The following is a 54,936-nucleotide window of genomic DNA, read 5'->3' as shown; positions in this document are numbered from 1 at the left end:
CGTGCGTGTCCACCAGGAACACCTGGCGGTCGGGCAGCAGCAGGCCGTTCATGCAGGCGTAGGTGTTCACGCCGGCACGCTTGCCGATCACCTGGTCGATGTAGTTCAGGTGCAGCGCCGTGTGGCCCCAGGTGCCGACGATGAGGCCATCGACCTCGCCCTTGTGCAGCAGCATGGAGCCGATCAGCGCCAGGCGGCGGCGCATTTCGATCTTGGCGATGGGCACGGTGATGCCCTTGCGCTCGGTCATGCGGTGGTAGGTCTGCCAGAAGTCGCGGTAGCGGTGGTCGTTCTCGACGTTGACCACGTCGTAGTCCACGCCTTCCTTCAGGCGCAGGCCGAACTTCTCGATGCGCTGCGCGATGATGGACGGGCGCCCGATGAGCGTGGGCCGTGCAACTTTTTCGTCCACCACGATCTGCGCGGCGCGCAGCACGCGTTCTTCCTCGCCCTCGGCATAGGCCACGCGCTTCTTGGCGGCCGTCTTGGCGGCGGTGAAGATGGGCTTCATCGTGGTGCCGGAGGCATACACGAAGGTCTGCAGATGGTCGCGGTACGCGTCCATGTCGATGATCGGGCGCAGGGCCACGCCGCTGTCGGCGGCGGCCTGGGCCACGGCCGGGGCGATCTTCATCATCAGCCGCGGGTCGAACGGCTTGGGGATCAGGTATTCGGGGCCGAAGGCCAGCGGCTCGCCCACGTATGCGGCGGCCACCACCTCGCTCTGCTCGGCCTGGGCCAGTTCGGCGATGGCGTGCACGGCGGCGATTTCCATCTCCAGCGTGATCGTCGTCGCGCCGCAGTCCAGCGCCCCGCGGAAGATGTACGGAAAGCACAGGACGTTGTTGACCTGGTTCGGGTAGTCCGTGCGGCCGGTCGCCATCACGACGTCGCCGCGCACGGCGTGGGCGTCTTCGGGCGTGATCTCGGGATTGGGATTGGCCAGCGCGAAGATGACCGGGCGCGCGGCCATTTTGGCCACCATGGCGGGCTTGAGCACGCCGCCAGCGGAGAGGCCCAGGAACACATCGGCGCCCTCAATGACTTCGGACAGGCTGCGGGCTTCGGTCTTCTGGGCGAACAGGATCTTGTCCTCGTCCATCAGCTCGGTGCGGCCCTCGTAGACCACGCCGGCCAGGTCGGTGACGAACACGTTCTCGCGCTTCAAGCCCACCTTCAGCAGCAGGTTCAGGCAGGCGAGTGCTGCGGCACCCGCGCCCGAGGTGACGAGGCGCACGGAACCGATGTCCTTGTTCACCACCTTCAGGGCGTTGAGCATGGCGGCGGCCACCGTGATGGCGGTGCCGTGCTGGTCGTCGTGGAAGACGGGGATGTTCAGCCGCTTGCGCAACTCGCGCTCCACGTAGAAGCACTCGGGCGCCTTGATGTCTTCCAGGTTGATGGCGCCGAAGGTCGGCTCCAGCGCGGCGATGACCTCGACGAGCTTGACCGGGTCCTTCTCGTTGATCTCGATGTCGAACACGTCCACGCCGGCGAACTTCTTGAACAGGACGCCCTTGCCTTCCATGACGGGCTTGGAAGCCAGCGCGCCGATGTCGCCCAGTCCGAGAACCGCGGTACCGTTGGAGATCACGCCAACGAGGTTTCCGCGCGAGGTGTAGCGGAAGGCGGCGGCAGGGTCCTTGACGATCTCTTCGCAGGGAGCGGCCACGCCCGGGGAGTAGGCCAGCGCCAGATCGTGCTGGTTGACCATCTGCTTCGTCGCGGCGATCGCGATCTTCCCCGGCTTCGGAAACTCGTGGTACTCAAGGGCAGCCTGGCGCAGCAGGGCGCGTTTGTCGGGCGTGGCATTCACCGGGGGGGTCTCGGACATCAAGCGTCTCCAGCTCTATGAAATTCTGCCGAACCCCGCGCCACGGAGGGTTCCAGGGCGAGGTCACGTCTTCAAGGGTGTGAGATTGTAGTCAGCCCGCCGTAGAAACCCTGGTAAGCAATTCCGCTTAACCGGGGCAAAGCACCCATGACCTGGAAACCCCCAGCGCCGCTCCGCCGCTCAGGCCGGATCGAGCGGGAACACCGGCCGGCGCACGTTCCTGAACGGGAACAGCGCGTAGTTGGAACTCGTCACCCCTGTGGGACTGTCGCACTCGACCAGCGCGTGCGACAGCGGCACGAACACCGGGCGGCAGTACATGCGCGATTTGAGCAGCACGAAACGGTGGGCCGTGGGGTCCAGGCCCACGCAGGAGAACACGCCCAGGTCCCACGGCTCGTGCGTGCGCTCGGTCACCACGATGCGCGCCGCGCCGGTATCGAACAGCACCGTGCGCCCCATGGCGCAGCGCTGGCCGGTATAGATGGGGCCGGTCACGGTGTATTCGCCATCGCTGATGGCCACCACCATGCCCTCGACCGCCACGGGCGCCTTGGCCACGCCGAGTTGCGTGAGCGGCACCTTGTTGCCCAGCCGCACGGCGACGCGCGCGCCGACGCCGGCCGCCACCAGTTCGGCGACCGCCCCGGGGTCGCACAGCGGGCCCACGGCGATGTCTTGCAGGCCGTTGGCGAGCGCCGCCTGCAGCACGTCCATGGCATCGCAGGTGCCGCCGGACATGCAGTTGTCGCTGTGGTCCAGCAGCAGCACGGGGCGGTCCGCGCCCACGGCCAGGGCCTGCGCGCGCTGCAGGGACTGATCTAGCGGCTCGCTGTCGTAGACGAACTCGGCGCGCTCGCTCCACATGGCGGCAGCGATGCGGTCGGCGGCCGCCTGGGCCGGTTCGGGATCGTCGGCCGGGGCCGTGACCACCACGCTCATGCACGGCGCCTCGATATCGGCGAGCGAAAAGCCGGCGAACACCGTCACCGCCGGAATGCCGCCGGCCTCGGCCGCGCGGGCCGCGTCCACCGCGCGGAGCATGGCACCCTGCAGCGTGGTGCTGCGCAGCGTGTGGCCCATCATGGGCAGCGGGTGCCAGCGGACGGTGTAGCGCGCCTGGCCATGCAGCATGGCCAGCAGCAGGCGCCCGGCGTGTTCGCCGGTTTCGTACATGTCGATGTGCGGGTAGGTCTTGAAGCCCACCATCACGTCGGCATTGGCGACCATCTTGGGGGTGATGTTGCCGTGCAGGTCCAGCGCCACGCCGACGGGCACGCCCGGTGCGGCGGCCCGCACGCGCTCCAGCAGGTCGCCTTCGCCGTCGGGGCTGTTCTCGGCCACCATGGCGCCGTGCAGGTCCAGCAGGATGGCATCGCAGCCCGGGGCGGCATCCACGATGCGGCGAGTCAGTTCATCGTAGGCCGCGGCATGCACCGGCCCGCTGGGGTTGGCCATGGCCGACACGGGCGTGACCAGTGTGGCGCCCAGCCCCTTGGCCAGGTCGATGAACGCCGCCATGGCCGTGCGCATGCCCTCGTTCTCCTGCAGCGCCTGCGCGCCATAGGCGGGCGAAAAGGCCTCCAGCGGCGTGGGAACGGGCGAGAAGGTGTTGGTCTCGTGGTTGAGCCGCGCGATCAGGATCTTCATGCCGCCACCCCCGCGCTGCGCAGCATGGCCTGCAGCAGCACGTTGCAGCCGGCCTCCAGATGCTCGGGCCGGGCGTCTTCGATCTCGTTGTGGCTGATGCCGTCCGCGCAAGGCACGAAGACCATGGCGGTGGGCGCCAGGCGCGCCAGGTACACGGCGTCGTGCCCGGCGCCGCTCACCACGTCCATGGCGGTGTAGCCCAGGGCCTGGGCATCGGCGCGCACGCCTTCGACCAGTGCCGGGGCGAAGGGCTGCGGCGGAAAGTACACGACCTGCTCCACGGCCACCGGCGTGCGGTGGGCCGAGCCGATGCGCTCGCAGGCGGCGCGCAGGGCCGCATCCATCTGCTGCAGCACCGCGTCGTCGGCGGCGCGCAGGTCCACGGTCATGCGCACGCTGCCGGGGATGACGTTGCGCGAGCTGGGGAAGACGTCCAGCACGCCCACCGTGCCGCGCGCATGCGGGGCGTGGTCGAGGGCGATGCGATTGACCTCGGCCACCAGGCGGCTCGCCGCCAGCAGCGCGTCGCGGCGCAGCTCCATCGGCGTGGGGCCGGCGTGGGCCTCCATGCCCTGCACGGTCACGTCGTACCAGCGCTGGCCCAGCGCGCCCTGCACCACGCCGATCACGCAGTCGTTGGCCTCCAGCACCGGCCCCTGCTCGATGTGCGCCTCGAAATACGCACCCACCGCGGGCGTGGGAGCCAATGTGCCGGCATACCCGATGGCGGCCAGCGCCTCGGCCACGCTGGTGCCCTGCGCATCGCGCTGGGCCAGTGCATGTTCGAGCGTGAATGCCCCGGCGAACACGCCGGAGCCCATCATCACGGGCACGAAGCGCGAGCCTTCCTCATTGGTCCACACCGCCACCTCGATCGGCGCCTCGGTGGCGATGCCCGCATCGTTCAGGCTGCGCACCACCTCCAGGCCGGCCAGCACGCCGTAGTTGCCATCGAACTTGCCCCCCGTGGGCTGCGTGTCGATGTGGCTGCCGGTCATCACCGGGGGCAGGGCATCGTTGCGGCCCGCGCGGCGCGCGAACAGATTGCCGATGGCGTCGATGCGCACACTGCAGCCGGCCTCGCGCGCCCAGCGCACGAAGAGGTCGCGGCCTTCGCCGTCCAGCGCGGTGAGCGCCAGCCGGCACACGCCGCCCTTGGGCGTGGCGCCGATGCGGGCCAGGTCCATCAGCGATTGCCACAGGCGCGCGCCGTTCACGCGGGGTTGCAGAGCAGGGGAGAGGGTCTTCATGTCCACGGTGGTGATCCTGAAAGAGAAAGCAGAAGCAGAAAGCCGGTTTCGAACAGGCAGGCTCAGGCCAGGCCCACGCCCAGATAGCGGTCCTTGGTGGCCTCGTCGGCCAGGAACGCGGCGTTGCCGGCCTCGTGCACGATGGCGCCCTGCTCGATGATGTAGTGGCGGTCGGCCAGCTGGGTGCAGACCTCCAGGTTCTGCTCCACCAGCAGGATGGCCACGCCGGCGGCCTTGATGGCTTGGAGCTGCGCCACGATCTCCTCAACGATCACAGGGGCCAGGCCCTCCACGGGCTCGTCGAGCATGAGCAGGCGCGGCGCGTTCATCAGCGCGCGGCCGATGGCCAGCATCTGCTGCTCGCCGCCCGACAGCTGCCCGCCGCCGTTGCGGCGCCGCTCCTTGAGGCGTGGAAAGATGCGGTAGATATCGGCCAGTTGCCAGGGCGACTGCTTGCGCAGGCCCAGCAGCAGGTTCTCTTCCACCGTGAGCAGCCGGAAGATGCCCCGGTGCTCCGGCACCAGGCACACGCCGCGCTGGGCGATGCGGTGCGCGGGCAGGCCCTGCACGTCGTCGCCCATGAAGCGCACACGCCCCTGGCTGGGCGGCACCACGCCGCAGATGGCCTTGAGCGTGGTGGTCTTGCCCGCGCCGTTGCGCCCGAGCAGCGTGACCAGTTCGCCATCGTTCACGTGCAGGTCCACGCCCTGCAGCACATGGCTCTTGCCGTAGTGGGCGTGCAGCCCTTCGATCTGCAGGATCGTCATGCCTTGCCTCCGGTGATCATGTTGCCCAGATAGGCGCTGCGCACCCGCTCGTCGCTGCGGATGGCGTGCGGGTGCCCCTCGGCCAGCACGCGGCCCTGCTGCATCACGGTGACGGTGTCGGAGATGTCCATGACGATGTTCATGTTGTGCTCGATGAGCACCACGGTGTGCTCGTCCTTGAGGCCCTGGATCAGGCGCTTCATCTCGTCCAGGTCGTCGATGCCCATGCCCGAGGTGGGCTCGTCCAGAAAGATCGCCTTCGGCCCCGCCGCCAGCGCCATGCCCACCTCCAGCCGCCGCTGCTGCCCGTGCGAGAGGTTGCCGACCGGCGTGTCCGCATGGCGCTCCAGGCCCAGGCGCGCCAGCACGCTGGCCACCACGTCGGCGCGGGAGCGAGGGCCCACGGGCGCGCTCCAGCAGTTCAGGGCCTGCGCGGGCGCGGTGCCCTGCGCGGCCAGGCGCAGGTTCTCGCGCACGGGCAGGGTGAGGAACAGGCTGGTGACCTGGAACGAGCGGGCCATGCCGCGCTGCACGCGCCGGTGGTCGGGCTCGCGCGTCACGTCGTGCCCGTCGAACACGATGCGTCCGCCGCTCACGCCCTTGGTGCCGGTGAGCATGTGAAACAGCGTGGTCTTGCCCGCGCCGTTGGGGCCGATCACCGAATGCACGGTGTTCGCGCGCACCTTCAAGTCCACGCCCGAGAGCGCGGCAAACTTGTCGTAGCGCTTTTCCACGCCGATGGCTTCCAGCAGGATGGGTGCGGCGGTCATGCTTTGTCTCCCGTGCCGGCGGTGGTGGCGTTCGCGCCGCCCCGAAGGCCGCGCAGGCGCCCCCATGCGGATTCCAGCAGGCCCCAAAGGCCGCGCTGCATGCCCAGGCTCACCGCCATCAGCACCACGCCCAGCAGCAGCAGCCAGCGCGGCCACAAGGTGGAGAGCCAGTCGCCCACGATGAGGTAGAAGGCCGATCCCAGCAGCGAGGCCAGCAGGTTGCCGGTGCCGCCGATTACCGTCATCACCAGGATCATCTCGCTCGTGTGGTACTCGGCGCTCGCCAGCGGGGCGATGCCGGTCATCATGGCGTGCAGCGCGCCGGCCAGGCCCGTTACCGCGCCCGAGATCACGAACGCCTGCAGCTTGAGCAGCCGCAGGTTGTAGCCGATGGCGCCCGCGCGCTCCTCGTTGTCGCGCACGGCCAGCAGCGTGCGCCCGAAGATCGACGCCGACACCTTCTGCAGCAGCCAGAAGGCCAGCAGGAACACCACCGCCACGAAGCCGTAGTACTGCCAGGGCGACTGCAGTGGCCACAGCGTGAACCCGCCCACGGCCAGCGAGGGGCGCGGAATGTCCATCAGGCCGTTGTCCCCGCCCGTGAGGCTGGGCAGGGAATAGGCCAGGAAATAGAACATCTGCGCGAACGCGAGCGTCAGCATCACGAAGTAGGTGCCGCGCTGGCGGATGGCCACCCAGCCCACCAGCGCCGCGCCCAGCGCGCCCGCCGCCACGGCGAGCGCCAGCGCGAGCGGCATGGGCAGCGGCCACCGCGTGAGCGTGAGGGCGATGGTGTAGCTGCCCAGCCCGAAGAAGATGCCCTGCCCGAAGGACAGCAGCCCCGTGTGGCCCAGCAGCAGGTTGCAGCCCATGGCCGCCAGGCCGTAGATCAGCACCTCGCTGGCGAGCGAGCCCGACTGCATGGTGAGCGGCATCGCCAGCACGAAGGCCAGGGCCAGCAGCAGGTGGAAGTGTTTGCGCAAGATCGTCATGGCGGTGTTCATCCTTTGCGGCCCAGCAGGCCATGCGGGCGCAGCAGCAGCACGGCGGCCATGGCGATGTAGATCATCAGGCGCGCGCCTTCGGGCCACACCGTGCTCATCACGCTCTGCACGATGCCGATCAGCAGGCCGCCGACCAGCGCGCCGCCGAAGCTGCCCATGCCGCCCACCACCACGACCACGAAGGCCACGCCCAGCGCCTCGATGCCCATGAAGGGCTCGGCGCCGCGGATCGGCGCGGCCAGCACGCCCGCGATGGCGGCGGTGGCCGCACCCAGCGCGAACACCAGGCTGAAGATGCGGAACACGTTGATGCCCAGCAGCGACACCATCTCGGTCGATTCGCTGCCCGCGCGCACCGCGCTGCCCAGGCGCGTACCTTCGAGCACCCACCACAGGCCCACGGCCAGCACGGCGGTGAAGCCGATCACGAACAGGCGGTACTTGGGATACACGAAGCTGCCCCACATCACCACGCCCTGCAGCAGGTCGGGCACCGCCACGCTGTCGCCCAGCGGCCCCCACTGCAGGATGACCAGCTCCTGGATCGCCAGCGCCAGGCCCACGGTGACCAGGATGTGGAACTCGTGCGGCTTGGCGTAGACGTGGCGCAGCACGAGCTTTTCGGTCAGCCAGCCGAGCGCGCCCACCACGAGCGGCACCACGGCCAGCGCGAGCCAGAAGCTCAGCCCCCAGCGCGTCATCTGGTAGCAGAAATACGCGCCCAGCAGGTAGAACGCGCCGTGCGCGAAGTTCACGAAGCGCAGCAGGCCGAACACGATGGACAGGCCGACGGCCAGCAGGAAATACAGCATGCCGATGCCGATCCCGTTGATGACCTGTAGCAGGTAGATGCTCATGGAAGTGGGGCAGTCAAGGCTTTGGCCCCGCGGCTGCGGAGCGGACGGTGAAGGGCTAAGGCGCGGGGCGCAGGAAGGCGGGAGCGAGCGGTCAGCCCAGCTTGCAGCCGGTCTGGTCCAGCGGCAGGAACGACTTGCCCGAACTCACCACGTCCACGTAGTCGTCCTTGTTGGCCATCCTGGCCTTGGGCTTGCCCTTGAGCAGGTAGTAGTTCTTGAGCACCTGGTGGTCGCCCTTGCGGATCTCTTCCTCGCCCGTGAGGCCCGCGTACTTCATGCCCTCCAGCACGGCGATCACCGCCTTCTGGTCCACCGTGCCGGCCTTGAGGATGCCGTCGATCAGCAGCTTGGTGCAGATGTACGAGCCCGCCAGGCTGTAGTTGGGGTTGGACTTGAACTTGTCGTTGCTGCGCTTGACCAGCTCCAGGTTCAGCGGGGCATCGGCGGTGTGCCAGTACTGCGCGCCGAAATACACGCCGTCGCACAGATCCGCGCCCAGCGACTCGAACTGCTCCAGCCCCGAGGCCCAGGCGATCAGGATGGTCATGTTCTTGTGCATGCCGAAGCTCACCGCCTGGCGCAGCGCATCCGACGACTGCGAGCCGAAGTTCAGCAGCAGCAGCACGTCGGGCTTGGCGGCCATGGCGTTGGTCAGGTAGCCGCTGAACTCCTTCTCGGCCAGCGAGTGGTAGCTGTTGCCCACGTGCTCCAGGCCCTTTTCCTTGAAGACGTTCTTGGCGGCCGACAGCAGGCCGTCGCCGAACACGTACTGCGGCGTGATGGTGTACCAGCGCTTGGCCTTGGGCAGCGCGTCGGCCAGCGGGCGCACCGTCTGCTCGATGGCGCCGAAGGTCGGCACCGACCAGCGGAACGTGGCGCTGTTGCAGTCCTTGCCGGTGATCTCGTCGGCCCCGGCCGTGGTGATGAAGATGCCGCCCGCCTTCTCGGCCTCCTTGCCCATGGCCAGCGATTCGGACGACAGGATGCCGCCCGCGAAAAAGCGCGTGCCCTGCTGCTGCGACGACTCCTGCACCTTGCGCACGGCCGTGGCGGGCTTGCCTTCGGTGTCCAGCACCGTGTAGGCCAGGGGGCGCTTGAGGGCCGAGCCGTACTGCTCGATGGCCAGCTTCATGCCCAGGTCGGCGAACTTTCCGTTGGCGGCGAAGGCGCCCGACATGGGCACCGGGCAGCCGAACTGGATGGCGCCGGCGGACTGCGCCCAGGCGCTGCGTGCCAGGCCCAGCGATGCGGGCAGCGCGCCCAGTGCGGAGAGTTGCAAGAGTTGACGACGGTGCATGAAGGGGCTCCTGTGGGGGTTGGGTCGGCCGGCCTGCAGGCCAGGGCACGGCTTTTTGCAAAGCACGCGGCGTGCCACGTGTTTTTCCTATTTATAGTGATAAATAGAACAAATCGCGTGCACGTAAACCCTGCCCGACCCGCCGCTGCACGGCCCTGGTGCATACACTGCACCACGGAAGCGACAGCCGGGTGCCAGGCACCGCGCTGCGCCTTGCCCCGTCTTCAACCCAGCAACGCACCCATGGCCACGAAACCGCCCGCCGGCAAGCCGATCAAGCCCCTGAAGCGCCCCGACCTGGTGGCGCAGGAAATCAAGCGGCTCATCACCGAAAAGAACCTGAGCCCGGGCGACCGCCTGCCGCGCGAGAGCGAGCTGCAGGCGCAGTTCGAAGTGAGCAAGGGCACCATCCGCGAGGCGCTCAAGTCGCTGGAGGTGCAGGGCCTGGTGACCATCTCCACCGGCCCCTCGGGCGGCGGCACCATCGCCGAGGTGTCGCTGGACCGCACGCTGCAGTTCCTGCAGAACTACCTGTTCTTCCAGGACGTGACGATCGACAACATCTACGCCGTGCGCCAGTTCCTGGAGCCCGAGCTGGCCGCCGGCGCCGTGCCGCACCTGACCGAGGCCGATTTCGAGGCGCTGGAGCACAGCATCGCCTGCTGCGATCCCAACTCCAGCAGCGAGGACCTGCTGAGCCAGCGCCGCGAGGACGTCAACTTCCACGACATCCTGGCCGCGGCCAACCCCAATCCGTTCCTGCGCTTCACCTGCGAGCTGATCAACGAAATGCTGCGCCAGCTCATCGTGTACGGCAACCGCACCCCGAAGTCGGAGCACCGGCGCTTCGGCGAGGCCAACGCCAACTTCCACCGCGAGATCGTGCAGGCGGCGCGCGCCCGGGATGCGGAAAAAGTGCGCGAAATGATGGCCCGGCACATGCTGGATGCGGCCAGCAGCGTCAAGCGCATGAAAGGCCGCATCCAGGGGCGCCTGATCCTGGACGCCGACACGCTGCGCAGCCCCCGCTCGGCCCACGTCCGCAGCCGCTGAACGGCTCGCCGAACTCCCCAAAACGCCAAAAGTTGGTGTTGGGGCGTGTTATTTTTGAATCAATTGGTATCTTCGGGAACCTTTGACATCGATTTCGCGGCTTCCGCGGCGACACTTCGCGCCTGCGGGCCCCCAATGACCGGGAAAGCGCGACCGGGAGGGCGCGGCCGGCTCGGGCACCCGATACATTCCATTTCCATTCTTTGATGCACCCATGAACGCAGTTCTTCCGTGGGCCGGCTGGCTGGCGGCCGCCATGCTGTCCGCTGCGGTCCACGCCGGGGCGAAACCCCCCATGGCGCTCGACCCCGCCCAGTGCCAGCCCCCGGACGCGGACCTTTCGCTGCCGGCGGCCTGGGAGCCCTACCGCGACGCGGTGCGCGCCTGCCCACTGGTGCAGGGCGGTGCCGCCGGGAATGCGCCGGCCAAGGCCGCCAAGGTGCGCCTGCTGGCCGTGTTCACCGACGCCCACTACCGCGGCCTGCCGCCCGATGCGCCGTGGGAGCGCTTTCCGCTGCCCCTGCTGGTGGACGACACCGGCCGCTGCGTCGGCAAATTGACCCACCTCTTTCCCGCGGACCCGCCCGAGGAACTGGACGTGGTCCCCGGCCGCTGGCGCGACGGCGTGCCGCACGAGATCCAGCTCCAGGTGCGCTCGCCCGCCGTGGGTGGCGACTACCACCTGCCCACCCTGCGGTGGGATGCCAAGAACCGCCTGTACCGGCCGGCAGCCTCCGGGCCCGCCTCCGCCAAGCCCCCGACGCCCCCGGACCAGGACAAGACCCCATGCCCGTAGACGCCACTGCGGTCGCGAAGCTGAAGCAGGCCTGCGATCAGGCCGCCGACCTCCATCCCAACTCCTGCAGCCACGCCGTCTGGCACGTGATCAAGCAGTACCTGCCCGACCAGCCCTACATGAGCGCCAACGCGCTGATGGACCACGTGCAGGGGCAGCGCCACTGGCGCTCCGTGCCCGCCTCGCAGGTGGGCGACCTCGCGCGCGGCGGGGCGGTCATCGTCGGGGGCAAGAAGGAGTCGGGCAACGGCCACGTCATCGTGGTCTACCCGGGCCCCGACAAGGCCGCCGGCGGCTATGCCTACACCCGCGGCGGCAAGACCGAAACGCTGCGCACGCGCGGCAGCTACCCGCCCGCGATGTCCACCTCGCTGGGCAACTGGGAAGGCGCCCGCAGCAAGGGCGACAAGACCATCTGGGACCCCTGGGCGAGCGACGCCAAGTTCGCCAGCGTGACCTTCTGGCAGCTGGTGCAGTAAGCCGTTCGCCGCCCGCCGCCCCGCCCGGCCCCTCCCCCCGATCCGTTTTTTTCATTCACAGCAACAGGTGATCTCCATGGCCTCTCACAGCAAACTTCTGGGTCTTCTTTTCAGCGCCGCACTCCTGGGCGGCTGCGCCAACACGTCCAACACCGAAGCCAGCACGGCGGCTGCGGACGCATCGGCCCAGGCGGCCGCAGCGCCCGCCCCGGCGCCCGTCGCGCCCCCGCCAGCACCCGAACCCGAGCCGCTGCGCATTCCCGAAGACGGCACCGTGGCCGAGTTCTCGGGCCTGGAGACCGAACTGCCGGCCGACACGCCTGCGCTGCTCGACATCCTGACCGCCGACAAGGCCGGCAACCAGCGCTGGGAGATCAAGGGCTACGCCGACCGCAAGACCGCCAAGAACGCCCGCGAGATCGCCCTGGCCCGTGCCCTGGCCGTGCGCAAGGAACTGGTGTCGCGCGGCGTGCCGGCGAAGAACCTGCGCGTGATGTTCAGCACCGACCAGGCCCGCAACGCGGTGACCGTGCTGCCGCGCTGATCGCGCGCGCCTCCGTCGCCTGCACCGGAGTCATCGCCCGGGCAGGCCACCCGGCGGCCCGGGCGCCTTGCGCGCCCCGGGCCGCTGTGCTTTGTGGGGCTCAGCGGCTGCTCGGGAAGGCGAACACCGCGCCTTCGCGCACGCCGGCCGAGGGCCAGCGCTGCGTGATGGTCTTGCGCTTGGTGTAGAAGCGCACGGCGTCGGGGCCGTAGGCATGCAGGTCGCCAAACAGGCTGCGCTTCCAGCCGCCGAACGAGTGGTAGGCCACGGGCACCGGCAGCGGCACGTTCACGCCCACCATGCCGACCTGGATGTGGTCGGTGAAATAGCGGGCCGCCTCGCCGTCGCGCGTGAAGATGCAGGTGCCGTTGCCGTACTCGTGGTCGTTGATGAGCTGCATGGCCTCCTGCAGCGTCTTCACGCGCACCACGCCCAGCACGGGACCGAAGATCTCTTCCTGGTAGATCTTCATGCCGGGCTTCACGTGGTCGAACAGGCAGGCGCCCAGGAAGTAGCCCTGTTCATGGCCGGCCACCTGCATGCCGCGGCCATCAACCACCAGCGTCGCGCCTTCGGCCACACCGCTGTCCACATAGGCCTTCACCTTCTCGAAGTGCGCTTGCGTGACCAGCGGGCCCATGTCGTTGCCGCCGTTGTCGGTCTGGGTGCCGGGGCCGACCTTCATCTTGGCGATCTCGGTCTTCAGGCCGGCGATCACCGCGTCGCCCACGGCATCGCCCACGGCCACCAGCAGCGGGATCGCCATGCAGCGCTCGCCGCACGAGCCATACGCCGCGCCCATCAGGGCGCTCACGGCGTTGTCCACGTCGGCATCGGGCATGAGCACCGCATGGTTCTTGGCGCCACCCAGGGCCTGCACGCGCTTGCCATGCTTGCAGCCTTCCGAATAGATGTATTCCGCGATCGGCGTGGAGCCCACGAAGCTCACCGCCTTCACGCGCGGGTCGCGCAGCAGCGTGTCCACCGCCGTCTTGTCGCCGTTGACCACGTTCAGCACGCCGGGCGGCAGGCCGGCTTGCAGCGCCAGCTGGGCGATGAACAGCGTGCTGCTCGGGTCGCGCTCGGACGGTTTCAGCACGAAGGTGTTGCCGCAGGCGATGGCCATGGGCCACATCCACAGCGGCACCATGGCCGGAAAGTTGAACGGCGTGATGCCGGCGGTGACGCCCAGCGCCTGGAACTCGCTCCACGAGTCGATGTTCGGGCCCACGTTGCGGCTGTGCTCGCCCTTGAGCAGCTCGGGCGCGTAGCTGGCGTATTCCACGTTCTCGATGCCGCGCTGCAGCTCGCCGTGCGCATCGCTCAGCACCTTGCCGTGCTCGGCGGTGATGAGGGCAGCGATTTCATCGGCGTGCTCTTCCAGCAGCACCTTGAGCCTGGACATCACGCGGGCGCGCTTGAGCGGCGGCGTGTTGCGCCAGGCGGGGAAGGCTGCCTCGGCCGAAGCGATGGCCTGCTCCACCGTCGCCTGCGAGGCCAGCGCCACGCTGGTGGACGACTGGCCCGTGGCCGGGTTGAACACGGGCTGCGTGCGGACGGTGTCGGCCACGATCTGGCCGTCGATCAGGTGGCCGATGGTGGCGGTGACGTTCTGGTCTTGGTGCATGGGAATGGAGTTCAGGGTAAAAAGTGCCCCCAGTGCATATTCCACTAGGGCATACAGCTACAAAATAAATAGCAATCGCTGGCAGCGGGGCTCAAGCCGTCTCGGCCAGCGCATCGCCCAGGGCGCTCACCAGCCGGTCGATCTCGGCGCGTTCGCTGATGAACGGCGGCGCCAGCTGGATCGTGTCGCCGCCGTAGCGCACGTAAAAGCCCTTCTTCCAGCAGTTCATGGCGATCTCGTAGGGCCGGCGGGCCGGCTCGCCCGGCAGCGGCGCGATGGTGAAGCCCGCGGCCAGGCCGTAGTTGCGGATGTCCAGCACATGCTGCGCGCCTTTCAAGCTGTGCACCGCCTGCTCGAAGTACGGCGCCAGCGCCTTGGCGCGGCCGGGCATGTCTTCCTTTTGCAGGATGTCGAGCACCGCCAGGCCGGCGGCGCAGGCCACGGGGTGGGCCGAATAGGTGTAGCCGTGCGGGAATTCGAGCATGTACTCGGGCCCGCCCTGCGCCATGAAGGTGTCGTAGATCTCCTTGGAGGCGACCACGCCGCCCAGCGGCTGCGCGCCGTTGGTGACCTGCTTGGCGAAGTTGAGGATGTCGGGCGTCACGCCGAAGGCCTCCGCCCCCGTCCACGCGCCGCAGCGGCCGAAGCCGGTGATGACCTCGTCGAAGATCAGCAGGATGTTGTTCTGCGTGCAGATCTCGCGGATGCGCTCCAGATAGCCCTTGGGCGGAATCACCACGCCGGCCGAGCCCGAGAACGGCTCCACGATCACCGCCGCGATGTTGGAGGCGTCGTGCAGCGCGATCACGTCCAGCAGCTTGTCGGCCAGCGCCCGGCCGCCGTCCTCGGCCATGCCACGCACGAACGAGCCCATTGCCGGCTGCGTGTGCGGCAGGTGGTCCGCCTCCACGCCCTGGCCGAAGGTCTTGCGGTTGCCCACCATGCCGCCCACCGAGATGCCGCCAAAGTTCACCCCGTGGTAGCCCTTCTCGCGGCCGATCAGGCGCGTCTTGCCGGCCTGGCCCTTGGCACGCCAGTAGGCGCGCGCCATCTTGAGCGAGGTGTCGGCCGACTCCGAGCCCGAGCCGGTGAAGAACACGTAGTCGAGCCCCGCGGGCGTGAGTTCCTTGATCTTGTTGGCCAGCGCGAACGACGCGGGATGGCCGAACTGGAAGGCCGGCGAATAGTCGAGCGTGGCGGCCGCCTTGCCGATCGCCTCGGCGACGTCCTTGCGGCCATGGCCCAGCCCCGCGCACCACAGGCCCGAGAGACCGTCGAAGATCTTGCGACCTTCGGAGTCGGTGTAGTAGGCGCCCTGGCCCGAGACGATCATGCGCGGCGCGGCCTTGAACTGCCGGTTGGCGGTGAAGGGCATCCAGTGCGCATCCAGCCAGGCCGCGTCCATGCGCGGCGCGGTGGCTTCGGGAGCGGAGTCGAGGACGGTGAAGCTCATGGTCGGTCCAATCACAAAGAAAACAAAAGGGGCGCAAGGCGCTGCCGCACAGGCCGCAGGTGGCCCTGCCAGCGGGCGGGTGGCCCCATTGTTCCGGCGGTCGATAATCCCTCCAATGGACAAATATCAATGTTTACTTGACGATTCATGCAAGTAAAGCCCACCCCGCTCGCCATGCCCGACGACGCCCCACCCCCCGCCTCGCCCACGCTGCCGTCCCCGGCGCCCCAGGCCGCGCGCGAACGCGCGGTGCTCGGCCAGTTGAGCGACATGGACCTGCGCCTGCTGCAGGTGTTCAAGAGCGTGGTCGATTGCGGCGGCATGGCCGCGGCCGAACTGGAGCTGAACATCGGCACCAGCACCGTCAGCCGCCACGTGAAGGACCTCGAAACCCGCCTGGGGCTGACCCTGTGCCGGCGTGGCCGGGCGGGCTTCGCGCTCACTCCGGAAGGCCAGCGCGTGTACGACGAAACCCTGCGCCTATTGGCCGCCGTGCAGGGCTTTCGCGACAGCGTGGACGGCATCCACTCGCGCATGGGCGGCCAACTGGCCGTCGCCGTGTTCGACAAGACCGCCAGCAACCCGGCCGCGCGCATCGGCGAGGCCATCGCCGCCTTCACCGCCCAGGCGCCGGACGTGCACCTGCAGATGCACGTGGGCTCGATCAACGCCATCGAGCGCGGCGTGATCGACGGCACCTACCAGGTGGGCATCATCCCCGCCCACCGCGCCTCGCAGAGCCTGCTGTACACCGACCTGTTCGGCGAGACCATGCTGCTGTACTGCGGCGCGGGCCACCCGCTGTTCGGGGCGGACCACTCGGCGCTCGACTGGGACGCCGTGCGCGCGCACCCTTTCGCCGGCCTGGGCTACCACTCGCCCAACATGGAGCTGAGCCACCAGGCTCGCCTCACCCGCACCGCCACGGGCTTCGACCAGGAATCCATCGCCACGCTGGTGCTCTCGGGCCGCTACCTGGGCTTCCTGCCCGACCACTATGCCGAAGCCTTCGAGCGCACCAGCCGCCTGCAGGCCGTGCGGCCCGAGGCGCTGCGCTATGAATGCCAGTTCGTGAGCCTGCTGCGAAGGTCGCCCGAGCCGCCGAGGGCGGCGCAAGCGTTTCAGCGGTGTTTGGTGGGGGCCCATGCACCGCCCTGAAACAACGATGGCCCGCGATTGCGAGCCATCGTTCAGTTCAGAGCGGAACCTGTGCTCAATCCGCCGAAGCCCCCGACTTCTTCACCAGTTCCGCCCAGCGCGGAATCTCCTTGGCCATGTGCGCCGCCAGCGCTTCTGGGGTGCTGCCCACGATGTCCATGCCCAGCTGCGTGTGCAGCTTGTCCACCACGTCGGGCTGCTTGAGGGCCTTGACGATCTCGGCGTTCAGCCGCTGGACCACGGCCTTGGGCGTGCCCTTGGGGGCGTACACGGCCTGCCAGGACGACATCTCGAAGCCGGCCACGCCCGATTCGATCATGGTGGGCAGCTCGGGCGCGAGGGCGATGCGCTGGCCGGTGGTCACGGCCAGCAGCTTCACGCGGCCGGCCTTGGCCAGGGGCAGGGCGGCGGTCATCTGGTCGAACATGAACGACACCTGGCCGGCGGCCACGTCGGTGAGGGCGGGCGGCGTGCCCTTGTACGGCACGTGGGTGAGCTTCACGCCGATCAGGTCGCCGAACATCTCGCCCGCCAGGTGGGTGGAGGTGCCCGCGCCCGACGACGCGAACATGCGTTTGGACGGGTCTTTCTTGAGCAGCTCGATCAGTTCCTTGACCGAGTTCACGCCCAGCGCGGGGTTGACGATGAGCACGTTGGGCAGCGTGGCCACCAGGGCCACGGGCTCGAAGTCCTTGACCGGGTTGTACGACAGGTTCTTGTACAGGCTGGCGTTGATGGCGTGCGTGCTGATGGTGCCCCCGAAGAGGGTGTAGCCGTCCGGCGGGGCCTTGGCCGCGTACGAGGCGCCGATGCCGCCGGCCTGGCCGGGCTTGTTGTCCACCACCACCGATTGCTTGAGCGCCTCGCCCAGCTTGTTGGCGAGCACGCGGCCGATGATGTCGGTGGAGCCGCCGGGCGTGAACGGCACGACGTAGGTGATGGGCTTGGCGGTGGGCCATTCCTGGGCGCCCGCAAGGAATGGGGCCAGGGCCAGGGCGGCCAGCAGGGCGGTGTGTCGGATGAATCGCATGGGGTTTGTCTCCGGGTGTCGTTGTGGTGCTGCGATGTGGGGAAGGGGGAACAGCGGAAAAAAGCGGTTCGGGCGGTGTGTGCCGGGTGTCAGCGGCCTTTCTCGGCGCGCCAGGCGGCGAAGTCGCCGTGGGTGGCGGGGTCGGTGGGCGGGTACAGGCCGATGATCGAGCGGCCTTCCAGCACCTTCTCGGTCACGAAGTCTTCGAAGGCGGTCATCTCGGTGGCTTCGGCGGCGATCTCATCGGCCAGGTGCGCGGGGATGACGATGACGCCCTCGCCATCGCCCACCAGCACGTCGCCGGGGAACACGGCCACGTCGCCGCAGGCGATGGGCCCGTTGATGTCGATGGCCTGGTGCAGCGTGAGGTTGGTGGGCGCCGAGGGGCGCTGGTGGTAGGACGGCATGTCGAGCGCGGCGATCTCGGGCGTATCGCGAAAGCCGCCGTCGGTGACCAGCCCGGCCACGCCGCGCTTCATGAGGCGCGAGGCGAGGATGGAGCCGGCCGATGCGGCGCGCGCGTCCTTGCGGCTGTCGATGACCAGCACGGCGCCGGGCGGGCAGTCTTCCACGGCCTTGCGCTGCGGGTGGTCGGGGTTCTTGAACACGTCGATGGTGTTCAGGTCTTCGCGCGCCGGGATGTAGCGCAGCGTGAAGGCCTCGCCCACCATGTTGGCGCGGCCGGTGCGCAGGGGGTGGACGTTCTGCAGGAACTGGTTGCGCAGCCCCTTCTTGAAGAGGGCGGTGCACAGCGTGGCGGTGCTGACGTGGGCGAGGCGGTCGCGGGTGGCGGGGTTCAAGGGCATGTCTCCGGGGGTCAGAAGATGTCGGGCTCGGGCACGGGGGCGCCGAAGCCGGTTTCGAGGAAATCGAAGTCGCAGCCCTGGTCGGCCTGCAGGATGTGGCGGCTGAACATCCAGCCGTAGCCGCGCTGGTAGCGTGCGGGCGGCGGCGTCCAGGCGGCGCGGCGGCGGGCGAGTTCTTCGTCGCTCACCTCCATGTGGATGCGGCGCGCGGGCACGTCCACGGTGATGAGGTCGCCGGTTTTCACGAGCGCCAGCGGGCCGCCGATGTAGGCCTCGGGCGCGGCGTGCAGGATGCAGGCGCCGTAGCTGGTGCCGCTCATGCGCGCATCGGACAGGCGCAGCATGTCGCGCACGCCCTGCTTCACCAGCTTCGCGGGGATGGGCAGCATGCCCCATTCGGGCATGCCGGGGCCGCCCTGCGGGCCGGCGTTGCGCAGCACCAGGATGTGGTCGGCCGTCACGTCGAGGTCCGGGTCTTCCACCGCGGCCTTCATGCTGGGGTAGTCGTCGAACACCAGCGCCGGGCCGGTGTGCTGCTGCAGGTGCGGCGCGCAGGCGCTGGGCTTGATGACGGCGCCGTCCGGCGCGAGGTTGCCGCGCAGCACGGCGAGCGCGCCCTCGGCGTAGATGGGGCTGTCCAACGGGCGGATCACGTCGTCGTTGAACACGGCGGCGCTTTCGATGTTCTCGCCCAGCGTGCGGCCGGTGACGGTGCGCGCACCCAGGTGCAGGTGCTGCGGCATGCGCGACATGAGGCCGGGCAGGCCGCCGGCGTAGTAGAAGTCCTCCATCAGGTAGGTGTCGCCGCTGGGCCGCACGTTGGCGATCACGGGCACGTGGCGGCTGGCGGCGTCGAAGTCATCCAGCGTGACGGCGCAGTGCGCGCCCGCGCGGCGCGACATGGCCACCAGGTGGACGATGGCGTTGGTGGAGCAGCCCACGGCCATGGCGACGTTGATGCCGTTCAGGAACGATTCGCGGCTCAGCAGCTTCGCCGGGGTTTCGTCCTGCCAGACCATCTCGACGATGCGGCGGCCGCTCTCGGCGCTCATGCGCACATGGTTGGCGTCCGGCGCGGGGATGGACGAGGCGCCCGGCAGCGTCATGCCGATGGCCTCGGCGATCGCCGTCATGGTGCTGGCCGTGCCCATGGTCATGCAGGTGCCGTGGCTGCGGGCGATGCCGCCTTCCACCCCGAGCCACTGCGTCTGCGTGATCTGGCCGGCGCGGCGCTCGTCCCAGAGCTTCCACGCGTCCGAGCCCGAGCCCAGCACCTGCCCGTTGTAGTTGCCGCGCAGCATGGGGCCGGCGGGCACGAAGACGCAGGGCAGGCCCATGCTGATGGCGCCCATCAGCAGGCCGGGGCCGGTCTTGTCGCAGCCGCCCATCAGCACCGCGCCATCGACCGGGTGGCTGCGCAACAGCTCTTCGGTCTCCATGGCCAGCATGTTGCGGTAGAGCATGGTGGTGGGTTTGACGAAGGCCTCGGCCAGCGAGATGGCGGGCAGCTCGATGGGAAAGCCGCCCGCCTGCAGCACGCCGCGCTTGACGTCTTCCACCCGCTGCTTGAAGTGGCCGTGGCAGGGGTTGATGTCCGACCACGTGTTGACGATGGCGATGATGGGCTTGCCCACCCAGTCTTCGGGCGCGTAGCCCATTTGCATGATGCGGGAGCGGTGGCCGAAGGAGCGCAGGTCGTCGGGGGCGAACCAGCGTGCGCTGCGCAGGGACTCGGGGGTGCGGCGGGTCGTCGTCATAGGCTCCATTACAGGTTTCGGTGCATTAAAGCACTAATATATTAGTACGTCAAAATCGTGCGGTGCGACAATCCGCCGCCTATGAACGTGAGAGACAAAGTCCGCCTCGACCGGTCGCGCCATGCGGCGCCGCAGATCTTCGAAAAGCTGCGCGCGGCCATCGTGTCGCTGGACCTCACCCCCGGCACCGTGCTGGCCCGCGCCGAACTGGCCGAGCGCTTCGGCATCAGCCAGACGCCCGTGCGCGATGCGCTGATGCGGCTGGGCGAAGAGGGGCTGGTGGACATCTTTCCGCAGCACGCCACGGTGGTGAGCCGCATCGACGTGGCCGCCGCGCGGCAGGCCCACTACCTGCGCCGGTCCATCGAGCTGGAGGTGGTGCGCACGCTGGCGCTGCAGGGCGGCGAGGCCGTCGCCCGGCGCCTGCAGGCCCAGATCGGCGTGATGCAGGCCGCCGCCGACCCCCTGGAGCCCGAGGCGTTCTCGCAGGCCGACCTGGCGTTCCACCGCCTGATGTACGAGGCCGCCGAGGTGCCGCGCCTGTGGGAGCTGGTGCGCAGCCACTCCGGCCACGTGGACCGTCTGCGCCACCTGCACCTGCCCAGCGCGGGCAAGGCCGCGTCGGTGCTGGCCGACCACCGCCGCATCGCCGAGGCCATCGCGCAGGGGGACGCATCCGGCGCCCAGGAGGCGCTGCGCACGCACCTGTCGGGCACGCTCAGCCAGGTGGACGAGATCTGCGCCCGCCATCCGGAGTACGTGAACGCCGACTGAAGGCGGAGCGCAGCGGACCCGGGCGGCTCGGGGCGAAAGGGGCCCGCGCCGGCCCATGGTCAACCCCATCGGCCTCCAGCGCAATATCTACTAGGGCATACCGCTATTTAATTGATAGCAATCGAATCAGGCAACGAACCGGATGGTCTGCGCCACCAGGCCGAAGGTGCCGGCGGCCACCTGCGCCTGGATCTCCACGGAGCGGTTCTCGGCCAGGTCGGACGCGGTGCCGCCCTCGAAGCGGGCGCTGGCGTAGTGGACCGGCACGCCGCGCACCACGATCACCGAGGCCGCCGGGATCACGCGCTGGATCGATCCCTTCACGTCGAAGCTGCGGCTGGCCAGGCTGCCGGCCTCTTCCAGCGCGATCTCGCTCGCATTGAACTGGCCGCTCATGAACACGCCCTTCACGTCCACGCGCCGGCCCAGCGCCAGGCCCGCAGGCGGGTTGGCCACGCCGCTGGCGTTCACCGGCACGCCGTTCACGCTGAAGGCCGTGTTGCTGGTGAACGCGGTGACGTAGCCCTTGAGTTCGACCGCCACGTTGCTGCCGCTGGGCAGCGTCACGCTGCTGGCGGTGGTGCGCAGGGCCGAGGCCACCCAGCGCCCGGACGCGTCGGGCGCCGTCTGCAGCTCCACGCGGGCGTACTGCCCGTTGGCGATGCCGGGGGCCTGCGGCGCAACGGCGCCGTAGGCGATCACCGCGCCGCCGATGCGGAAGGTCTGCGCCGTGCCGTCCAGCGCAGCGACCACGCCGCGCAGCTTGTAGCGGGTGGGCACGGGCTCGTCGCGCACCACCAGCGTGGCGCTGTACAGCCCGTCGGGGTTGCGCAGGCCGAACACCTGCACCACCTGGCCCACCGCCAGGCTGGCCGCGCCATTGGGCAGGTTGTCGCTATAGAGCGTGGCATCGGCCCACTGCACGGTCTGGCCCAGCACGGCGAAGGTGCGGGCGGCGGTGTCGATGGCGGTGATGGGCCCCTCGATCTCGCTGCGCAGGCTGATGGTCGAGGCCACGGAGCGGCGCAGCCCGCTGGCGTCCACCGCGATGCCCGAGCCGTTCACCTCCACCACCATGCCCAGCCGCAGGGCGGCGGTGGTGACGGCCTGGCCGGCATCGTCCAGGATGCGCGCGGCGGTGTCGTCGTAGCGCAGGTTGTTGACGATGATGGAGCCGAAGCCGCTGATGGGGCCGCTGGAGAACGACGCATCGGCCGTGCTGCCGACGCCGGAGACATCGCCACCGCCGCCGCCCCCTCCACCGCAACCGAACAGCGCCAGGGTGGCGGAAGCCGCGCCACCGGCCAGCAGGCGGCGGCGCGCGGGGGATGACGGGTGGACAGCAGGGAGCAAGGTGGACTGCATGGAAACCTCCGAAGGCGATGGGATGTTGAAACGGCGAGGCCGGGCGGCGCTGGCGGTTGAGCGGCCAGAACCGATGCCGCGCGCCACGCCAGCGCCTGGCGGCATCTTGGAATCACCGGTCGCGCCGATGATTTCAATATGTGTACTTACTTGTTCAGTTTTAGAAGGGATTTGGCCACGGCGCCGACCGGGCTTTGGCGGGGCGCCTGTCTCGATACCTCTCGATACCGCGCCTGGCGTGCGCTGCGGCGCGCAGCCGAACGCCGAGCCGACCGTGCAGCCACAGCCATTTCATTTCGAAACACTTGTGTACGCTTTAGCGTTTCGCGCCACGCCGGGCCCTGCGTGCCCTGGTGAAAAAACCAACGCCTCAGCCATGCGGAAGCCAGCGCAGGGGGCCTGCGATCGTTCCCAGTCGTTTTCACCGCCGGGCTGGTCATTCCTGCACCTGCGGCGGATAATCCAGGCACTTCCTCGCCCTCCACCGGAGCACTCCCATGGCCTCTGTTTCCTCGATCGCCGCCTCCGGCCTGCGCGCCGCCCAGGTGCGCATGGATGTCTCCGCCAACAACGTCGCCAACATGAACACCCCTGGCTTCAAGCGCCAGACGGTGGACCAGGAGGCCGTGGCCTCCCAAGGCGGCGTGGCCACCACCAATGTGGGCCGTGCGGCGCAGGAAGGCGCCTCGCTCGAGGCCGATGCGGTCGACCAGATCTCGGCCACCTATGCATTCAAGGCCAATCTGCAGGTGTTGCGCACCGAAGGCCGCATGATGGGCTCGCTGCTCGACACGCGGGCCTGAACCGCCGGATACGCCTCTTGCCCGTCCGCTGGGCCAGCCCGGGCCGACGGCAGCCTGGCGGCCCTCTTTCCTTTTCCCTCTTCTCTCAGACCATCACAGCGCGCCGGCCAGGCCGGCCAGCCGCTCGATCAGCCAATGCTGAAACGGCCCGCCCGCCTGCCGGGGGCGTGAATCAGAGGTGGTATTCATGGCCGCTTCCTCAAGCCGCCAGGGGCGCATCGCCGGCCGCTGCCGCGCGGCGGCGGGCCGCCCGCTCCCAGGCCTTTTCGTGGAAGAAGAACGCCACCGCCTGGACCGTGGGCTCCAACAGGCTCAGCGTGATCGAGGCGATCAGGTTGCCGGTGACCGCGTAGGCCACCAGGGCCGCCACACAGATGTGGATGAGGTAGTAGCTGCCCGTCTTCATGAGGGTGGGCAGGTTGCGGAGCGTGGCTTGGCGGATGCGGGACATGGCGGACTCCTGTGGGGCAATCTCGGATGGGAACGAACAACTGCACGAATGCTAGTGATTCGCATTGGCGAGCGCCAATTGATCGTGTCCAACGCCGCGATAGCCAAGCCCCGGGGCGCCGCTATGATGGCCGCACTTTCCAACCCTCCGCACACCTCGAACGGGAGCACCGCATGGCCCTCATGGACTTCATCAAGAAACAGTTCATCGACATCATCCAGTGGACCGAGGACAGCGACGGCACGCTGGCCTGGCGCTTCCCGATGCGGGACATGGAAATCCAGAACGGCGGCACGCTCGTGGTGCGCGAGTCGCAGATGGCGGTCTTCGTGAACGAAGGCCAGGTGGCCGACGTGTTCGGCCCCGGCACCTACAAGCTCACCACGCAGACGCTGCCGGTGCTCACCTACCTGAAGAACTGGGACAAGCTCTTCGAGTCCCCGTTCAAGAGCGACGTGTACTTCTTCAGCACGCGCCAGCAGGTGGACCAGAAGTGGGGCACGCCACAGCCCATCACCATCCGCGACAAGGATTTCGGCGCCGTGCGCCTGCGCGCCTTCGGCAACTACGCCTTCCGCGTGGCCGACCCCAAGCTGTTCCACACCGAGATCTCGGGCACGCGCGCCGAGTACACCGTCTCCGAGATCGACGGCCAGCTGCGCGGCCTGGTGCTGCAGAACATCAGCAACGCCATCGCGGGCAGCGGCCTGCCGTTCCTCGATCTGGCGGCCAACCAGGTGATGTTCGCCGAGGCCCTGGCCAAGGAGCTGCAGCCCGCGTTCGCCAAGATCGGCCTGCTGCTGGAAGGCATGACGGTGCAGAACGTCTCGCTGCCCGAAGAGCTGCAAAAGATCATGGACCAGAAGATCGGCATGGGCATGGTCGGCAACGACATGGGCAAGTTCATGCAGTACCAGACGGCGCAGGCGATCCCGAAATTCGCCGAAGGCTCGGGCAACGGCGGCGGCGGCATTGCCGGTGACGCCATGGGCCTGGGCGCCGGCGTGGCGCTGGGCCAGGTGCTGGCGCAGAACCTGCAGCAGGGCCTGCAGGGCCAGAACCCCGCCGCGGCCCAGCAGGCCGCAGCTGCCGTGGCCGCCGCGCCTGCGGCGGGCGTCAAGCCCGAGGACGTGATGGCCACGCTGGAGAAGCTGGGCGAACTCAAGGCCAAGGGCATCCTCACGCAGGAGGAGTTCGACGCCAAGAAGGCCGAACTGCTCAAGAAGTTGGTCTAGTCTTCGCTATCGATTGAATAGCATCCTGCCCAATCGATACTAGGGCAGGAGGCCAAAAACACTCAAAAAACATGGCCGAGAGCGGCACCCAGCGTACCTACCGCGCGCCCTGCCCCGGCTGTGGCGCCCCGGTCGAATTCAAGAGCGCGCAGTCCACCCACGCCGTCTGCCCCTACTGCCAGAGCACGGTGGTGCGCAGCGGCGAGGTGCTCACGCGCGTGGGCAAGATGGCCGAGGTCTTCGACGACCACAGCCCCCTGCAGCTCATGGCCAGCGGCCGCATCGTGCTGGACGGGCAGGACCTGCCCTTCACGCTGATCGGGCGCCTGCAATACAAGGGCGACGCCGGCACCTGGACCGAGTGGAACGCCTTCCTCGAAGACGGCAGCACCGCCACGCTGGGCGAGGACAACGGCGCCTACGTGTTCACGCGGCCGGCCGCGGCGGGGCGCGAGCTACCCGCGGCCGAGCAGTTCCGCGTCGGCATGACCACGGCGGTGGCCGGCAAGCCCTACAGCGTGGCCGCCAACGTGCAGGCGCAGCTCATCTCCGCCCAGGGCGAACTGCCCAAGCTGCCGCCGCTGGGCCACCCGTTCAGCATGGTGGAGCTGCGCAGCGCGGACGGCGAGGTGCTGTCGATCGACTACGGCAGCACACCCCCGAAGGTGGACCGCGGCCGGGCCGTGCAGCTCGAGGATTTGAAGCTGCAGGGCTTGAAAGACGCCTCCGCCAAGGACGAGACAGGCCGCCAGTTCAATTGCCCGAACTGCGGCGCGCCGGTGCCCGTGAAGCTGGGCAGCACCAAGAGCCTGACGTGCCCGTCGTGCCACAGCCTCATCGACCTGTCCAGCGGCCTGGGGGCCGAACTGCGCCACGCGGTGCAGGACGAGCCGGTGAACCCGCTCATCCCGCTGGGCCAGACCGGGCAGCTGGAGGGCGTGCACTGGCAGGTCGTGGGCTTTCAGCACCGCATGGGCGTGGAGCCGGGCGACGACGAGCATTTCGGCTGGGACGAATACCTGCTCTACCACCAAAAGCGCGGCTTCGCCTTCCTGGTGGACGCGACCGACGGCTGGAGCCTGGTGCGGCCCACCACGGGCGCGCCGCAGCTGACCGGCGGCGGCCAGAGCGCCACCTACCTGGGCACCACCTACCGCCTGTCCAGCCAGTACGACGCCGAGACCACCTACGTGGCCGGCGAGTTCTACTGGCCCGTGGAGCGCGGCCAGAAAAGCGCCAACCGCGACTTTGCCAGCAGCACCGGCCGCGGCATGCTGTCGATGGAGCAGACCCCGCGCGAGATCACCTGGTCCAGGGGCAGCAAGATCGACAGCGCCGTCGTGGCCCAGGCCTTCAAGCTGGACGGGCAAAAAGACCTGTTCCAACGCGCGGATGCCGCGCCGCTGGCCAGCGCCACCAGCATGGGCTGCATGACCATCATCGTCATAGCGGTCATCCTCATCATCATCCTGCTGCTGATGAGCAACTGCTCGGGATCGTCGGGCGGCGGATACCGCAGCTCGGGCGGCTCCTTCGGCGGGTATTCCAGTGGGGGCGGGCACAAATGACGGCACAGCAACGCCCCCGCGCGCTCTTGTTGCATCCACTTTTCATCTGACGGAGGTCATCATCATGGCTCTTGAATGGCTGCGGCCCGCCGCGTTTTTCGGCTCCATCCTGTTCGCGCTCATCGGCGTGCTGGTGTTCTGGGTGAGCTTCATCATCATCGACAAGATCACGCCCTACGACCTGTGGGCCGAGATCGTCGAGAAGCAGAACAAGGCCCTCGCCATGGTGGTGGCGGCCATGTGCCTGGGGATCAGCATCATCGTGGCGGCGGCGATGCACGGGGGGTGAGGCGCGGGGCAGGGGGCGGATGGCCGCCCGAATGCCCTTTTTTTGGCCAGATTCCAAATACGAATCGTTATCAGTAACGTTACAATTTTGCTCTTTCCGATACAGACGGCTGCCCCTGCCGGGCGGCCGTTTTCTTTTCCAGAGAGAGCGAATGACACATCCGGACCATGCACCAGCGGCCGCCGCCCTGGCCTTCTTCCATTCCCGGGCCACGGCCACCGCGGCGGCGCTGCTCGCCGGCATGGCGGGCCTGCCGGCCACCGCCCTGTCCCAGCCGCAGGCCGAAGCCGCATCCCAGGCGGCCCTGCCCACCGTGCACGTCACGTCGGAGTACGACGCCGACGATGTGCGCCCCGAAGGCGTGACCACGGCCACCAAGACCTACATGGCGCCCAAGGACATCCCGCAGACCATCGACACGCTGGAGGTCAACAAGTACAAGAGCTACGGCATCAACGACCTGGCCGTCATGCTGGACGGCGTGCCCGGCGTGAACACCAAGTACGACATGCGGGGCGAAGGCGTGATGATCCGCGGCTTCAACGCCGACTCGGGCGACATCTACCGCGACGGCGTGCGTGAAAGCGGCCAGGTGCGCCGCAGCACCGCCAACGTGGAGCGCATCGAGATCCTCAAGGGCCCGGCGTCGGTGCTGTACGGCCGCAGCAGCGGCGGCGGCATCATCAACATGGTGAGCAAGCAGGCCCGCTTCGATGCCAAGAGCAGCATCAACCTGCGCGGCGGCTCGTGGGACAACGTGGGCGGCACGCTGGACATCAACCGCGTGCTGAACGAGAACGTGGCCGTGCGGCTGACGGCCGACCGCGAGCAGGCGAACAGTTTTCGCAGCGGCATCCGCAACCGCAATGAAATGGTCTCGCCCAGCATCCTCGTGGACACGCGCACCGGCCTGCGCTGGACCGGGCAATACACGTACGACACGGTGTGGCGCGTGCCCGACCGTGGCCCGGCCTACGACCAGCTGCCCGCCGGCGTGTCGATCCGCACCGGTTTCGCCCACCCCGGCGACATGGTGGAAGACCGGCTGCGCGTGCTGCGCTCGGACCTGAGCTACGACTTCAACCCGGCCTGGAGCGTGCGCTGGGTGGCGAGCAAGCGCGAGGCCAGCCAGGACTTCGACCACTACTTCGCCGGCACCTACTGCAACGCCCGGGGCCGCACCTCCACGGGCGCCAGCTGCGACTATGCCGGCCGCGTGCGGCCCAACTACGCCTGGCAGCAGACGCGCAACGAGACGCTTTCCAACACCGTGGACCTCACCGGCAAATTCACGCTGGCCGGCCTGCAGCACGACCTGCTCGTGGGCATGGAAGCCAGCGAGGAAGAGCGCCAGCCGCGCCTGTCCAGCGGCGCGGCCAGCTTCACCTACGACCCGCTGCGCCCCATTCCCTGGGCTCCCAAGCCCGCCCAGGGCGCGCCCACCCAGTACAACCTGCACGAGGCGCAGAGCCGCGCGCTCTACCTGCAGGACCTCGTGAGCCTGGGCACGCAGTGGAAGCTGCTGGCCGGGCTGCGCTACGACCGGTTCGACTTCCACAGCACCAACCTGCTCACGTCCGCCGGGCGCGGCTACGACGGCGACTCGGTCAGCCCCCGGCTGGGCGTGGTCTGGCAGCCGGTGCGCGAGCACAGCATCTATGCATCGTGGAACAAGAGCTACTCGCCCTACGGCGGGCGCGGCATGATCACCGTGGACACCTCGGCCAGCGCCGTGTACGACGACGAGCCCCAGCATTCGCGCCAGTTCGAAATCGGCGCCAAGAGCGACTGGCTGGACGGAAAGCTGTCCACGCAGGTGTCGGTCTACCAGTTGGAGCACTACAACATCCGGTACCGCCCCGATGCGGTCAACGACCCGTTCACCTGGGCCGTGCGCGGCAAGGAGCGCTCGCGCGGCATCGAGTTCAGCGCGGCCGGCCGCGTGGCGCCCTCGTGGTACGTGCGCGGCGGCGTGGGCCTCATGAGCGCCAAGGTCACCGAGGACCGCAGCGCGCCCGCGAACGTCGGCAAGTACCTGCAGGACACGGCCCAACGCAATGGCAACGTCTTCCTGCGCTATGCGCCGCAGGGCCCATGGTACGGCGAGATCGGCGTGACGCACACCAGCGCCCGCTGGCTCAACGCGGCCAACACCTCGCGCCTGCCGGGCTACACCCGCTGGGATGCCATGGTGGGCTGGCGCGCCGCGCCCTGGACCGTGACCGCCGCGGTCACCAACCTGCTGGACAAGGAATACTGGCGCTCCGTCGACATGCCCGGTGCGCCGCGCGGCGTGCTGGTGAGCGCCACCTACCAGTTCTGACCCGGGAGCCCGGGCGATGCCGGGCGGGCGAAGAAGGCGCCCTCGCCCGGTGGGCCTGCGGCGGCCGCCGCCGGGGCCCATCCCGCAAAATAGCGGCTTGACCGCCGCTGCCCACCCCACCCCTTCCGCCGCGCCCGCGCCCCGCCCCATCGACATCGCGCTGCTCGCCAGCGTCTTCGTCGTCGCCGCCTGCGGCCTGCTCTACGAGCTGGCGGCCGGCGCGCTCGCCTCGTACGTGCTGGGCGATTCGGTGCTGCAGTTCTCCACCATCATCGGCACCTACCTCTTCGCCATGGGCGTGGGATCGTGGCTGTCGCGCTACTTCGAACGGCAATTGCCCGCGCACTTCCTGCGCATCGAACTGCTGGTGGCCCTGGTGGGCGGCGCGCTGCCGGCCACGCTGTTCCTGGCCAACGCCTATGCGCCGGGCGCGTTCCGCGTGCTGCTGTACGGCATGGTGCTGCTGGTGGGCACGCTGGTGGGGCTGGAGATTCCGCTGGTGATGCGCATCCTCAAGCGCAACGCGGTGCTGAAGGACCTGGTTTCGCAGGTGCTCACGTTCGACTACCTCGGGGCGCTGGCGGTGTCGCTCGCGTTCCCGCTGCTGCTGGTGCCGCACCTGGGGCTGATCCGCACGGGGCTGCTGTTCGGCCTGATGAACGCGGCGGTGGCGCTGTGGGCGGTCTGGCTGTTCCGCCACGAGCTGCGGCGCCTGCGCGCGCACGTGCTGGCCTGCGTGGCCGTGTTCGGCGTGCTGCTGGCGGGGCTGGTGGGCGCGGAGCACATCACGCGCTTTGCCGAGGACAAGTTCTACCAGGACCGCATCGTGGTGAGCCGTGCCACGCCCTACCAGCGCATCGTGGTCACCGAGGGCAAGGCGGGGCACCGGCTGTACCTCAACGGCAACCTGCAGTTCGCCGAGCGCGACGAGTACCGCTACCACGAGGCCCTGGTGCACCCGGCGATGGCGGCGTTCGCCTCGGGCGGCGCCGGGCCGCGGCGCGTGGCGGTGCTGGGCGGCGGCGACGGCATGGCGGTGCGCGAGATCCTCAAGTACCCCTCGGTCGAGTCGGTCACGCTGGTCGAGCTGGACCCGGCGATGACGCGCCTGTTCACCGACGACCCCACGCTCGCGCGGCTGAACGGAGGGGCGCTGTCCAACCCCAAGGTGCATGTCGTGAACACCGACGCGTTCCAGTGGCTGCAGCAGGGGAGCGTGGGGGCGCAAGACTCCAGCGCCGCAGGGCCGCCCCAAGGCGTGGGGGCGCAAGACTTTTTCGACGTGATCGTGGTGGATTTCCCCGACCCGACCAACTTCGCCATCGGCAAGCTCTACACCAACAGCTTCTACGCCCTGCTGGCGCAGCGCCTGTCCGCCAGCGGCTATGCCGTGGTGCAGACCACCTCGCCCCTGGTGGCACGCCAGAGCTTCTGGACGGTGGTGCAGACCATCGAGTCGCTGGGGCTGCGCACCGCCCCGTACCACGCCCATGTGCCCAGCTTCGGCGAATGGGGCTTCGTGATCGCCAGCCGCCGCCCCTGGCATCTGCCGCAGGCGCTGCCCGAGGGGCTGCGATTCCTGTCGGTGCCCACGCTGGCGCTGCTGTTCGACTTTCCGCGCGACATGGCGCGCGTGCCGGCCGAGGTCAACCGCCTGTCCAACCAGGTGCTGGTGCACACCTACGAGCAGGAGTGGGGTAAGGTGGCGGCCCACTGACCGCGCTGGCCGCCCGGCCGCACCGCCCACATGCAACGCCGCCAATTCCTCGCCGCCTCGGCCACCTCGGCCGCTGCCGCCGCCCTTGCCGGGTGCGGCGCCCCGCCCGAACTGGAGGGTGGCTTTGCCGGCATCGACATGGCGCGCGGCCACGCGCTGCGCGACCGGCTCCAGAAGGGCGGGCCGATCGAGCCCGACATCGTCCGGCGCACCCAGGTGGTGATCGCGGGCGGGGGCGTGGCGGGCCTGGCCGCCGCGCGCTCGCTGCGGCTGGCCGGCACCGACGACTTCGTGGTGCTGGAGCTGGAGGACACCGCTGGCGGCAACAGCCGCGCCGGCAGCGTGGCCGGCCTGGCCTGCCCGCTGGGCGCGCACTACCTGCCCGTGCCGGGCGACAGCGCGCGCGAGGTGCAGGACCTGCTGGAAGAACTGGGCCTGCGCCAGCGCGTGGCCGGGCGCTGGCGCTACGACGAGCGCCACCTGTGCCACAGCCCGCAGGAGCGCCTGTTCTTCCAGGGCCAGTGGCAGGACGGGCTGCTGCCCGTGCAGGGCGTGGGCGCCGAAACTCTGGCGCAGTACCGGCGCTTTTCCACCCGCGTGGCCGAACTGGGCCGCGCGGCGCCCTTCACCATGCCGGTGCTCAAAGGATGGAAGCCCAATCAGCCCCTGGCGCAGATTCATCTAGGGCTTGACGCTATTACTTTCATAGCATGGCTGGAGCAGGAGGGCTTCGACGACACGCACCTGCGCTGGTACCTGGACTACTGCTGCCGCGATGACTACGGCGCCGGCGTGGCGCGCGTGTCGGCCTGGGCGGGCATCCACTACTTCGCCAGCCGCCACGGCTTCCATGCCCCCGGCGATGCGGCCACCGAAGACCGCGAGGGCGTGCTCACCTGGCCCGAGGGCAACGGCTGGCTCACCCAGCGCCTGGCCGCGCCGCTGCAGGCCGGCGGGCAGCTGCGCACCGGCAGTTCGGTGCTGCGCATCGAGGAAACCCGCCAGGGCGTGGAGGTGGACGTGTTCCACCACGCGAGCGAGAGCGTGGAGCGCTGGCAGGCGCGCCGCTGCATCGTGGCGCTGCCGGTCTTCGTCGCGGCGCGCGTGGTGCGCAACCCGCCCGGCTTCCTGCAGCAGGCGGCGCAGCGCCTGTCGTGGGCGCCCTGGCTGGTGGCCAACATCCACATCGACGCCCCGCTGGCCGACCGCGAAGGCGCGGCCCCCGCCTGGGACAACGTGCTCTACGCCGACCCTACGCCCGGCGGCCTGGGCTACGTGAACGCCGGCCACCAGCGGCTGGACCCGCGCCCGGCCGCCACCGTGCTCACCTACTACCAGGCGCTGGGCGACGTGGCCGATGGCCGCCGGCAGTTGGCGGAGCAACCCTGGGCGCACTGGCGCGACGCCATCCTCGCCGGGCTGGCCGCGCCGCACCCCGACCTGGCCAAGCATGCGCGGCGCATGGAGATCACGCGCTACGGCCATGCCATGTCGATCCCTTTGCCGGGCACCCAGGCGTTTCTCAGCAAAATCGCGCCCCAGCGCCCGTCTGGCAAGCGCTATGCGCTATCGAATGGAGAGCGCGTGCCCGTGCCGCCCACGCCCGGCACCGCGCGGCTGGCGTTCGCGCATGCGGACTGGTCGGGCTATTCGGTGTTCGAAGAGGCTTTCACACGTGGGCACGCGGCGGCACTGGCCTGAGCGCTTTTCTCTGGCCCCCTCTGTCCATCAATGGTCATCGGTAAAGCCGTGATAGCTCCTGCGCAGCGTCAGCCCATGTTCTCTTCGAATGGAGTTTTCTGAAGGGACTTCGTCGGCATAGGGTCCGACGCCGATCGTGCGCAACTCCACGGGCAGCAGCGCTTTCTCCAAAGGACGGTCCGAGCCCTGATGACCAGAGGTCGAGGTGTCTTCCGAGCGGTGTGGCTGAATGCCGTGCAGGCTGTCCCGCGCATGGATCATTTCGTGGCCGAGCGTTGCAACGTAATGGTCTGCGCTCAACTCGTACTCATCCGAGTCCTCGGATGAAAACTTCATGCCGATGTCTGGATCGGTGCGGATCCAGACTTCGTCTGCGCCGGGAGTCTCCCTGCCGGGCATCGGGGCGGCCGCCACTTCGGGCATGAACGAATCGCCCGACGGACGGCGGCTCATGTAGCTGTCGATGTCGTCCCAATTGTCCATGGGCCGCAACTGCGTGTTGCCAGCGATCTGCTGGCAGGAAAGCGCTTGCGGCCAACCCCCTTGCGAAGGCGTCAGCACCACGCGCTTTCGGGGCGCCATGGTGGTGATGGATTCGATCTGCCGCAGCAGCGTGCGGCCGGAAGATTGGGACGCCAGTTGCTCCAGGATTTCCTGGTTGCGGCGCAAGAAATCCTGGTTCTTGGCTTCAAGGGCTTCCACCTGCTGGAGGGTGCGAGCGCCCGCTTCCTGCGGCCGGGGCGTATGGATGTAGACACCGGGAAAATCCGTGCGGTGGATGGGCATGGGACACCTCCTGGCGGCGTTTGCCGAAAAGGGAAAGACGCTACCGGCATCCCGGTCACGCGGCGGCCCGCGACGCGAAGGAAGTGACCAGGTTCCGAACGGCATCCCGGGAAGGGGTTGGGCACTGGCGAGCTCTCACAGACCATGGAGCCTGCAGGGATACCCCAGGCAGCCAATCAGCCCGCTTCCAAAATAGATATATCTTTTGTTTTTTAGATATATCTAATTTCCCCATGAAGCATGAATTCCTGGATGTGCGCCAGCCCCCTCTCGAGCGGCGTGGTGGCGGCCGCGTGTTCGGCCACGGCGGGCTGCGCCTCGTGCTGCTGCAGCTCATCGCCGACAAGCCGCGCCACGGCTACGAGCTCATCAAGGCCATCGAAGACCGGTTGAACGGTGCCTACAGCCCCAGCCCCGGCGTGATCTACCCCACGCTCACCCTGCTGGAAGAGATGGGCCATGTCACCGTCACCGCCGATGGCGGCCGCAAGCTGCACACGCTGACCGATGCGGGGCGCGACCACCTGGCCGAGCACCGCGCCGAGGTGGATGCGCTGCTGGCCCGCATGGCCAGCGGCCTGCCGATGCGCGGCGGCGGTCACGGTGAGCGCCCGGCGCCCATCGAGCGCGCCGTGCACAACCTGCGCCATGCGCTGCACCTTCGCCTGGCGCGCGAGCCGCTGGCCGAGGCGCAAATCCATGCCATCGCCGATGCGCTGGACGCCGCGGCGCGGCAGATCGAGCGCCTTTAGCACCTGTTCCCCGCCGGCCTGCAGGGCGCCCCAGAGCGACCGCCCCGGCCCCCGTTGCCCGGAGTGCGCCCCACGACGCCCTGGCCTCCCTCCGCAACGCCGGCATCGCCCCGGCAGAAAGCCCTGAAATGACCACACTGTCCGCTTCGACCACCACCCCAGCCACCTCTGCCGCCACCGCAGCGCAGCCTTCCCCCGAACTGCTGGCGGCCCGCGCGCCCCAGCGCATGCGCCATGAACTGCGCCGGCGCATCCTTACTGTGCAAAGCGCCGAGCGCGTCACGCCGCACTGCGTGCGCATCGTCCTCACCGGCCCCGACCTGGAGGGCTTTGACAGCGCGGGCTTCGACGACCACGTGAAGCTCATCCTGCCCGACCCCGCCACGGGCCGGATCGACTTTCCCGTGCCGGCGGACACCGGGGGCCTCGCGCCCGACTCGCCCCGGCCCACCATGCGCGACTACACGCCGCGCCACCACGACATCGCCGCGCGCACCCTCACCATCGACTTCGCGCTGCACGACGCGGGCCCGGCCACGCAATGGGCGCTGCAGGCCGCGCCCGGGCAGACCGTGGGCGTGGGGGGCCCGCGCGGCTCCATGGTCATTCCCACCGCCTTCGACGGCTACGTGCTGATCGGCGACGACACGGCCCTGCCCGCCATCGCCCGCCGCCTCACCGAACTGCCCGCTGGTACGCCCGTGCTGGTGCTGGCCGAGGTGGACGGCCCGGCCGACGAGCAGCCCCTGCCCACCGCCGCCGATGCCCGCATCGTCTGGGTGCACCGCCAGGGCGCCGAGGCCGGCACCGCCGAGCCCCTGCTGCAGGCGCTGCGCGCGCAGACCCTGCCCGCGGGCGACTTCCACGCCTGGGTGGCCTGCGAATCGGCCGTGGCCAAGGCCCTGCGCGCGCACCTGGTGGGCGAGCGCGGCGCCTACCCCAAGTGGGTCAAGGCCTCGGGCTACTGGCGCCGGGGCAGCGCGGCCACGCACGACACGCACGAGGACTGACCGGCAGGGATCGGCAGGCGCCGCGCGGGCCCCTCATGCGGGCCGCGCGGCCAGCCCCTGCGCCACATGGTCGATCCAGGCCCGCACCCGCGCCGGCAGAAAGCGGTTGGGCGGGTACAGCAGCCAGGCCATGCCGGAGTACGCCGTGGTGTGGCGCCAGCCGGGCAGCACGCGCACCAACGTGCCGGCCGCCAGGGCCGCCTGCGCCGTGAAGCCCGGCAGCGAGGCGATGCCCAGGCCGCCCAGGGCGGCCTCGCACCGCACCTCGCTGTGGTTGGCCACGTAGCGGCCGCGCACCTTCACCATGGCGGATTCCGCTGCGCCACCCCCGCCACCCGGCCGCTCGAAGCGCCAGTGCCGGTCGCGCTCGTCCTCGCCCAGGGGCAGGCAGTCGTGCTGCGCCAGATCGCGCGGGTGCTCCGGCAGGCCGCGCTGCGCCAGGTACGCCGGGCTGGCGCACACCACGTGTTCCACCGGCTCCAGCGGCCGGCCCGCCAGGCCCGGGGGCGGCGCGTCGGTGATGCGCACCGCCACGTCGATGTGCTCGGTGAACAGGTCCACGGTGCGGTCGGTGATGACCAGCTGCACGTCCACCTGCGGATGCGCGGCCAGGAAGGACGGCACCAGCGGGTGCAGCCGCTGGCGTCCGTAGGCCTTGGGCGCGCTCATGCACACCAGGCCGCTGGGCACGTCGGCATGGTGGCCGGCCAGCGCCAGCACCTCGCGCGCGCACGACTCCAGCCCCTGGCAGCGCGCGAACGCCGCGTGGCCCGCCTCGGTCAGGCGCAGGCGCCGGGTGGTGCGCTCCAGCAGCCGCACGCGCAGCACGCCTTCCAGGCGCGCCACCTGGCGGCTCACGGCCGACGGGGTCAGGCCCAGCTCGCGCGCCGCCGCGGAAAAGCTGCCCGCCGCCGCCACGCGGGCGAACACCGCCATGTCAGGCAGGCAGTCCAGGGCGTCATTTGTGCGCATGGGGAACCAATGTTGTTCTCTGAGGGGCCATTATCGATGGCGCGGCATGAATTTACGATCGCCGCATGACCACGCTGCCCCTCGCCCGCCCCGCCACGCTGCTGCGCAGCGCCGACCTCGTCCTGCTGCTGGTGGCCGTGGTCTGGGGCACCAGCTACGGCGTGGCCAAGGGGGCGCTGGCGTTTTACCCGGTGCTGGGTTTTCTGGCCGTGCGGTTTTTGCTCACGGCGGCGCTGCTGGCCCCGGCGTGCCTGCGGGCCACGCGGGCGCAATGGCACGGCGCCCTGCGCGCCGGCCTGCCGCTGGGCGCGCTGCTGATGGCGATCTTCGTGTGCGAGACCTATGGCGTGGCGCACACGCAGGCCAGCCAGGCGGCGTTCCTCATCAGCCTGTGCGTGGTGTTCACCCCGTTCGCCGAATGGTGGATGCTGGGCCGGCGGCCGGCCGGCGCCGTGTTCGGCTTTGCGGCCGTTTCGCTGCTGGGCGCGGCGCTGCTGGCGGGCGGCGGCCTGCAGATTCGATGGGGCCTGGGCGACGCACTGATGCTGGCCGCCGCCGCGCTGCGCGCCGTGACCGTGTGCGCCACCAGCCGCCTCACCCGGCGGCATGCCCAGGCGCCCATGCTGCTGCTCACCGCCGTGCAGTCCGCCGCGGTGGGGCTGGGGTGCCTGCTGGTGGCCGTGTCGCTGCCGGGCGGGCTGCCCGCCCTGCCGGCCGAGGGCGCCTTCTGGGCCGCGAGCCTGTACCTGGTGCTGGGCTGCACGGTGTTTGCCTTCATCGCGCAGAACTGGGCGCTGAAACACACCGCCCCCAGCCGCGTGGGCCTGCTGATGGGCACCGAGCCGGCCTGGGGCGCGTTGTTCGCCGTGCTGTGGCTGGGGGAGAGTCTGGGCCCGGTGCAATGGCTGGGCGGGGCGCTGATCGTGGGGGCGGCGTGGTGGACGCTCGCGCGCCAGCGCGCGGGCTGATCACCGGCTCGAAGCTCCCATTGCACCGCGACACTGCACGGCGATACTCCGGCAGACAACGCGCCCGCCCGAGCCGCAGTGGCGGCGCCGACCCCCACAAGGAGCTTTCCGATGACCGACCTTCGCGACATCCTGGCGCACCTGCGCGCAGGGCGCTGGAACGAGGCCCACCAGCAGGTGCAGGACGATGCGACGCCGCTGGGCGCCTGGCTGCACGGCATCGTGCATCTGCAGGAAGGCGACCTGGAAGACGCCGAATACTGGTACGACCAGGCCCAGCGCCATTTCCGCAGCCGCGGCACGCTGGAGCAAGAGATGCAGCGGCTGGAAGCGGCCCTGCCGCAGAAGTAGCGCTGGAAAGCGCCGCGCACGGGCGCGGCCCTGCACCGTCATGGCCCTGTAACGGCGCGCCGGCATCGTTGCGGTTTTCGTTCGCCACAAGCCATCGCATGCTGCCCTCTTTCCGCCTCGCCCCCTTCGCCCTGCTGGCCTGCGCCGCCGCCCTGCTGCCCGCCCACGCCCAGCAGGCCTTTCCCGCCACGCTCGCCGGCCATGCGGTGCTGCCGGCGCAGACCTTCATTCCCGCGCCCAAGGATGCCCCGGCCGATCTGCAGACCAGCGGCAAGTTCACCACGCCACAGCGCGTGGACCAGCTGGGCAGCGTGGAAGGCACCTCCGCCGGCCGGCCCACGGGCGTATCGCTGCCGTTCAAGGGCCAGCCCGCGCAGGGCCATTCGGGCATCAAGCGCATGGCCGACGGGTCGTTCTGGATCCTGACCGACAACGGCGCGGGGGCCAAGGCCAACTCGCCGGACTTCATGCTGTACCTGAACCACTACACGGTGGACTTCCGAAGCGGCCAGTTCAAGCGCCAGAAGACGGTGTTCCTGCACGACCCGGACAAGAAGGTGCCGTTCCGCATCGCCGAAGAGGGCACGAAGGAACGCTACCTGACCGGCTCGGACTTCGATCCCGAGAGCTTCCAGTTCGCCGGCGGCGCGCTGTGGATCGGCGAGGAGTTCGGCCCCTACCTCATCAAGGCCGACCTGTCCGGCCGCGTGCTGGCCGTGTTCGAGACGCAGGTGGACGGCAAGGTCGTTCGCTCGCCCGACCACCCGGCCATCGCCGCAGCGGGCGCGCCCGATGCCAAGGCGCCGGCCTTCGAGATCAAGCGCTCCAAGGGCTTCGAAGGCATGGCATCGTCCAGGGACGGCAGCAAGCTCTACGCGCTGCTGGAAGGCCCGGTGTGGAACGAATCGGCCAAGGCCTACGAAGCGGTGGAAGGCGGCAAGCAATACCTGCGCGTGCTGGAGTTCGACGTGAAGCAGGAAAAGTGGACGGGCCGCCACTGGAAGTACGTGCTGGAGGCCAACCACCACGCCATCGGCGACTTCAACATGATCGACGAGAACACCGGCCTGATCATCGAACGCGACAACGGCGAGGGCACGGCCGACAAGGCCTGCCCCGAGGGCCAGAAGCGCACCGACTGCTTCCACGACCTGGCGAAGTTCAAGCGCGTGTACAAGGTGGAGCTGACCGATGCCAACGCCGGCGCCGAGCTGCGCAAGGTGGGCTACATCGACCTGCTGAACATCCAGGACCCGCAGCGCCTGGCGAGAAAGCCCTTGAACAACGGCGTGCTCACCTTCCCGTTCTTCACCATCGAGAACGTGGACGTGGTGGACGCCACGCACATCGTGGTGGGCAACGACAACAACCTGCCGTTCAGCTCCAGCCGCGAGCCCAACCGGGCCGACGACAACGAGCTGGTGCTGCTGGAAGTGGGCGAGCTGCTGCGCGCGCGCTGAAACCCTGCAGGCGGCGGGCCCCGACCCGGGTGGCAAAATCGCCGCACCCTCGGGGCACCCGGTTGCGCGGCGCTGCCCCCGGCGGCCTTTTTCCACGCACCGGGAATCCACACGCATGTTCACTGGCATCGTCCAAGCCACGGCGGCCCTCGCCGCCATCCATGACCGCGAAGGCCTGCGGACCTTCATCATCGATTTTCCGCCCGGCTTCTGCCAGGACCTCGCCGTGGGCGCGAGCGTGGCGGTGGATGGCGTGTGCCTCACGGTGACCGAGCTGCTGCCGCCCAACGCGGCGGCGTTCGACGTGGTGCTGCAGAGCCTGAACGTGACCACCCTGGGCAGCTACGCCGTGGGCGACCGCGTGAACGTGGAGCGCGCGGCCAGGGACGGCGCCGAGATCGGCGGGCACCCGCTGTCGGGCCACATCGACTTCGCCACCACGCTGCAGTCGGTGCGCGAGTCGGACAACAACCGCGTGTGGCGCGTGGACATTCCGCCCGCCTTTCGCAAGTACATCTTCGCCAAGGGCTACATCGCCATCCACGGTGCGAGCCTGACGGTCTCCGAGGTGAACCGCGCCGAGGGCTGGTTCGAGGTGTGGCTGATCCCCGAGACGCGCCGCGCCACGGTGTTCGAGCACAAGCAGGCGGGCGACCGCCTCAACATCGAGATCGAGCGCAGCACGCAGGTGGTGGTGGACACCGTGCGCGAGGCGGTGCAGGAAAGCCTGGGGGCCCTGCAGCCGGTGCTGGAGGCGCTGCTGCGCGACAAGGGCCTGTCGCTCGAAGACTTCGTGCAGCCGCCCGTGCTGCCGCGCTGAAGGGCCACCGGGCTCCGGGTGTGGCAGCCGGCATCAAAACGGGCTTCAGCACATATTCCACTAGGGCGTATCGCTATTAATTCAATAGCAAACACCTGAACACGTCAAAGAATGACCAGCTCCCCGGCGCCCGTGTCCGCCCGGGGCTCGGCCAGCACCACGCGGTTGCGGCCCGTTTCCTTGGCGCGGTACATCGCCGCGTCGGCCTCGGACAGCAATTGGTCCAGCACCAGGCCGTGGCGGCCGGAATCGGCCACGCCGAAGCTTGCCGTCACGCGCAGCGGCTCGGGCGATGCCGGCAGCAGCAGCTGCAGGTTCGCCACCACCTCGCGCAGGCGCTCGGCCAGCCGCACGCCGTGCGCGGGGTCGCAGTGGCTCAGCAGCACCACGAACTCCTCGCCGCCGAAGCGGCCCACCAGATCGCCCAGCCGCAATTCGGCCCGCAGCGCGCGCGCCACCGACACGAGCGCCTGGTCGCCCACCGCATGGCCCCACTGGTCGTTGAGCATCTTGAAGCGGTCCACGTCCAGGATGACGATGACCACGCCGAAGCCGTGGCGCCGGGCCTGCGCGAGCACGCTTTCCGCCGCGTCGAAGAAGGCGCGCCGGTTGGGCAGGCCGGTGAGGAAGTCGGTGTTGGACTGCTCGCGCAGTTGCGCGATCAGGCTGTTGCGCTCGCGCTCCAGGGCCTCGCGCTGGCGGGTCTGCAGCTGCAGTTCGCGCGCGGCGCGGATCACCGCGGCCATTTCGTCGTTGGCGGCGGGCTGGGGCAGGGGCGCATCCAGGTCGTTGTTGGCCAGCGCCTTCAGCGCCCGCGCGGTCTGCACCAGCGGGCGCAGGACGCGGCGGTCCACCATCGACAGCGCCACCAGCAGCAGCGCCAGCAGCACCACCGAGCCCGCGGCCACCAGGCCGAGCATGCGCACGGCCCGGGTGTATTCGGCGCTGGCGCGCTCGCGCAGCTGGTTGAGCAGCGTGTCGCGCACATCGAAGATGGTGTTCATGTCGGGCACGTAGAGCGCCGCGAACCCTGCGGCGTCCAGTCCGTAGCGGCCGTTGCCCTCGCCGGCGGCGATCATGCGGTCGATGAGCGGCCCGGTGTCCCGGAAGTAGCGCTGCTGCACCGTCTGCCACGCCTGCGCGATGGGGCGCGGCTGCTCGGGCACCGAAAGCCGCAGCTCGATCAGGAAGCGCAGCTGCGCGATGCGCCCGCGCGTTTGCTCGATGGCCCGGCGTTCCTCGGCCGTGAACGGCTGCTGGCGCGCCAGCGCCGCCGTGAAATGCGAGCCCAGCAGCCCTGCGAACTCCCGCAGTTCGGCCGCGAGGCGCGCAACCTGCACGTCATCGGCCAGGGCCGGGTAGTGCTGCCGCGCGGCATTGGCCAGGCTGCTCGTGACCGGGGCCAGCAGCGGCACGATCGCCACCATGCCGTAGACGGCCGAACGGATCGACTCGGGCGCCCGCGCCTCGCGCGGCTGCGCCACCACCTGATCCACCCCCGCCCGGGCCGTGGCCAGCGCCATCTTGGCGGCGAGCACGCGCCGCGCGCCGTCGGCCAGCGTGGGATCGCCCGTGCGCGCTGCCAGCACGCCATGCAACGCGTCGAAGGCGCGGTCGGTGCGGGCACGGGCCTGCGCCAGCGGCTGCTGCAGTTCCGGCGGCAGGGGCGACGGGCCGCCCAGCGCCCCGTTGGTGGGACCGCGCTCGCGCGACACCATTTCGGCAGCGAGCAGCCCCGCGCGCAACTGGTCGATGGCCTCCACGCTGGCCGCCGACGCGCGCACCGACTGGTACTCCGTCGTGGCGATGCGGCCGACCAGCAGCATCGTGGCCAACACCACGAGGGCCCCGAAAAGGCGGAGGAATCGGCTTAAAGACATGGTGTCTGGCATCAGTACGGCGGGGCAACGGTATGGAAATTCTCTCACCTGCATCCGATCGGGGCGCTGCGGCCGCGAACGGATGGGCCAAATGGCGACGGTTTTCGGGGAATTGGCAACGAAAAGGTGCAAGAAATGCGCCTGCACGGGCCGGCGGGCACCGGCCGTAGGATGGAGGCCTTCGCTGCCCGTGCCGCCCCTTCGCACCGCCCACGCCCATGCCCGCCCACGCCCGATCCCACCCCCCGCCATCCGCCCCGCCCCGGGCGCGCCCGCTGGCCGCGGCCGATCTGCCCGGCCTGTTGCAGGTGCAGCGCGCCTGCTATGGCGAGGGGTTCGAGGAAAGCCATGCGGTGTTCCTGCGCCGCCTGGCGAGCCCGGCGCAGTGCTCGCTCGCCCTGGAGCGGGACGGCCACCTGTGTGCCTATCTGGCGGCCTACCGCTCGCTGCGGGGCAAGGTCACGCCGCTGCACGGCGATTTCGAGGCCGCCCAGGCCCCCGACACGCTGTACCTGCACGACATGGCCGTGTCACCCGCGCTGGCAGGGCAGGGCCTCGCGCAGGTGCTGCTGGCCGCGGCCTGGGCCACGGCACGCCGCGAAGGGCTGCGCCACAGCGCGCTGGTCTCGGTACAGGGATCGCAGGGCTACTGGGCACGGCACGGCTATGCCCCCGCACCGTTGCAGGACGCTGCGCAGCGCACGCGGCTGGCCACCTACGGCGAGGGCGCGGTCTACATGGTGCGGGCATTGCCGGGGGCGTGAAGCCCGGCGCCGGCCACATCGCTCAAGCGCCGCCGCCGCGCTCCTGCCCAGCCTGCGCGACGATCCAGTCGCGGAAACGCCGCAGCTCCGGATCGATGAGCGCGGGTGCCGCATAGACCAGGTGGTACGCCAGCGGCGTGGCCAACGCACCCGCCTGCACGCCGATCAAGGCGCGCGTGGCCAGCTCGCGCCCGATGAGCGCGCGGCGCACCAGCGCGAAGCCCCGGCCGGCCACGGCGGCTTCGATGGCGCCGTTGGAATCAGCAAACACCACGCCCTGTTCGGTGTTTACCCGAGGCATACGGTGCGCCTCGCACCACAGCCGCCAGTCGCCCCGGTGCTCGTCGTGCAGCAGGCGATGGCCGTCGATGTCGCGGGCGCGCGCGATGCGCCGCGGCGCGATGAGGCGGGGGCTGCACACGGGCACGAGATCGTCGGCCAGCAGCGCTTCTGCCCGCAGGCCCGGGTACTTTCCCATGCCGTGGCGCACCGCGAAATGCACGCCCTCGCCGGCCAGATCGACCGTGCGGTTGGTGGTGCTCACGTGCACGTCCAGGCCGGCTGCGTGCTGCTGAAAGTCCTGCAGGCGCGGCACCAGCCACTGCACGGCGAAGCCAGGCGTGCAGCTCACCAGCACGACGCGCCGCGCGCCGGCGGCCACCCGCGAGGTGGCGTGGCCGATGACCGCGAGCGCATCGCTGCAGGCCGACTGGTATTCGGCACCCGCCCGCGTGAGCGCCAGGCCGCGCGGCAGGCGCTCGAACAGCGTGCAGCCCAGGAACTCCTCCAGCTTGCGCACCTGCTGAGACACGGCGCCCGGCGTGACGTGCAGCTCGGCGGCGGCGCGGCGCACGCTCAGATGGCGCGCAGTGGCTTCGAAAAATCGCACGGCGATGAGGGGAGGCAGGCGCATGACCGTTCAGTCAAAATAAACAGTCGCGCAGCATAAATGGTTTGCGCGAACCCACCGGATTTCGAAGAATGGGCCTCCAGCGCCGGGGGCGGCCCGGGCCCGCCAGGGCTTGGCGAAAGCCTTCGGTTTCGTCGTTTCGTTTTGCCGATTCGGCGGGGTCCATGCCCCGCCGGCGCCACCCATGACCCTCGCCAGCTTGATCCGCCTGTTCGCCCTCGCCGCCCTGTGGGGCGGCAGTTTTCTGTTCATGCGCATCGCCGTGCCGGTGCTGGGCGCGGTGCCGACGGCCTTCGGGCGCGTGGCGTTGGCGGCGGCCGGGCTGATGGCGTTGCTGGCGTTCGCGCGGCTGCGGCCGGCCTTTCACGGCAAGCTGGGCGCGGCGCTGGTGCTGGGCGTGGTCAATTCGGGGGTGCCGTTCCTGATGTTCGCGCTCGCGGCCCGCACGCTGCCGGCGGGCTACAGCGCCATCCTGAACGCCACCACGCCGCTCATGGGCGTGCTGATCGGCGCCGCGGCCTTCGGCGAGCGGATCACCGCCGCGCGCACGGCCGGCGTGCTGCTGGGCATGGCCGGGGTGGCCGTGCTGGCGCAGACGGGCCCCGTGGCCCTGTCGCCGCAGGTGCTGGCGGGCATGGGCGCCTGCCTGGTGGCCACGGCCTGCTACGGCGCGGCGGGCTTTCTCACGCGCCGCTGGATCACCGCGCGCGGCGGGCTCGACAGCCGCCTGGTGGCGGTGGGCAGCCAGTGGGGCGCCGTGCTGGTGCTGGCGCCGTTCGCGGCCTGGGAGGTGTGGCGCCAGCCCGGCCTGCCCGCCACGTGGATGGCCGCGCCACCCGTGGTGTGGGCCGCCATGCTCGCCATGGGGCTGCTGTGCACGGCCCTGGCCTATGTGCTGTATTTCCGGCTCATCGCCGACGTGGGGCCGCTCAAGGCGCTGTCGGTGACCTTCCTGGTGCCGCTGTTCGGCGTGGCCTGGGGCTGGCTGGTGCTGGGCGAGGCCGCCACCGCCGCGCACGCGGCCGGCGGCGGGCTGATCGCCGCGGCGCTGTGGCTGGTGCTGCGGCCGACGGCCGTGGCGAAACCTGGACGTTAGCGCGGCAACGGGGGTGGGGCGCCCGGTGGTTCGCCCGCGCCGTCCAGCAGCCAGCGCCGCACCTGTGCGACCGATTCGGGATGCCGTTGCTTGCGGGGGTGCACGAGGTAGTAGCCCGCGCCGGTGCGCAGGGCCTCGGGAAAGGCCAGCACCAGCCGCCCGGCCGCCAGATCGGGCGCCACGAATTCCTGCTGGGCCAGCGCCACGCCCTGCCCCATGGCGGCGGCATCGATGGCGAGCGTGGTCTGGTTGAAATGCAGGGCGCGCGCCGCAGGCGCCCTGGCCTGCGGCGCGCACTGCTCGAAGTAAGTCTCCCATGGCGACTGCGCATCGTGCAGCAGCACCTGCGCGATGCCATCGCCGGCCTGCGCGCTCCGTTCTCGCCACCGCGGGCTGCAGACGGCGACCAGGCATTCCTCGAACAGCAGATCGGCGGACAACCCGGGACCGAACGGGGGCCGGCCATAGCGCACGGCCAGGTCCACCGCTTCGTTGTGGAAGTGCGCCAGCCGCTCCGTGGCCAGGATGCGCAGATCGACGCCTGGGTGCCGGCGCGTGTAGCCGTCGAGCCGCGGGATGAGCCATTTGGTGGCGAAGGTGGGCGTCACGCTCACGGTCAGTCGCAGGGGCTGGGGGACCAGGCTCTCCGTGGCCTGGGCCAACAGTTCGAAGGCCCGCCGCACGCCGACGATGTATCGCTGGCCGTTGGACGTGAGCGCCAGCGCGCGGGGCAGGCGCTCGAAGAGCTTCAGGCCCAGTTCCGCCTCCAGGGCCCGCACCTGCTGCGCCACGGCGCCTTGCGTCACCCCCAGTTCCAGCCCGGCCAGCCGGAAGTTGAGGTGGCGGCTCGTGGCCTCGAAGGCACGCAGGGCATTGAGCGAGGGCATGCGCCCGAGGGGTTCCGTCATGGGTGCAGATTTTCTACTGATTCGAGGCAGGCGATCTGCCGGGCTCCATGCCCCCGAAACGCCTGGGCTGTCGAACAATCTCCAGGTGCCACTGGCGGCACGCAAGGACCGGCAAATGGCAGTAGAAAAAGTGGCGCTCATCACCGCCGGCGGCAGTGGCATGGGGGCGGCGGCCGCACACCGGCTGGCCGCCGATGGCTTTCGCATCGGCATCCTTTCCTCCTCCGGGAAAGGGCAGGCGCTCGCCGAGGCGCTGGGGGGCGTGGGGGTCACCGGCTCCAACCAGTCGGTGGAGGACATCGGGCGGCTGGTGGACCTGGCCCACCGGCGCTGGGGCCGCATCGACGTGCTGGTCAACAGCGCCGGCCATGGGCCTCGGGCGCCATTGCTGGACCTGTCCGACGAACAGTGGCTCGAGGGCATGAACACCTACCTGTTGAACGTGATCCGGCCCACCCGCCTGGTGGCGCCCCTCATGCAAAGGCAGGGCGGCGGGGCAATCGTCAACATCTCCTCGGCCTGGGCACTGGAGCCCAGCGCGCTGTTCCCGGCGTCGTCCGTCATGCGCGCCGGGCTGGCCTCGTTCACGCGCATCTTCGTCGACAGCTTCTCAGCCGACAACGTGCGGATGAACAACGTGCTGCCCGGCTGGATCGACAGCCTGCCCGTGTGGGAAGAGCGGCGCACCGCCGTGCCGCTGCAGCGCTACGGCACCGTGGAGGAAGTCGCCGCCACGGTCGCCTTCCTGGCCTCCGACGGGGCGGCCTACATCACGGGGCAGAGCCTGCGGGTGGACGGCGGGCTCATGCGCGCGCCGTGATCCGTCCGGGCCCTTCCACGGCCACGGCGGCGGCCCTATGATCCGCGCACCGGGAACACAGCCTCCCGTCCCGCCCCGGGTAGACGGTGTCCCGTCCAAGTGCTGGCAGCTCTCATGGAATCGATCATGGACACCGCCTTGCCCGACGACGCCGCATCGGCACGCCCCCACCCGCTGCCACTCTCCGTGGCCCTGCTTTTCTGGCTGAAGCTCGGCTTCATCAGCTTCGGCGGCCCGGCCGGGCAGATCGCCCTCATGCATGCGGAACTGGTGGAGCGCCGCCGGTGGATCTCGGAAAAGCGCTTTCTCCACGCCCTGAACTACTGCATGCTGCTGCCCGGGCCCGAGGCCCAGCAGCTGGCCACCTACCTCGGCTGGCTGCTGCACCGGACCTGGGGCGGCATCCTCGCCGGCACGCTGTTCGTGCTGCCGTCGCTGTGTCTCCTCATCGGGCTGTCCTGGCTCTACATGGCCCATGGGGACATGCCGGTGATCGCCGGGGTGTTCTACGGCATCAAGCCGGCCGTCACGGCGCTGGTGGTGCAGGCGGCCTGGCGGATCGGAGGCAGAACGCTGAAGAACCGCTGGCTGTGGGGCATCGCGGTGGCCGCGTTTGTAGCCATCTTCGCGCTGCAGGTGCCGTTTCCCGCGATCGTGCTGCTCGCGGCGTTTGCCGGCCATGTGGGCGGCCGGGTGTCGCCGCAGGCTTTTTCCGCAGGTGGCGCCCATGGCGCGGCAACGGCATCGGCCGGGCCGGCACTGATCGACGACGACACGCCCGCGCCGCCCCACGCCTTGTTTTCGTGGACGCGGTTTGCCAAGGTGCTGCTGGTGGGCGCGGGGTTGTGGCTGCTGGCGCTGGGAGGGCTCTGGGCGCTGTTCGGATGGCATGGGGTGCTGACCCAGATGGGGTGGTTCTTCACCAAGGCCGCGCTGATGACCTTCGGCGGCGCCTACGCCGTGCTCCCCTACGTCTACCAGGGCGCGGTCGACCACCACCATTGGCTGAGCGCCACGCAGATGATCGACGGCCTGGCGCTGGGCGAGACCACGCCCGGCCCGCTCATCATGGTGGTGTCGTTCGTGGCCTTCGTCGGGGGATGGACCCATGCCCTCTTCGGGCCCGGATCGCTGTTCCTGGCAGGCGCCGTGGCCGCCACCGCGGTGACGTTCTTCACCTTCCTGCCCTCGTTCGTCTTCATCCTGCTGGGCGGTCCGTTCATCGAGTCCACCCACGGCAACCTGAAGTTCACCGCGCCGCTGACCGGCATCACCGCCGCCGTGGTCGGCGTGATCGCCAACCTGGCGGTGTTCTTCGCCTATCACGTGCTGTGGCCGCAGGGCCTGGGAGGCCGCTTCGACGCCGCCTCGGCCGCCATCGGCGTGCTGGCCGCGGTGGCCCTGTTCCGGCTCCGATGGGGTGTGATTCCGGTGCTGGCGCTCTGCGGACTGCTGGGCGTGGCGTGCCGGCTGTCGGGGGTGTGACAGGCCTTGGAAAATGCCGTGGCGGATGGCAAGAGCCACCGCCACTACCCAGCGCAGCCCGGACCAGCCAATTGCCCCACGGCGGATGAGCGGGTCATTGAACTCCGCACAGCCGCTTGCGGAGCGAGACGCGGCATCTGCTACTCGGGGTTCACCATCTTGATGGCACGCGTGCCGATTTCGGCTCCCGTCACCGCATCGATGGCGACGGGCTGGATGTCGGTGCCGTTCTCGGCATCCAGGAAACGCACCAGTTGGCCTGCGCCCCGGTGCTTTCTCCCCCACGCGCCAATCATGAAAAGCACCGGCAGGTAGTCGCGCCCCGCTTGGGTCAGAACGTATTCCTCGCGGGGCGGACGCTCGGAGTACTGCCGCTTTTCCAGCAACTTTTCGTCGGTCAGTGTCGCCAAGCGCTTGGTCAGCATGGTGGGCGCAATCCCAAGGCTCTTCTTGAACTGATCAAAGCGTGTCAGTCCGGAATTGGCGTCTCGCAGGATCAGCATCGTCCAGGCGTCACCCAGGACATCCAGGCTGCGCGCGATCGGACAGGTGCTTTCGGAAGATTTCTTGATGTTCATATCTTTTTAGTATTGACTCACTATTTAATCGATACTAACATGCGGGCCATCGCCAGTCCATCCCCTCACGTGTCCAGAAGGAATCCATGTTCAGCACCGTTTTGTATTGCACAGGTCACGCAGTCGCCTTGGGGCTGGGGCTTCATTCCACCACCCGATGAATTCGCGTCCCTTGCCCATTCTTTAGTTCCGCATATCCCTTTCAGAAAACATCACCCATGAAAAAGACTGTCTTGATTACCGGCGCATCCTCCGGCTTCGGTTTGCTGCTCGCCAACCAGCTTCAACAGCAAGGCTTCAATGTGATCGGCACCAGCCGCGAGCCTGAAAAGTACGCGGGCAAGGTGCCTTTCAAAATGCTGCGACTGGACATCGATGATGACGAATCCATCCGGCGATTCACCGACCAGCTGTTTGCCCACACCCAGCAACTGGACGTATTGGTCAACAACGCGGGCTACATGGTCACCGGCTTGGCCGAAGAAACCTCGGTGGCCGTGGGCCGTGACCAGTTCGAAACCAACTTCTGGGGCACGGTCAAGGTCACCAACGCCTTGCTGCCCCATTTCCGCAAGCAAAAGCGGGGGCAGATCATCACGGTGAGTTCCATCGTCGGCCTGATCGGCCCACCCAACCTGTCTTATTACTCCGCATCCAAACACGCGGTGCAAGGGTTTTTCAAATCCCTGCGGTTCGAATTGGACCCGTTCAATATCAAGGTCAGTATGGTGGAGCCCGTCTGGTTCAAAACCAATCTGGCCCACAACGCCGTCGCGGCCAACACGGCTCGCATCGCTGACTACAACGCCTACCGCAGGCAGGCCGATGCAGCGACGCAAAAGGGCATTGACGAAGCCGAAGCACCCGATGCCGTGGTGCAGACCATTACCCGGTTGATCGGGACGAAAGAGCCCAGGTTCAGCAACCCGGTGGGGAAGATGACCGGAATGATTCTGTTCCTTCAAAGCTACCTTCCGAAAATGTTCGAAGGCGCGATTTTGAAAAGCGTGAAAACCGCAGCGTGACACTGGAAAAACCGGGGTTTGGCAAACCAACCGAAAACACACCATGAAATATTTTCTCTGCAAATTCATTCCTCCCCGCGCGGATTTTCTATCCACGATGTCTGCCGATGAGCAGGAGGGAATGAAGCAACACGGGATGTACCTGGACAAGCTGCTCGCTCAAGGGCTGATCGTCGCCCATGGTCCCGTGATGGACCCTGCGGGGGGTTATGGCGTATCGCTCTTTCAAATCGCCGACGACCAGGAAATCACCGCACTCACCTCCGGGGACCCGCTGATCCGACAAGGAATCGGCCATTACGAGCACCACCCCATGCTCCATTTGAAAACCCGCGCTTGATGCGGCCCCACCCATTCCTTGATTGATTTGGAGAACCTGAAATGCCTTATTCCCAATTGCATGCCGTGTCTTCCATGAAGACCGCCCAGAACCCATCGGGAGCACGCCGCGGCATGCTCCCGGCAGCCGCTGCGGTGCTGGCCCTTGCCATGTCCTTCGCGGTGCCATCCCAAGCACAGGAAGGCGCGTCCAGGCAACAAGAATTGTCCCGTGCCGAGGTGATCGCGGACCTCGCCCTGTGGCGCCGTTCGGGAGCCGATCGGTATGAAGAATTGTCGCGTTCGTATGGGCTGGACACAAAGGCCTACGAGGAGGCCTACCAGGAATACCTGCGCCTTCGCAGCAGCGACGCGTTCCAGTCGGAAATCCAGAAGGCCACCGACAAAAAGTGAGCCGCAGGGCATGTCAGAGGGTGGCGCGGGCATGGCATGGGCTCCGTCCGATCACCCCAGGCGGGGGCACGCCTCAACCCGCCAGCCATTCCTTCGCAGGCGCCACCTGCATCTGCGGCGGGATCGCCACCCCGTTGCGGACACTCAACACCTCGGCCATGACGCTCACGGCAATCTCCGCCGGCGTCTTGCTGCCGATGAACAGACCGATGGGCCCCTTCAACCGCGCCAGCGCCGGTGCGTCCAGGTCGAAGTGCTCAGCCAGCCGCTGGCGCCGCGCTGCGTTGTTGCGCCGGCTGCCGATGGCGCCGACATAGAACGCATCGGTCTTCAGCGCCTCCAGCAGGGCGAGATCGTCCAGCTTGGGGTCGTGCGTCAGCGCGATCACGGCGCTGCGCCGATCGGCGCGGAAGGCCAGCACCACGTCGTCGGGCATGCCATCGGCCAGCGCGGTGCCGGGCACCGACCACGCGCCGCGGTACTCCACCCGTGGGTCGCACACCGTCACCGCGAAGCCGTTGAAGCCGGCCATGGTGGCCAGGTATTCGGCCAGTTGCCCCGCGCCGATCAGCAGCATGCGGTACTGCGGGCCGAAGGTGCTGGCCACCGTTTGCGCATCCGCATGGAAGGCCTGCGCGCCGCGGGCCTCGGACAGGGTGACCGCCCCATCGGAGAGCCGCACGCTGCGGCGCACCAGGCAGCCCTCGGCCAGCGACTCGACCAGGGCCTGCAGCGAGTCGAGCGCCGGATCGCGCTCCACCAGCAGCTCCAGCGTGCCGCCGCAGGGCAGTCCGAACCGGTGGGCCTCATCGGCGGACACGCCGTATTTCAGGAGCACCGGGCTCGCCGGGTCGCGGGGCAGGGCATCGTCCCGGCCGGGCGTGCAGCACCGGGCGATCAGGTCGTCCTCGATGCAGCCGCCACTGACGGAGCCCACGACCGCGCCGCGGTCCGACAGCGCAAGGATGGAGCCCACGGGCCGGGGCGACGAGCCCCACGTCCGCACCACGGTGACGAGCCAGCCGTGCCCCCCCGCGCGGCGCCAGTCGAGCAGGGTGTGCAGCACCCGGAAATCGAGGTTGTCCACGGCGCGTTCCCTTCGGCGTCAGGCCTGGGCCGGCAGGTGCGGCAGCAGCTTGTCCAGGGTGATGGGGTAGTCGCGCACCCGCGCACCCGTGGCGTTGTAGACCGCGTTGGCCACGGCGGCGCCGACGCCGCACAGGCCCAACTCGCCCACGCCCTTGGCTTTCATGGGCGAGGAGATGGGGTCGGTCTCCGGCAGGAAGATGACCTCCTGGTGCGGGATGTCGGCATGCACCGGCACCTCGTAGCCGGCCAGGTCGTGGTTGACGAAGAAGCCCCGGCGCTTGTCCACGGCCAGCTCTTCCATGAGCGCCGAACCCACGCCCATGGTCATCGCGCCGATGACCTGGCTGCGGGCAGTCTTGGGGTTGAGGATGCGGCCCGCCGCGCACACGGCCAGCATGCGGCGCACCCGCACTTCGCCCGTGTCCACCGCCACGCCCACCTCGACGAAATGCCCGGCGAAGGTGGACTGCTGGTACTGCTTGTCGAGGTCGCCGTATTCGATGGCGTCCTCGGCCACCAGGCCGGCCTCGCCCGCCGCCTCGCCCAGGGGCACCGAACGCCCCGCCGCGCGCACCATGCCATCGGCGAACACGGCATCGGCCGGCGCCACGCCGAGCTTGCGCGCGATCGTCTCGCGCAGCTTCATGCAGGCCGCATACACGCCGGCCGTCGCGTTGTTGGCGCCCCACTGGCCGCCCGAGCCGGCCGAGACCGGAAAGGCGGAATCGCCCAGGCGCACGTCCACCTGCTGGAGCGCAACGCCCATCACCTCAGCGGCCGTCTGGCCCATGATGGTGTAGCTGCCGGTGCCGATATCGGTCATGTCGCTTTCCACGGTCACGCGCCCCGTGCGGTCCAGGCGCACGCGCGCGGCCGACTTCATCAGCAGGTTGTTGCGAAAGCCCGCGGCCACGCCCATGCCGACCAGCCACCGGCCCTCGCGCCGCTGGCCTGGTGCCGCGCTGCGCTGGCTCCAGCCGAAGCGCTCCGCGCCCAGGCGCAGGCACTCGACCAGCTGGCGCTGCGAGAACTTGCGGCCCGGCTTTTCAGGATCGGTCTGGGTGTCGTTGAGGACGCGGAATTCGATGGGGTCGATGCCCAGCCGCTCGGCCATTTCGTCCATGGCGATCTCCAGCGCCATCAGCCCGGGCGCCTCGCCGGGCGCGCGCATGGCATTGCCCTCGGGCAGGTCCAGCTGCGAGATGCGCAGCGCCGTGTAGCGGTGGGCACCGGCATACAGCAGCCGTGTCTGCGCGATGGCGTCCTCGGGGTCGCCGCCGGGCAGGTTGCCGGACCAGCTTTCATGGCCGATGGCGGTGATCCGCCCGTCTTGGCCCGCGCCGATGCGGATGCGCTGGATGGTCGCGGGCCGGTGCGTGCCGTTGTTGGCCATGAGCGGGCGCTGCATCGCCACCTTGACCGGCCGGCCTGCCGCGCGCGCGCCCAGCGCGGCCAGCACGGTGTCGGCCCGCAGGAAGAGCTTGCCGCCGAAGCCGCCGCCGATGTAGGGCGACACCAGCCGCACCTTGTCCGGCGCCAGGCCCAGGGTCTTGGCCAGGTCGCCCGCGGTCCAGGCGATCATCTGGTTGGACAGCCACACCGTGAGGTGGTCGCCCTCCCAGGCCGCCAGCGAGGCGAAGGGCTCCATCATCGCGTGGGTGTGGTCGGGCGTGGTGTAGGTGACATCCAGCCGCACCGGGGCCTCGGGATAGCGGCCGGCGAAGTTGCCGAACGCGCTCTCGGGCTTGGAGGACTTGGGCACGGTGGCGGAACCACGCTCAGCCGCCAGGTCGAACGCGCCAGGCGTGCTGACGTAATCGATCTTCAGCAGATGCGCCGCGGCGCGGGCCTGCTCGAAGGTTTCGGCCACGACCAGCGCGACGGCCTGGTGGTAGTGCTCGATGCCGCTGCCGCCCAGCAGGCGGGCGACGTTCATCTTGCCCTTGCCGAGCTTGCCGGCGTTCTGGGCATTGACGATGGCCAGCACGCCCGGCGCGGCGCGCGCGGCGGTCAGGTCCATCGAGGCGATCCGCCCCTTGGCGATGGACGATCCCACGATGTAGCCGTACGCCTGGCGCGCCACGACGTCGTGCTGCTCGTAGGCATAGCGCGCCTGTCCGCTGGTCTTGAGCGGGCCGTCGATGCGGTCCAGCGGCTGGCCGACCACCTTGAGCTGGTCGATGGCATTGTGCGAAGCCGGGGTGTCGAATTTCATGATTGGCCTTTCGCCTCGGCCAGCACGCCGGCAAGCGTGCGCTCGACCAGGGCCACCTTGAATGCGTTTTCGTGGGTGGGACGCGCCGCGCCCAGCAACTGCGCCGTGGCGGCCTGCGCGCCTTGCGGCAGGGCCGCGTCCGCCGACGCCATGCGCCAGGGCTTGTGCGCCACGCCGCCCAGGGCGACGCGGCCCGTGCCGTCCTTTTGCAGCACGGCCGCCACGGAAATGAGCGCGAAGGCGTACGAGGAGCGGTCGCGCACCTTGCGGTAGATGTGGGTGCCGCCCGCGGGCGTGGGCAGCGTCACGGCGGTGATGAATTCGCCGGCGTCGAGCGCGGTCTCGATGTGCGGGGTGTTGCCCGGCAGCCGGTGGAAGTCGGCGATGGGAATGCGGCGTGGCTGGCCGTCCGCCCGCACCGTCTCGACCACCGCATCCAGCGCCCGCATGGCCACGGCCATGTCGCTCGGGTGCGTGGCGATGCAGGCCTCGCTCGCGCCCACCACCGCATGCTGGCGCGTGACGCCGCCGATGGCCGCGCAGCCCGCGCCCGGCTGGCGCTTGTTGCACGGCATGTTGGTGTCGTAGAAGTAGGGGCAGCGCGTGCGCTGCAGCAGGTTGCCGGCGGTGGTCGCCTTGTTACGCAACTGGCCTGACGCACCGGCCAGCAGGGCGCGCGACAGCAGGCCGTAGTCGCGCCGCACGCCGGCATGCGCCGCCAGGTCGGTGTTGCGCACCAGCGCACCGATCCGCAGGCCGCCCTCCGGCACGGGCTCGATGCGGTCCAGGCCCAGGCCGTTGATGTCGATGAGGTGCGTGGGCGCCTCGATCTGCAGCTTCATCAGGTCCAGCAGGTTCGTGCCGCCGGCGATGAACCGGGCCTGCGGGTTGCCTGCAGCGGCGGCTGCGGCGGCCTGCACCGAGGCCGCGCGTTCGTAGGTGAATGGCTTCATGCAGCACCCCCGTTCGTGGTGGCCACTTCGGTGATCGCATCCAGGATGTTGGAATAGGCCCCGCAGCGGCACAGGTTGCCGCTCATGCGTTCGCGGATCTCGTCGGCCGAGAGCAGGGGCTGCGCCGTGAGGTCGCCGCTCACATGGCTGGGAATGCCGGCCTTGATTTCCTGCAGCACCCCCACGGCCGAGCAGATCTGGCCCGGCGTGCAGTAGCCGCACTGGTAGCCGTCGTGCTTGACGAACGCGGCCTGCAGCGGATGCAGCTTCTGCGGCTGGCCCAGGCCTTCGATGGTGGTGACCTGCGCGCCCTCGTGCATCACCGCCAGGGTCAGGCAGGCATTGATGCGGCGGCCATCGACGATGACCGTGCAGGCACCGCACTGCCCGTGGTCGCAGCCCTTCTTGGTGCCGGTGAGGTGCAGGTGCTCGCGCAGGGCGTCGAGCAGCGTCGTGCGGGTGTCCAGCGACAGCGTGTGCTGCTGGCCGTTGATGGTCATGCGCACCGGCATGGCCGTCTCGCCCTGGGGCGCCAGCGCGCCGGACTTGGCCGGCAGCGGCGCCGCGGTGCGGGCGGCGGCCCCGGTGGCGGCCACCGCAGAAGCCGAGGCGGCCCCCACGACGAACAGGTCTCGCCGGGTCAGCGCTGGGTCGGAGAAGTTTTGCATCGTGGGATCCTTTATGGGGGAAGGGGCGGGGGAGCCCTCTGGCCACTCGCCGGGGTGCGGGAGCGCGTGCGCGGGCATGTCTTTGCAAGCCTCACCCAATCCATCTTGCGCAGACGCCAAGGAGAAGGTTTGGAGGCCAACGCCGCGTCCGCTTGTCAGCCACCGGTGGCGCGGCAGGCGATCGGCAGGCCGTACCCTTCGATGTCCGTCCATGCCGATGCCGGGCGAATCGCCGTCCTCGCCCGCGTGTCGCGCATCCCCTACACGGCCTGACATGCCCTCTCGTCATAATGGCCGCCATGCCGAACCGCTGGAAACCCAACGTCACCGTGGCCG

At 69.3% G+C, this 54,936-nt stretch carries 52 protein-coding genes (2 of these 52 running past the window's edge); 27 read left to right on the top strand and 25 right to left on the bottom strand.

Annotation, left to right across the window (positions count from 1 at the left end; all coding sequences use genetic code 11):
- The 8 genes from AVME950_RS15860 to AVME950_RS15825 all read right to left on the bottom strand — a co-directional run.
- Nucleotides 1-1,834, bottom strand: partial view of an NADP-dependent malic enzyme gene (locus AVME950_RS15860; RefSeq protein WP_284409933.1) — the 5' portion only. It extends 479 nt beyond the left edge of the window; the window shows 1,834 of its 2,313 coding nt (coding positions 1-1,834); its start codon is at nt 1,832-1,834; its stop codon lies beyond the left edge, outside the window.
- A 180-nt stretch (nt 1,835-2,014) separates the two neighbouring features.
- Nucleotides 2,015-3,484: a M81 family metallopeptidase gene (locus AVME950_RS15855; RefSeq protein WP_284430550.1), complete on the bottom strand. Its 1,470-nt coding sequence runs from the start codon at nt 3,482-3,484 to the stop codon at nt 2,015-2,017.
- Nucleotides 3,481-4,734 (bottom strand): Zn-dependent hydrolase, encoded by a 1,254-nt coding sequence (locus AVME950_RS15850; RefSeq protein ID WP_284430711.1) that lies wholly within the window; start codon nt 4,732-4,734, stop codon nt 3,481-3,483. The genes AVME950_RS15855 and AVME950_RS15850 overlap by 4 nt, the downstream gene beginning before the upstream one ends.
- Nucleotides 4,735-4,796: 62 nt before the next feature.
- Nucleotides 4,797-5,501: an ABC transporter ATP-binding protein gene (locus AVME950_RS15845; protein WP_272550174.1), complete on the bottom strand. Its 705-nt coding sequence runs from the start codon at nt 5,499-5,501 to the stop codon at nt 4,797-4,799.
- On the bottom strand, nt 5,498-6,271 hold the full coding sequence (locus AVME950_RS15840) for an ABC transporter ATP-binding protein (protein ID WP_272566356.1): 774 nt from the start codon (nt 6,269-6,271) through the stop codon (nt 5,498-5,500). The genes AVME950_RS15845 and AVME950_RS15840 overlap by 4 nt, the downstream gene beginning before the upstream one ends.
- Entirely contained in the window at nt 6,268-7,263 is a 996-nt protein-coding gene (locus AVME950_RS15835; protein ID WP_284430549.1) for a branched-chain amino acid ABC transporter permease, read from the bottom strand. The genes AVME950_RS15840 and AVME950_RS15835 overlap by 4 nt, the downstream gene beginning before the upstream one ends.
- Nucleotides 7,264-7,271: 8 nt before the next feature.
- Nucleotides 7,272-8,132: a branched-chain amino acid ABC transporter permease gene (locus AVME950_RS15830; protein ID WP_284397499.1), complete on the bottom strand. Its 861-nt coding sequence runs from the start codon at nt 8,130-8,132 to the stop codon at nt 7,272-7,274.
- Between the two features lie 91 nt (nt 8,133-8,223).
- Complete coding sequence (locus AVME950_RS15825; RefSeq protein ID WP_284430548.1) at nt 8,224-9,429, bottom strand: ABC transporter substrate-binding protein; 1,206 nt, start codon at nt 9,427-9,429, stop codon at nt 8,224-8,226.
- Between the two features lie 243 nt (nt 9,430-9,672).
- Between AVME950_RS15825 and AVME950_RS15820 the strand changes: the two genes are divergently transcribed.
- The 4 genes from AVME950_RS15820 to AVME950_RS15805 all read left to right on the top strand — a co-directional run bounded on the left by AVME950_RS15820 (nt 9,673) and on the right by AVME950_RS15805 (nt 12,301).
- Nucleotides 9,673-10,482, top strand: a complete 810-nt coding sequence (locus tag AVME950_RS15820; RefSeq protein WP_284430547.1) for a FadR/GntR family transcriptional regulator — start codon at nt 9,673-9,675, stop codon at nt 10,480-10,482.
- A 214-nt stretch (nt 10,483-10,696) separates the two neighbouring features.
- Nucleotides 10,697-11,278, top strand: a complete 582-nt coding sequence (locus tag AVME950_RS15815; protein ID WP_284407123.1) for a hypothetical protein — start codon at nt 10,697-10,699, stop codon at nt 11,276-11,278.
- Nucleotides 11,269-11,757: a hypothetical protein gene (locus tag AVME950_RS15810; RefSeq protein WP_284409944.1), complete on the top strand. Its 489-nt coding sequence runs from the start codon at nt 11,269-11,271 to the stop codon at nt 11,755-11,757. The genes AVME950_RS15815 and AVME950_RS15810 overlap by 10 nt, the downstream gene beginning before the upstream one ends.
- Nucleotides 11,758-11,833: 76 nt before the next feature.
- On the top strand, nt 11,834-12,301 hold the full coding sequence (locus AVME950_RS15805) for an OmpA family protein (protein WP_284426919.1): 468 nt from the start codon (nt 11,834-11,836) through the stop codon (nt 12,299-12,301).
- A gap of 100 nt (nt 12,302-12,401) precedes the next feature.
- Here AVME950_RS15805 and AVME950_RS15800 read toward each other — a convergent pair whose 3' ends face one another.
- Together AVME950_RS15800 and aptA are read right to left on the bottom strand one after the other, a co-directional pair.
- A complete protein-coding gene (locus tag AVME950_RS15800; RefSeq protein ID WP_284430546.1) occupies nt 12,402-13,928 on the bottom strand; it encodes a CoA-acylating methylmalonate-semialdehyde dehydrogenase in 1,527 nt (508 codons plus the stop codon).
- 91 nt (nt 13,929-14,019) lie between these two features.
- Nucleotides 14,020-15,381, bottom strand: coding sequence for an omega-aminotransferase AptA (aptA, locus tag AVME950_RS15795; RefSeq protein ID WP_284430545.1), 1,362 nt, complete (start codon nt 15,379-15,381; stop codon nt 14,020-14,022).
- Nucleotides 15,382-15,555: 174 nt separating this feature from the next.
- On the opposite strand from aptA, the gene AVME950_RS15790 reads away from it, so the two are divergent.
- The gene (locus AVME950_RS15790) at nt 15,556-16,539 is read left to right on the top strand and encodes a LysR family transcriptional regulator (RefSeq protein ID WP_502869414.1); all 984 of its coding nucleotides are present in this window, start codon (nt 15,556-15,558) and stop codon (nt 16,537-16,539) included.
- Nucleotides 16,540-16,594: 55 nt separating this feature from the next.
- On the opposite strand, the gene AVME950_RS15785 is transcribed toward AVME950_RS15790, so the two are convergent.
- The 3 genes from AVME950_RS15785 to araD form a co-directional block, all read right to left on the bottom strand.
- Nucleotides 16,595-17,569, bottom strand: a complete 975-nt coding sequence (locus AVME950_RS15785) for a Bug family tripartite tricarboxylate transporter substrate binding protein (protein ID WP_284409967.1) — start codon at nt 17,567-17,569, stop codon at nt 16,595-16,597.
- An 89-nt stretch (nt 17,570-17,658) separates the two neighbouring features.
- Entirely contained in the window at nt 17,659-18,369 is a 711-nt protein-coding gene (locus AVME950_RS15780; RefSeq protein WP_284430544.1) for a ribonuclease activity regulator RraA, read from the bottom strand.
- Between the two features lie 17 nt (nt 18,370-18,386).
- Nucleotides 18,387-20,132 (bottom strand): L-arabinonate dehydratase, encoded by a 1,746-nt coding sequence (araD, locus tag AVME950_RS15775; protein ID WP_284430543.1) that lies wholly within the window; start codon nt 20,130-20,132, stop codon nt 18,387-18,389.
- A gap of 81 nt (nt 20,133-20,213) precedes the next feature.
- Between araD and AVME950_RS15770 the strand changes: the two genes are divergently transcribed.
- Complete coding sequence (locus AVME950_RS15770; RefSeq protein ID WP_284430542.1) at nt 20,214-20,906, top strand: GntR family transcriptional regulator; 693 nt, start codon at nt 20,214-20,216, stop codon at nt 20,904-20,906.
- A 126-nt stretch (nt 20,907-21,032) separates the two neighbouring features.
- On the opposite strand, the gene AVME950_RS15765 is transcribed toward AVME950_RS15770, so the two are convergent.
- Complete coding sequence (locus AVME950_RS15765; RefSeq protein WP_284430541.1) at nt 21,033-22,271, bottom strand: DUF5666 domain-containing protein; 1,239 nt, start codon at nt 22,269-22,271, stop codon at nt 21,033-21,035.
- Between the two features lie 497 nt (nt 22,272-22,768).
- On the opposite strand from AVME950_RS15765, the gene AVME950_RS15760 reads away from it, so the two are divergent.
- On the top strand, nt 22,769-23,074 hold the full coding sequence (locus AVME950_RS15760; RefSeq protein ID WP_284430540.1) for a flagellar basal body protein: 306 nt from the start codon (nt 22,769-22,771) through the stop codon (nt 23,072-23,074).
- Between the two features lie 199 nt (nt 23,075-23,273).
- Here the strand turns inward: AVME950_RS15760 and AVME950_RS15755 are convergent, their stop codons facing one another.
- Nucleotides 23,274-23,525 (bottom strand): DUF2061 domain-containing protein, encoded by a 252-nt coding sequence (locus AVME950_RS15755; RefSeq protein WP_272566451.1) that lies wholly within the window; start codon nt 23,523-23,525, stop codon nt 23,274-23,276.
- Nucleotides 23,526-23,698: 173 nt separating this feature from the next.
- On the opposite strand from AVME950_RS15755, the gene AVME950_RS15750 reads away from it, so the two are divergent.
- The 6 genes from AVME950_RS15750 (at nt 23,699) to AVME950_RS15725 (ending at nt 32,358) form a co-directional block, all read left to right on the top strand.
- The gene (locus tag AVME950_RS15750; protein WP_284430539.1) at nt 23,699-24,760 is read left to right on the top strand and encodes an SPFH domain-containing protein; all 1,062 of its coding nucleotides are present in this window, start codon (nt 23,699-23,701) and stop codon (nt 24,758-24,760) included.
- A gap of 71 nt (nt 24,761-24,831) precedes the next feature.
- Nucleotides 24,832-26,328 carry a DUF4178 domain-containing protein gene (locus AVME950_RS15745; RefSeq protein WP_284430538.1) on the top strand — a complete coding sequence of 499 codons (1,497 nt, stop codon included), beginning with the start codon at nt 24,832-24,834 and terminating at the stop codon, nt 26,326-26,328.
- A gap of 64 nt (nt 26,329-26,392) precedes the next feature.
- Nucleotides 26,393-26,617 (top strand): DUF350 domain-containing protein, encoded by a 225-nt coding sequence (locus tag AVME950_RS15740; protein ID WP_284397450.1) that lies wholly within the window; start codon nt 26,393-26,395, stop codon nt 26,615-26,617.
- Between the two features lie 151 nt (nt 26,618-26,768).
- Nucleotides 26,769-28,940, top strand: a complete 2,172-nt coding sequence (locus AVME950_RS15735; RefSeq protein ID WP_284430537.1) for a TonB-dependent receptor — start codon at nt 26,769-26,771, stop codon at nt 28,938-28,940.
- A 97-nt stretch (nt 28,941-29,037) separates the two neighbouring features.
- A complete protein-coding gene (locus tag AVME950_RS15730; protein ID WP_284430536.1) occupies nt 29,038-30,657 on the top strand; it encodes a polyamine aminopropyltransferase in 1,620 nt (539 codons plus the stop codon).
- 30 nt (nt 30,658-30,687) lie between these two features.
- Nucleotides 30,688-32,358: an FAD-dependent oxidoreductase gene (locus AVME950_RS15725; RefSeq protein ID WP_284430535.1), complete on the top strand. Its 1,671-nt coding sequence runs from the start codon at nt 30,688-30,690 to the stop codon at nt 32,356-32,358.
- A 27-nt stretch (nt 32,359-32,385) separates the two neighbouring features.
- Here AVME950_RS15725 and AVME950_RS15720 read toward each other — a convergent pair whose 3' ends face one another.
- A complete protein-coding gene (locus tag AVME950_RS15720) occupies nt 32,386-33,144 on the bottom strand; it encodes a M91 family zinc metallopeptidase (protein WP_284430534.1) in 759 nt (252 codons plus the stop codon).
- Nucleotides 33,145-33,377: 233 nt separating this feature from the next.
- Between AVME950_RS15720 and AVME950_RS15715 the strand changes: the two genes are divergently transcribed.
- Entirely contained in the window at nt 33,378-33,896 is a 519-nt protein-coding gene (locus AVME950_RS15715; RefSeq protein ID WP_284430533.1) for a PadR family transcriptional regulator, read from the top strand.
- A 128-nt stretch (nt 33,897-34,024) separates the two neighbouring features.
- Entirely contained in the window at nt 34,025-34,906 is an 882-nt protein-coding gene (locus AVME950_RS15710; protein WP_284430532.1) for a siderophore-interacting protein, read from the top strand.
- Between the two features lie 33 nt (nt 34,907-34,939).
- Here the strand turns inward: AVME950_RS15710 and AVME950_RS15705 are convergent, their stop codons facing one another.
- A complete protein-coding gene (locus AVME950_RS15705) occupies nt 34,940-35,878 on the bottom strand; it encodes a LysR family transcriptional regulator (protein ID WP_284430531.1) in 939 nt (312 codons plus the stop codon).
- A gap of 65 nt (nt 35,879-35,943) precedes the next feature.
- Between AVME950_RS15705 and AVME950_RS15700 the strand changes: the two genes are divergently transcribed.
- The 4 genes from AVME950_RS15700 to AVME950_RS15685 all read left to right on the top strand — a co-directional run bounded on the left by AVME950_RS15700 (nt 35,944) and on the right by AVME950_RS15685 (nt 39,477).
- Nucleotides 35,944-36,846 (top strand): DMT family transporter, encoded by a 903-nt coding sequence (locus AVME950_RS15700; RefSeq protein ID WP_284430530.1) that lies wholly within the window; start codon nt 35,944-35,946, stop codon nt 36,844-36,846.
- Between the two features lie 111 nt (nt 36,847-36,957).
- Nucleotides 36,958-37,197 (top strand): hypothetical protein, encoded by a 240-nt coding sequence (locus tag AVME950_RS15695; RefSeq protein WP_284430529.1) that lies wholly within the window; start codon nt 36,958-36,960, stop codon nt 37,195-37,197.
- 98 nt (nt 37,198-37,295) lie between these two features.
- Nucleotides 37,296-38,657: an esterase-like activity of phytase family protein gene (locus AVME950_RS15690; RefSeq protein ID WP_284430528.1), complete on the top strand. Its 1,362-nt coding sequence runs from the start codon at nt 37,296-37,298 to the stop codon at nt 38,655-38,657.
- A gap of 115 nt (nt 38,658-38,772) precedes the next feature.
- Nucleotides 38,773-39,477, top strand: coding sequence for a riboflavin synthase subunit alpha (locus tag AVME950_RS15685; RefSeq protein WP_284409993.1), 705 nt, complete (start codon nt 38,773-38,775; stop codon nt 39,475-39,477).
- Between the two features lie 104 nt (nt 39,478-39,581).
- On the opposite strand, the gene AVME950_RS15680 is transcribed toward AVME950_RS15685, so the two are convergent.
- Entirely contained in the window at nt 39,582-41,357 is a 1,776-nt protein-coding gene (locus AVME950_RS15680) for a diguanylate cyclase (protein WP_284407147.1), read from the bottom strand.
- Between the two features lie 218 nt (nt 41,358-41,575).
- Between AVME950_RS15680 and AVME950_RS15675 the strand changes: the two genes are divergently transcribed.
- Complete coding sequence (locus AVME950_RS15675) at nt 41,576-42,121, top strand: GNAT family N-acetyltransferase (RefSeq protein ID WP_284430527.1); 546 nt, start codon at nt 41,576-41,578, stop codon at nt 42,119-42,121.
- A gap of 22 nt (nt 42,122-42,143) precedes the next feature.
- On the opposite strand, the gene gcvA is transcribed toward AVME950_RS15675, so the two are convergent.
- Nucleotides 42,144-43,034, bottom strand: a complete 891-nt coding sequence (gcvA, locus tag AVME950_RS15670) for a transcriptional regulator GcvA (RefSeq protein ID WP_284430526.1) — start codon at nt 43,032-43,034, stop codon at nt 42,144-42,146.
- 181 nt (nt 43,035-43,215) lie between these two features.
- On the opposite strand from gcvA, the gene AVME950_RS15665 reads away from it, so the two are divergent.
- Complete coding sequence (locus tag AVME950_RS15665) at nt 43,216-44,127, top strand: DMT family transporter (RefSeq protein WP_284430525.1); 912 nt, start codon at nt 43,216-43,218, stop codon at nt 44,125-44,127.
- Here AVME950_RS15665 and AVME950_RS15660 read toward each other — a convergent pair.
- Nucleotides 44,124-45,035 (bottom strand): LysR substrate-binding domain-containing protein, encoded by a 912-nt coding sequence (locus AVME950_RS15660; protein WP_284430524.1) that lies wholly within the window; start codon nt 45,033-45,035, stop codon nt 44,124-44,126. The two genes, AVME950_RS15665 and AVME950_RS15660, sit on opposite strands and share 4 nt — an antisense overlap.
- Before the next feature lie 115 nt (nt 45,036-45,150).
- Here AVME950_RS15660 and AVME950_RS15655 point away from each other — a divergent pair, with 115 nt between their 5' ends.
- Complete coding sequence (locus tag AVME950_RS15655; RefSeq protein ID WP_284430523.1) at nt 45,151-45,855, top strand: SDR family oxidoreductase; 705 nt, start codon at nt 45,151-45,153, stop codon at nt 45,853-45,855.
- Between the two features lie 126 nt (nt 45,856-45,981).
- Nucleotides 45,982-47,340, top strand: a complete 1,359-nt coding sequence (gene chrA / locus AVME950_RS15650) for a chromate efflux transporter (RefSeq protein WP_284430522.1) — start codon at nt 45,982-45,984, stop codon at nt 47,338-47,340.
- 140 nt (nt 47,341-47,480) lie between these two features.
- Here the strand turns inward: chrA and AVME950_RS15645 are convergent, their stop codons facing one another.
- Nucleotides 47,481-47,918, bottom strand: coding sequence for a winged helix-turn-helix transcriptional regulator (locus AVME950_RS15645; RefSeq protein WP_284430521.1), 438 nt, complete (start codon nt 47,916-47,918; stop codon nt 47,481-47,483).
- Nucleotides 47,919-48,136: 218 nt separating this feature from the next.
- On the opposite strand from AVME950_RS15645, the gene AVME950_RS15640 reads away from it, so the two are divergent.
- The 3 genes from AVME950_RS15640 to AVME950_RS15630 are packed head-to-tail and all read left to right on the top strand — an operon-like array spanning nt 48,137 to nt 49,675.
- On the top strand, nt 48,137-48,943 hold the full coding sequence (locus tag AVME950_RS15640) for an SDR family NAD(P)-dependent oxidoreductase (protein WP_284430520.1): 807 nt from the start codon (nt 48,137-48,139) through the stop codon (nt 48,941-48,943).
- Nucleotides 48,944-48,986: 43 nt separating this feature from the next.
- Entirely contained in the window at nt 48,987-49,283 is a 297-nt protein-coding gene (locus tag AVME950_RS15635; protein WP_284430519.1) for a YciI family protein, read from the top strand.
- 41 nt (nt 49,284-49,324) lie between these two features.
- Nucleotides 49,325-49,675, top strand: a complete 351-nt coding sequence (locus tag AVME950_RS15630; protein WP_284430518.1) for a DUF4148 domain-containing protein — start codon at nt 49,325-49,327, stop codon at nt 49,673-49,675.
- Nucleotides 49,676-49,748: 73 nt separating this feature from the next.
- Here the strand turns inward: AVME950_RS15630 and AVME950_RS15625 are convergent, their stop codons facing one another.
- Genes AVME950_RS15625 through paoA form a run of 4 tightly spaced genes read right to left on the bottom strand, consistent with a single transcriptional unit; the run spans nt 49,749 to nt 54,600 of the window.
- Nucleotides 49,749-50,762, bottom strand: coding sequence for an XdhC family protein (locus AVME950_RS15625; protein WP_284430517.1), 1,014 nt, complete (start codon nt 50,760-50,762; stop codon nt 49,749-49,751).
- 18 nt (nt 50,763-50,780) lie between these two features.
- Nucleotides 50,781-52,979, bottom strand: a complete 2,199-nt coding sequence (gene paoC, locus AVME950_RS15620; protein WP_284430516.1) for an aldehyde oxidoreductase molybdenum-binding subunit PaoC — start codon at nt 52,977-52,979, stop codon at nt 50,781-50,783.
- Nucleotides 52,976-53,932: an FAD binding domain-containing protein gene (locus AVME950_RS15615; RefSeq protein WP_284430515.1), complete on the bottom strand. Its 957-nt coding sequence runs from the start codon at nt 53,930-53,932 to the stop codon at nt 52,976-52,978. The genes paoC and AVME950_RS15615 overlap by 4 nt, the downstream gene beginning before the upstream one ends.
- Nucleotides 53,929-54,600 carry an aldehyde dehydrogenase iron-sulfur subunit PaoA gene (paoA, locus tag AVME950_RS15610; RefSeq protein ID WP_284430514.1) on the bottom strand — a complete coding sequence of 224 codons (672 nt, stop codon included), beginning with the start codon at nt 54,598-54,600 and terminating at the stop codon, nt 53,929-53,931. Before paoA ends, AVME950_RS15615 begins: the two co-directional genes overlap by 4 nt.
- Before the next feature lie 299 nt (nt 54,601-54,899).
- On the opposite strand from paoA, the gene AVME950_RS15605 reads away from it, so the two are divergent.
- Nucleotides 54,900-54,936: the 5' portion of an NUDIX hydrolase gene (locus AVME950_RS15605; protein ID WP_272566313.1), read on the top strand. Its footprint extends 446 nt past the window's final position; the window shows 37 of its 483 coding nt (coding positions 1-37); it begins with the start codon at nt 54,900-54,902; its stop codon lies off the right edge, out of view.

The organism is Acidovorax sp. SUPP950, assembly GCF_030158935.1.
In the GTDB taxonomy this organism is placed as follows: domain Bacteria; phylum Pseudomonadota; class Gammaproteobacteria; order Burkholderiales; family Burkholderiaceae_C; genus Paracidovorax.
This window is presented reverse-complemented; position numbering and strand designations above follow the sequence as displayed.

Excerpts from the sequence above, each read along its gene's own strand:
- AVME950_RS15850 (WP_284430711.1), bottom strand. The coding sequence starts at position 4,734 with ATGAAGACCCTCTCCCCTGCTCTGCAACCCCGCGTGAACGGCGCGCGC.
- AVME950_RS15735 (WP_284430537.1), top strand. The coding sequence starts at position 26,769 with ATGACACATCCGGACCATGCACCAGCGGCCGCCGCCCTGGCCTTCTTC.
- AVME950_RS15845 (WP_272550174.1), bottom strand. The coding sequence starts at position 5,501 with ATGACGATCCTGCAGATCGAAGGGCTGCACGCCCACTACGGCAAGAGC.
- AVME950_RS15760 (WP_284430540.1), top strand. The coding sequence starts at position 22,769 with ATGGCCTCTGTTTCCTCGATCGCCGCCTCCGGCCTGCGCGCCGCCCAG.
- AVME950_RS15660 (WP_284430524.1), bottom strand. The coding sequence starts at position 45,035 with ATGACGGAACCCCTCGGGCGCATGCCCTCGCTCAATGCCCTGCGTGCC.
- AVME950_RS15825 (WP_284430548.1), bottom strand. The coding sequence starts at position 9,429 with ATGCACCGTCGTCAACTCTTGCAACTCTCCGCACTGGGCGCGCTGCCC.
- AVME950_RS15770 (WP_284430542.1), top strand. The coding sequence starts at position 20,214 with ATGAACGTGAGAGACAAAGTCCGCCTCGACCGGTCGCGCCATGCGGCG.
- AVME950_RS15700 (WP_284430530.1), top strand. The coding sequence starts at position 35,944 with ATGACCACGCTGCCCCTCGCCCGCCCCGCCACGCTGCTGCGCAGCGCC.
- AVME950_RS15835 (WP_284430549.1), bottom strand. The coding sequence starts at position 7,263 with ATGACGATCTTGCGCAAACACTTCCACCTGCTGCTGGCCCTGGCCTTC.
- AVME950_RS15820 (WP_284430547.1), top strand. The coding sequence starts at position 9,673 with ATGGCCACGAAACCGCCCGCCGGCAAGCCGATCAAGCCCCTGAAGCGC.
- AVME950_RS15745 (WP_284430538.1), top strand. The coding sequence starts at position 24,832 with ATGGCCGAGAGCGGCACCCAGCGTACCTACCGCGCGCCCTGCCCCGGC.
- AVME950_RS15755 (WP_272566451.1), bottom strand. The coding sequence starts at position 23,525 with ATGTCCCGCATCCGCCAAGCCACGCTCCGCAACCTGCCCACCCTCATG.
- AVME950_RS15715 (WP_284430533.1), top strand. The coding sequence starts at position 33,378 with ATGAAGCATGAATTCCTGGATGTGCGCCAGCCCCCTCTCGAGCGGCGT.
- AVME950_RS15630 (WP_284430518.1), top strand. The coding sequence starts at position 49,325 with ATGCCTTATTCCCAATTGCATGCCGTGTCTTCCATGAAGACCGCCCAG.
- AVME950_RS15785 (WP_284409967.1), bottom strand. The coding sequence starts at position 17,569 with ATGCGATTCATCCGACACACCGCCCTGCTGGCCGCCCTGGCCCTGGCC.
- AVME950_RS15830 (WP_284397499.1), bottom strand. The coding sequence starts at position 8,132 with ATGAGCATCTACCTGCTACAGGTCATCAACGGGATCGGCATCGGCATG.
- aptA (WP_284430545.1), bottom strand. The coding sequence starts at position 15,381 with ATGAGCTTCACCGTCCTCGACTCCGCTCCCGAAGCCACCGCGCCGCGC.
- AVME950_RS15615 (WP_284430515.1), bottom strand. The coding sequence starts at position 53,932 with ATGAAGCCATTCACCTACGAACGCGCGGCCTCGGTGCAGGCCGCCGCA.
- AVME950_RS15690 (WP_284430528.1), top strand. The coding sequence starts at position 37,296 with ATGCTGCCCTCTTTCCGCCTCGCCCCCTTCGCCCTGCTGGCCTGCGCC.
- AVME950_RS15680 (WP_284407147.1), bottom strand. The coding sequence starts at position 41,357 with ATGTCTTTAAGCCGATTCCTCCGCCTTTTCGGGGCCCTCGTGGTGTTG.
- chrA (WP_284430522.1), top strand. The coding sequence starts at position 45,982 with ATGGACACCGCCTTGCCCGACGACGCCGCATCGGCACGCCCCCACCCG.
- AVME950_RS15805 (WP_284426919.1), top strand. The coding sequence starts at position 11,834 with ATGGCCTCTCACAGCAAACTTCTGGGTCTTCTTTTCAGCGCCGCACTC.
- AVME950_RS15855 (WP_284430550.1), bottom strand. The coding sequence starts at position 3,484 with ATGAAGATCCTGATCGCGCGGCTCAACCACGAGACCAACACCTTCTCG.
- AVME950_RS15665 (WP_284430525.1), top strand. The coding sequence starts at position 43,216 with ATGACCCTCGCCAGCTTGATCCGCCTGTTCGCCCTCGCCGCCCTGTGG.
- AVME950_RS15815 (WP_284407123.1), top strand. The coding sequence starts at position 10,697 with ATGAACGCAGTTCTTCCGTGGGCCGGCTGGCTGGCGGCCGCCATGCTG.
- AVME950_RS15790 (WP_502869414.1), top strand. The coding sequence starts at position 15,556 with ATGCCCGACGACGCCCCACCCCCCGCCTCGCCCACGCTGCCGTCCCCG.
- AVME950_RS15640 (WP_284430520.1), top strand. The coding sequence starts at position 48,137 with ATGAAAAAGACTGTCTTGATTACCGGCGCATCCTCCGGCTTCGGTTTG.
- AVME950_RS15810 (WP_284409944.1), top strand. The coding sequence starts at position 11,269 with ATGCCCGTAGACGCCACTGCGGTCGCGAAGCTGAAGCAGGCCTGCGAT.
- AVME950_RS15800 (WP_284430546.1), bottom strand. The coding sequence starts at position 13,928 with ATGCACCAAGACCAGAACGTCACCGCCACCATCGGCCACCTGATCGAC.
- AVME950_RS15740 (WP_284397450.1), top strand. The coding sequence starts at position 26,393 with ATGGCTCTTGAATGGCTGCGGCCCGCCGCGTTTTTCGGCTCCATCCTG.
- paoA (WP_284430514.1), bottom strand. The coding sequence starts at position 54,600 with ATGCAAAACTTCTCCGACCCAGCGCTGACCCGGCGAGACCTGTTCGTC.
- AVME950_RS15655 (WP_284430523.1), top strand. The coding sequence starts at position 45,151 with ATGGCAGTAGAAAAAGTGGCGCTCATCACCGCCGGCGGCAGTGGCATG.
- AVME950_RS15645 (WP_284430521.1), bottom strand. The coding sequence starts at position 47,918 with ATGAACATCAAGAAATCTTCCGAAAGCACCTGTCCGATCGCGCGCAGC.
- AVME950_RS15725 (WP_284430535.1), top strand. The coding sequence starts at position 30,688 with ATGCAACGCCGCCAATTCCTCGCCGCCTCGGCCACCTCGGCCGCTGCC.
- AVME950_RS15675 (WP_284430527.1), top strand. The coding sequence starts at position 41,576 with ATGCCCGCCCACGCCCGATCCCACCCCCCGCCATCCGCCCCGCCCCGG.
- AVME950_RS15695 (WP_284430529.1), top strand. The coding sequence starts at position 36,958 with ATGACCGACCTTCGCGACATCCTGGCGCACCTGCGCGCAGGGCGCTGG.
- AVME950_RS15635 (WP_284430519.1), top strand. The coding sequence starts at position 48,987 with ATGAAATATTTTCTCTGCAAATTCATTCCTCCCCGCGCGGATTTTCTA.
- AVME950_RS15840 (WP_272566356.1), bottom strand. The coding sequence starts at position 6,271 with ATGACCGCCGCACCCATCCTGCTGGAAGCCATCGGCGTGGAAAAGCGC.
- AVME950_RS15685 (WP_284409993.1), top strand. The coding sequence starts at position 38,773 with ATGTTCACTGGCATCGTCCAAGCCACGGCGGCCCTCGCCGCCATCCAT.
- gcvA (WP_284430526.1), bottom strand. The coding sequence starts at position 43,034 with ATGCGCCTGCCTCCCCTCATCGCCGTGCGATTTTTCGAAGCCACTGCG.
- AVME950_RS15750 (WP_284430539.1), top strand. The coding sequence starts at position 23,699 with ATGGCCCTCATGGACTTCATCAAGAAACAGTTCATCGACATCATCCAG.
- araD (WP_284430543.1), bottom strand. The coding sequence starts at position 20,132 with ATGACGACGACCCGCCGCACCCCCGAGTCCCTGCGCAGCGCACGCTGG.
- AVME950_RS15720 (WP_284430534.1), bottom strand. The coding sequence starts at position 33,144 with ATGCCCATCCACCGCACGGATTTTCCCGGTGTCTACATCCATACGCCC.
- AVME950_RS15710 (WP_284430532.1), top strand. The coding sequence starts at position 34,025 with ATGACCACACTGTCCGCTTCGACCACCACCCCAGCCACCTCTGCCGCC.
- AVME950_RS15765 (WP_284430541.1), bottom strand. The coding sequence starts at position 22,271 with ATGCAGTCCACCTTGCTCCCTGCTGTCCACCCGTCATCCCCCGCGCGC.
- paoC (WP_284430516.1), bottom strand. The coding sequence starts at position 52,979 with ATGAAATTCGACACCCCGGCTTCGCACAATGCCATCGACCAGCTCAAG.
- AVME950_RS15705 (WP_284430531.1), bottom strand. The coding sequence starts at position 35,878 with ATGCGCACAAATGACGCCCTGGACTGCCTGCCTGACATGGCGGTGTTC.